This window comes from Myxococcus guangdongensis, assembly GCF_024198255.1.
GTDB lineage: Bacteria > Myxococcota > Myxococcia > Myxococcales > Myxococcaceae > Myxococcus > Myxococcus guangdongensis.
This window is the reverse complement of the sequence record NZ_JAJVKW010000009.1, coordinates 287,741-343,984: the sequence shown is the minus strand read 5'-3', so window position 1 is coordinate 343,984 and position 56,244 is coordinate 287,741. Positions and strand designations below refer to the sequence as shown.

Below are 56,244 nucleotides of genomic sequence, written 5' to 3'. Positions count from 1 at the left end.
GCGGGCCGCGCCGGCCGTACCCGCGCCGGACATTGCCTGCGCCTCTACACCCAACACGACTTCGACGGACGCCCGGAACAGGACGCGCCCGAAATCCGCCGCATGGACCTGGCGGAGACCATCCTGTCCCTCCGCGCCTCCGGCGTGACGGACCTGAACGCCTTCCCCTTCTTCGAACCGCCCCCAGCCGCCTCGCTCGATGCGGCGGAGACGCTGCTGCGTCGCCTCGGCGCGGTGGACTCCAAGGGTGTCGTCACCGACGTGGGCCAGCGGCTCCTGCGCTTCCCCGTCCATCCGCGCCAGGCTCGCATCATCGTCGAAGGTGAACGACGAGGTGTCGGCGCGGACGCGGCCACGCTCGCGGCCCTCATGGGTGAGCGCGACATCCGCCGCGAAGCCCGCGCCAACCTCGGGGGTGGCCAGCGCGCCGCGGCCGTCGTCAGCGGTCCCTCGGACCTGCTCGAGCTCCTCGAGCGCTTCCGCGAAGCCGAGCGCTCCAACTTCTCCTCCGGACGCCTCCACTCCCTCTCGCTGGAACAGGGCGCGGTGCAGTCCGTCGACCGCGTACAGAAGCAGCTCCGCCGCGCCGTGCGAAGCCAGGGGGAGCGTCCTCATCGCCCCGAGGATGTCGAACAAGCCCTCATGCTCAGCGTCCTCGCGGGCTACCCGGACCGCGTCGCGCGACGTCGCCGTCCCCGCGCGCCCGAGCTGTTGCTCTTCGGCGGCGGCACCGCGTCCCTCTCCGAGCTGAGCGTCGTCCAGGACGCGGACCTGATGGTCGCCGCGGACGCGGAGGAGCGCCCAGGCCGCGGCGCCGTGGTGCGACTGGCCAGCGCCGTCGAACCCGAGTGGCTGCTGGACCTCTACCCCGAGACGCTCGAGGAGGTGGACACCCTCCAGTGGAACGCCGAGGCGCGCCGCGTGGAGCGCCTCACCCGCCTGTCCTATGGCAACCTCGTCCTCGAGGAGACCCGCACGCCCGCGCCCGCCTCCGAGGCCACCGCGCGCGTCCTCGTCGAAGCCGCGCTCGCCGCTGGCCCCGGCCGCTTCGCGGAGCCCGAGGCCCTGGAGCAATGGCGCACCCGCGTGGCCCTGCTCGCCCAGGCCTTCCCCGAGGCGAAGTTCCCCACCGTCGACGACACCTTCCTGCGCGATGCGCTCGCGTCCCTGTGCTCGGACGCGCGCAGCTTCAAGGACCTGGAGGGCGTGTCCCTGCTCGACGCGCTCTACGCGCGCCTCACCTCGGAACAACAGCGCCTGCTCGCCACACACGCTCCCGAGCGCGTCACCCTTCCGGGCGGCCGGGGCGTCAAGGTGAACTACGAGCCGGGCAAGCCGCCCTGGGTGGAGTCACGGCTTCAGGATTTCTTCGGGTTGGCGCAGGGGCCCAGCGTGTGCGCGGGCCGCGTGCCGTTGGTGCTCCACCTGCTCGCGCCCAACATGCGCGCCGTGCAGGTAACGACCGACCTGGCGGGTTTCTGGGAGCGACACTACCCGGCGCTGCGCAAGGAGCTGGGGCGCAAGTACCCACGTCACTCGTGGCCGGAGGACCCCAGGCACGCACAGCCACCCGCGCCCCGTCCTCCGCGCCGCTGACATCAGGACCACCTAGAAGCGCTTGCGCATCTCCAGGTGGTCGATGCCGCCCTCGAGGAACACGGTGCCAATCTCGGTGTAGCCGTGCTTCTTGTAGAACTCGAGCGCGTAGAGCTGCGCGTGCAGCATGATGCCCTTGACCCCACGGCGCACCGCCTCCGCCTCCAGGGTCGTCAGCAGCACCGAGCCCACGCGGGCCTTGCGATGCGCCTGCAGCACCGCCATGCGCCCCACCTGTCCCCACGGGCCCTGCTCACCTTCGGGCGGTTGGGGCAGCATCACCAGCCGCCCCGTGCCGATGGCGTGACCGCCCTGGTGCGCGATGACGTGGTACGCGTTCGCGTCCTCGGCGTCACGCTCGATGCCCTCGGGGACGTGCTGCTCCTCGATGAACACCACCTCGCGGATGGCGAGCGCCTGCATGAGCTCCGCCTCGTCCCGGATCTGGGTGACGGTGACGGGCGCGGAAATGTCCGTGGAACTGGCCATGTCGAAACCAAGGTACACAAAAGGAAGCGAGGTCAACAGGCGGAAAAGCACCCGGACATGTCAAGGTCCCAACCGTCCATGAGCCCCCGCCCCGTCGCCAGCCGCCTGCCGCTGGCGGGCTTCTACTTCCTCTACTTCGCCGCGGTGGGCATCGTCCTCCCGTTCCTGCCCGCCTGGTTCAAGTCGCTGTCGCTGTCCGCGACGCAGGTAGGGCTGCTCCTGTGCCTCAGCCCCCTCGCCTCCCTGCTCGTTCCGCCGATGTGGGGACACCTCGCGGACCGCACTGGCCGTGCGTCCCGCGTCCTGACCGTCCTGGCGCTCGGCGCGGCGCTCGCCTTCGCGCTCGTGGGCCGCGCGCGGACGTTCGACACGCTCGTGCCGGCCATGGCCCTGTACGCGTTCTTCGTCTGCGCCTTCACGCCCCTCATGGACGGCCTCACCCTGCACCATGTCGCGCGCACCGGTGACAGCTTCGCGCACGTGCGGCTCTTCGGCTCCGTGGGCTTCATCACCTCCACCGTGCTCTTCGGCTGGCTCGTCGCGGGCGTGGACGATTGGGTCGTGCTCGTCCCGCTCGCGCTGCTCTCCGCGCTCGTGCCGTGGAGCTTCACCCTGCGGGACACCGTCGCGCCGAGCCGGGGACTGAGCCCGCTCGCGGGCCTGGCGCTCCTGCGGCACCCGGACCTGCGCTGGCTGCTCGCCGCCACCAGCCTGCACTGGATGGCGTGCGCGCCCTTCCACGGCACCTTCTCCATCCACGTCATGTCGCTGGGCCTGTCGCCCGCAGTGGTCGGCACGGTGGCGGGCATCGGCGTCATCGCGGAGGTGGCGGTGATGGCGTTCTACTCGCGCGTGGCTGGAGACACCGCGCCGCGCATCGTGCTGGCCATGGCCTTCGTGGCGAGCGCGGTGCGCTGGGGCGGCATGGCCCTGGTGTCGTCCGCCGAGGGCATGGTGCTGATCGCCCCCCTGCACGGGATGACCTTCGGCGCGTTCTACGTGGCCAGCGTGGCCTTCCTGTCGCGGCGCGTGCCCCCGGAGCTGCGCGCGTCCGGCCAGGCGCTGTTCGCGGCGTTCACCTTCGGACTGGGCGGGCTGGTGGGCTACCTGTCGTCGGGGGTCGGCTACGACTGGCTCGGCGGCCATCGGCTCTTCGCGGTGGCGTGCGTGGTGGAGCTGGTCGCCGCGGGCCTGGTCCTGCGGGCCTCCGCCGTGCCCGTCCCACTCTCCACCAGCAGCCCGGGGTGATAGGCTCCCGGGTGATGCGTACCACCCGACTGCTCATCCTCGCCCTGGGGCTCCTGGCCAGCCCCGCTCTCGCCCAGCCCGAGTTCTTCTTCGGCACCGGAGAGGCTCCCGTCTTCCGCGAGGAGGCCATCGACAAACGCTTCCTGCGCACGCGCCTGTTCCAGGCCCTGGACCAGGGCACCGCGGACGCCAACTGCGCACAGGTGGTGGGCGCGTACCTGACGCTGCTCGGCGAGGTGGGCACACAGTTCCACAAGCGCGACGAGAACTTCATGCTGGACCCCGCGCTCGTGCAGGCGCTGAACACCCAGCTCGTGACGGAGCGCTTCCCGGGCAACAGCTACTTCGTCACCATGGTGCGGCGGGTGCTCATCGACAAGCAGCTGCGCCCCGACTGGTTGAAGACGGCCGAGTCGCTCGTCCCCTTCTACCCGGCCATCGACATGGCGCGGCTGCGCTTCCTCGCCGACGGCACCAAGCCGGTGGACAGCTTCCTGCTGACGCTGCCGGTGCTGCGTGAGCGGTACAAGGAAGAGGTCCAGCGCGTGAACTCGGTGGCCGTCTCCACCGCCGAGGCCCTGTTCCGCGACAACTACCTGGACCACGAGCTGGCCTTCAGCGGCCTGGAGCTGGTGGACGTGAAGCTGGAGAAGCCCAAGAAGAAGAAGCTCAAGAAGGGCGAGGAGCCCGAGCCGGAGCGCATGGTGGCCCGCCTCATCTGGACGGAGCCCGAGCCCGCGCCGACCGCGACCTACGAGTTCCAGTTCGGCAAGCCGCGCAAGCGCGAGCGCGTGGAGGTCGTCGCCATCCTCCAGGACAAGCAGTACGTCGACCTCAACAAGCTGCTCAAGGGCAACACCGTCCTCGTGCGCGGCCGCTTCTGGGAGTACAAGAAGGGCCTGTCGTCCATCGAGCTGCGTGACGCGCTCCTCTTCCAGGAGCGGGACTGGGCGCGCGTCGGCGGGCTCGTGGAGCCCATGGCGTTGGCCTCCTGCCCGCTGGCCGTCAATGACCTGACGGGCATCGCGCCGGTACAACCCGGTGCGTTCGGCACGAAGCCGCGCTGAAGCCCACATCCCACGCAAGAGCCTGGACCTCCATGGGCTGGGACGGTGAGGCCACCGTCCCGCGGGGAGCCCCCCTGGCATGACCGCTGCTTCGTGTCGCCCCCGCACTCCAGCGAGGGATGACATGAAGGTCGACACCGACGCCTCCACCGACAGCGGTACCTCCACCCGACGGTCCGCCGACGGCGAGCGCTTCCAACGAGCGCTCCAGGAATCCGCCCCCCGGCGTCCCCCGGCCCCCCCACCCCGACCCGCGCCCGGCGAGCCCAAGGCATCTCCCGAGGTGAAGGCGCGGCCGCTGGGCCTCCTGCCCGGCGCCCGGAGCCTCTCCACCGTCCGGACCACCACCACCGTGCTCGCGACCTCCCGCGGGGTGCTGGCCAGTCCCGAGCGGCTGGGCATGGCCCGTCAGGCGATGCACGTCGAGTCCCACCGACTCGGCACGGTGCGAAGCGAAGCGCAGGTCGTGAACCAGGAGCGCACCGAGCAGCGCCTCACGGAGCTCGTGGTCCGGGAGGTCTCCCGTCAGGCAGCCCAGCTCCCCTCGATGCGCGAGCCGAGTCCCAGGGCCGAGCCCGTCCTCGGGGACGGTGCACGCGCGGCCCCCACGCAGGAGGTTGCGCTCCCGGAGGTCCGGCCGTCGGCCTCGGCGTCCACGGGAGCAAGCCCACCCGAGCCACCGAGCCGCGTCGAGTCAACCCTGGAGGTCATCGAGCGCATCGAGGTCCTGGTGAAGTCTCAGCGCCCCGCGTTGAGTCTCAGCGTCCGCGGAAGCCTGCACGCCACGGTGGAGGTGGAGCGGACGGGGCCTCGCGAAGTCGCGCTGCGCATCCAGGGCCACCAGGGTCCGGTCCCCGACACGGAGCTCACCCGACTGCGCGATGCCCTGGAGGCGCGCGGGCTCCGGCTGCGCTCGCTGAGCGCGGGCTGAATGCGGCGCCCCGCAACGACGAAGGCCCTCGCGCCGGAAACAGGCGGGAGGGCCTTCTCGAGACTCACGGGCGCGACAGGCGCCAGCGGACTACTTGCCGGGCGCGTCGTTCAGGAGGGAGCGCTTGTCCTCCTTGTCCTTGTACTCCTCGGCCTCGGGGAGGGACGCCTTCTTCTCCGCGATGTTGGGCCACTTGGACGAGAAGTCCGCGTTCAGCGCCTTGTAGTCCTTCCACTTCGCGGGGAGCTCGGTCTCCGGGAAGATGGCCTTGGTGGGGCACACGGGCTCGCACGCGCCACAGTCGATGCACTCGTCCGGGTGGATGACCAGGAAGTTCGCACCCTCGTAGAAACAGTTGACCGGGCAGACCTCGACACAGTCAGTGTACTTGCACTTGATGCAAGGGTCCGCGACGACGTAGGCCATGAAAGCTCTCCTCTAGAAATCTTCAGCGCGTCCGTGGGCGCGCAGAGTAATGGTTCGTTACAGGGATGGCACCCTGAATTTGTGCCACCTGTCCGACGCGCGTCGGTGTCAGCCGAGCAACCCCTGGGCCCGCAGCTGCTCGGCGACCAGGATGGACCCGCGCGCCGCTCCCATCTTCGTATTGTGGGAGACGAGCACGTACTTGAAGCCGTTCTCCAGGACACCATCCTCGCGCACGCGGCCGACCGTGGTGGCCATGCCTCCGTGGGTCTCCCGGTCCAACCGGGGCTGAGGACGGAACGGGTCGTCCAGCACCTCGATCCACCGGACGGGCGAGGACGGCAGGTCCCGGGCCACCTCGGCGCCGCGCCACTCGCGCATCGCCTGGGTGACTTCCGCCACGGTGGCCTTGGTGCCCAGCGACACGAAGACGGACTCGGTGTGGCCCTCCATCACGGCCACGCGGGTGCAGGTGCAGGAGACCCGGATGTCGTGGGGCGTGAGGGCGGAGCCGTCCGCGCCCAACGCACCGAGGATCTTCTTCGTCTCCACCTCGACCTTGTGCTCCTCCTTGGGGATGTAGGGGATGACGTTGTCGAGGATGTCCATGCCGATGACGCCCGGCGAGCGGCCGGCGCCGGACATGGCCTGCAGGCTGGTCATCAGCACGGCCTTCACGCCGAAGCGCTCGACCAGCGGCGCGAGCGTCACGGCCAGGCCCGTCGTCGTGCAGTTGGGGCTGGGGACGATGAAGCCCTTCCAGCCTCGGCGGCGCTGCTGCTCGCGCACGAGCGGCGCGTGCGAGGCGTTGACGGGAGGGATGAGCAGCGGGACGTCGTCCTCGTAGCGGAAGGCACTCGCAGCCGAGAAGACGGGGATGTCCCGGGCCAGCCGGGGCTCGAGCTCCTTCGCGACGTCCGATTCCACGGCGGAGAAGACCAGGTCGTAGTCCTTCGACTGGAGCGCGTCGCCGCTGATCACCTGCATGCGAGCGACTTCGGGGGCGAGCGGCTCGGAGACGAACCACGCCGTCATGCCGTTGGCCGTGCGCAGGGCGTCCCCGTAGGATTTGCCCGCCGAGCGAGGCGACGCGGCCAGGCCGGTCAGCTCGATGAACGGGTGGTTCCTGAGGGCGGCGATGAACTGCTGCCCCGCGAGTCCGGTGGCGCCGATGAGGGCGGCACGAAGCTTGGCCATGGGAACGGTTCTCCAGAGGGAGGAAGTCCGCCGCTCCATACACCCTTTGACGACGCACCGCATCCACGAGAAACCTAACGGTGCAGGCCCGCCACCTGGGCACGGACATGGCGCTCGGTGGGATAGCCCCCGCGAATCCAGGCGGGGAGGCCTCCATCGAGGCAGACGGCCTCCCGTCCGTGCATGCGCAGCAGGCGACAGACGCGGCGGACGTCCGAGCCGTCCGGCAGGCCGCCGCAGAGGACGATGAGCTCGTCGTCGGGCAGCATGCGGTGGTCGCGGGCGACTTCCGTGGGCAACATCCTCAGGGCACCGGGGATGTGCAGGTCGTGGTGCTCCCAGTCGAAGGGCGCCCGGCAGTCGATGACGAGCAGCTCGTCATCGCCCAGGCGCAGGTACAGCTCGGTACACAGGATGGTGGGCTCCACCAACACCTCCGCGGGGGCTCTCCGGTCTCAACCCGGGGCCCCCGGGGCCTCTTCCGTCCCGCCTGGTCGCCTGCCCCTCCCCGCGGCCCGAAGCCCTACAGGCCGAGCTGCTTGGCGATGATTTCGTTCATCACCTCACTGGCCCCACCGCCGATGGGCCCCAGGCGGGCGTCGCGCCAGTGACGCTGGATGTCGTACTCCATCATGTAGCCGGCGCCGCCGTGGAGCTGGAGGCACTCGTCCGCGACGCGGCAGGCCGTCTCGGTGGCCACCTTCTTGGCCATGGACGTCTGGGCCACGGCCCACTCCCCCGCCGCGTGCAGCCGGAGCGCGTGGTAGGTGAGCTGGCGCGCGCACTCGCGGGCGGTGAACAGGTCCGCCAGCTTGTGCCGCACCACCTGCATCTGGCTGAGCGACTGGCCGAAGGCGCGGCGCGACTTCACGTGCTCGACGACGCGCTCCAGCATGTCCTCCATGGCGCCCACCGCGCCCAGCGCGAGCGACAGGCGCTCCCACTGGAAGTTGCCCATGATCTGCGAGAAGCCCTGGTCCTCCACCCCCAGCAGGTTCTCCTCGGGGATGCGGCAGTCCTCGAAGAACAGCTCGGCGGTGTCCGAGGCGCGCCAGCCCAGCTTCTTGAGCTTGCGGCTCACCGTGAAGCCCGGCGTGTCCTTCTCCACCACCAGCATGGACAGGCCCTTGTGGCCCCTGGACGGGTCCGTCTTCACCGCCAGGACGATGAAGTCCGCGCGCACGCCGTTGGTGATGTACGTCTTGGAGCCGTTGACGACGTAGTGCGCCCCGTCACGGCGCGCGGTGGTGCGCAGCCCCGCCACGTCCGAGCCGGCGTCCGGCTCCGTGATTCCGAGCGCGCCAATCTTCTCGCCGCGAATCGCGGGGGCGAGCCACCGGCGCTTCTGCTCATCCGTGCCGAACAGGTGCAGCGGCCCAGTGGCGATGGTGAACTGCGCGCCCAGGCCCGCGGACACGCCCCCCGAACCACAGCGGCCCAGTTCCTCCAGCAGCACCGCCTCGTAGAGCACGCCGGCGTCCGTGCCGCCGTACGCCTCGGGGTACTTCAGGCCCAGGAAGCCCAGCTCGCCGAAGCGCGCGAAGAGCTCCCGGGGGAACTCCTCCGCCTCCTCCCAGCGACCCACGTGGGGGAGGATCTCCTTCTCCACCACCGACCTCACCGTGCGGCGAAAGGCCTCGTGCTCCTCCTGGTACACCCCATGCCCATGCAACATCTCGCGACTCCTCGGTCGGCTCGAGCACGCGACGTCCACCCGAGGTGGACATCACCGTTTCCGCGCGAATCGTACCGTCACGTCAGGACCCAGGGGCCGGTTCCGTTGATTCCTTGACCGGGTGGTGGCTGGCTGCGTATAAACCCGGCCCCAAGCCGTTGGCGCCATAGCCAAGTGGTAAGGCAAAGGTCTGCAAAACCTTCATTCCCCGGTTCGAATCCGGGTGGCGCCTCATAGGAAAGGCCCGATGCGGAGAGTCGCTCCGCATCGGGCCTTTTCATTTCCGGGCGCCGGGCGCGCCCTCCCCTGCCTGGGAGGCTGGCGGACGGGTCAGCAGCCCATCTCGACGGCGCCGATGTCGGGCGCGCCGCCGCAGAACGGCAGGCCCACGTCGACGCCCTTGTCCACGGCCTGGGGACCGGGCCCGAAGGCCTCGCCCAGGTCCGCGGAGCCGCTGGAGGACGACGCGTCCCCGGTGGTGGCGAGGAACTGCTCGGTGCCCACCATGGCGCCCTGGCTCTTGAACTGACCGCTGGCCGCGAAGAGGTTGTTGCCCAGCTTCAGGCCCGGCGCCTGGCCGCCCAGGTCCACCGCGACGGAGCCGTCCAGGATGTTGTTCTGCACCACCGCGGACTCGGTGGCGCCGCCGGTGCCGTGGCCGATGATGAGGCCCGTCGCCGTGCCGGTGACGGTGTTGTTCACCACCACGGTGCCCTTGGAGTTCTCCAGGCGGATGCCGGTGCCCTCACCGCCGTTGGCGTTGGAGATGCCGTGCACGCGATTGCGGCGCACGACGATGCCGCTGGGCACGGGGCCCTCGTGGTTGCCGCCCACGGAGATGCCCTTGGCGCCGTCGTAGATTTCGTTGTCCTCCACCAGCACGTTGCTCGCGGAGTAGTGGATGACGACGACGTCGCCCTTCGCGGTGCTCGTGGGGCGGAACTGGTGCATGCGGTTGTTGCGGATGACCACGCCGTAGCAGGTCTTGATGTCCACCGCGTTCTCACGGTTGGCGTAGAAGTGGTTGTTCTCCACCACCAGGCCGTCCGCGGGCGGCAGCGAGCTGAAGCCCTCGGGCCCCAGGCACTGCACGGAGTCCCCCGAGTTCGAGTGGATGTCGTTGTTGCGGACGGTGATGTCCTTGGACGTGGGCTGCACGACGACGCCGTGCGAGTCCTTGTTGCCCGTCGTCTTCACGAAGTCGTGGATGAGGTTGTTCTCGATGGTGGCGCCGGTGGCCTTGTTGAAGGTCGTCACGGCCGCGCCGCCACCACCGTCGTGCAGGTGGGAGTTCACCAGCATGGAGCCGGTGACGTTGCCCTCGAAGGTGACGCCGAAGATGGGCTGGCGCTGCAAGTCCAGATCGAACCCGTCGATGACCCAGTGCGGCTGACGCACCTGCACCATGCCGCCGGCGCCGGGGCCGGGGGTGATGCGCGGGCTGCCCTCGCCCTGGAGCGTGATCTTGGCGCCCTCGGTGCCCGCCTTCGCGTTGGCGCCGATGATGATGCGCTCGGCGTAGGTGCCGGCCTGGACGCGGACGAGCTCACCAGGGCCCGCGAGGCTCACCGCCTTGGTGATGGTCTTCAGCGGCTGCGCGGCGCTGCCGTCGCCGTTGTCGTCGCCCGTGGGGCTCACCACCCACTCGCGGGTGAAGGACTGCGCGGAGGCGGGCGCGAGCGCGTTCGCCTGGATGCCCGGCTGCGGCGAGGGCGTGGCGATGACGGCGTGGTCCGGATGGTCCGGCAACGCCTCCACGGGCGTCCCGGCCACGGACTGCACACCGATGGCAGGCAGGCTGCCCGTCGAGGTCTGCGCCGCGGGCGCGCGAGTCGAAGGGGCGCCGGGGATGTTCGGCGTGGGGATGAAGGCATCCAGACCCGCTGCGTGAGCGGTCGTACCGAGCATGAGCAGGCTGGTGGCCACGGCGGCCACGGGAGTCTTCAGCTTCAGGAAGTTGCCTTTGAAAATTCGCATGAGCAGGACCAACGCGAGAAGCGCCGCGGTCTATTCGCCACCGGACAAGTGGACCCGGACGGGCTCACGGGCGTCCGGTCCGTGACACGCCCCGGACTGACGGGTACGGTGACGCCCCCCGTGCGCACCGCCGTCCCGCTCCTGCTCTCCGCCCTGCTGCTCGCCACCTGCGCGAGCCCCAAGCCGCCGACCCGGCCCACCACCCCGGTGGAGGGGCGAGCGGACGAGCGCCAGGAGGTGCCCGTCGACGCGGGCACGGAGCCGTCCGTGGACGCGGGGGCCGCGGACGCGGGCGTGGAGTCCCCCCCTTCCCCTTCGCTCACCGATGCGCTGTCACAGGGACTGCCCGGCCCCGGCGAGCTCAAGCGCCTGGACTTCCGAGGCGGCGAGCCCCGGCTGCCCATCCGCCTCATGGAGGGCCGGCGCGAGGCGACGTTCTCCCCTCGCGGGCGGATGCGGATGCGCTTCGGTGGACCGGAGGACAAGGTGCTGGACGCCGCGGCGGGCACGCGGTGGACGGTGCGCGTGACGCAGGCGGAGCCCGCGGTGCTGTCCGCGCGGGTGCAGCTGAGCGAGCATCGCTTCGCGGACAAGGAGGGCCTGGCGGCGGCGCAGGAGGAGTGGAAGGCGCGGGGCCTCGCGGTGCGCACGCACGTGCTGGGCGCGGTGTACGGCATCGCGGGCAAGGTCATCGACAACCGGCGCACGCTGCTGCTCGTCGACGAGACGCTCACGCCCGAGGAGGCGGCGGCGCGACAGGCGGAGCTGCTGCGCACGTTCGGCGTGCGCACGACGCTGTTCGAGGAAGCGAGGACGCCGGGGCGCGGCATCCTCGAGGTGCGCGACGAGTCCGGCGCGGTGGTGGGGCTGGCGCAGGACCGGCTGGACACGGAGACGCCGGACGGCGCGGGCTTCGACGTGCGCCAGGTGGAGTTCGGCGTGGGCTACGACTTCCACGGCTTCGAGGACCGCACGTTCCGGGGCTCGCTCCAGTTCGCCGTGGACCGCGCGGGCCTGCTCGCGGTGGTCAACGTGGTGCCCCTGGAGGACCTGCTCAAGGGCCTGGTGCCCGCGGAGATCTTCGCGCGCGCCCACTCCGAGGCGCTCAAGGCCCAGGCCGTCACCGCGCGCGGCGAGGTGCTCGCGAAGGTGGGCATCAAGCACCTGGCGGACCCGTACCTGCTCTGCTCGGAGCAGCACTGCGCGGTGTACCGGGGACGCACGGGCGAGGCGGTCAGCACCACCGCCGCGGTGGAGGCCACCCGGGGCGAGGCGCTCTTCAGCGCGGATGGCCGGCTGGTGGACTCCGTCTACAGCGCGGTGTGCGGCGGCCACACGGAGGACAACGACATCGTCTGGGGCGGCCCGCCGGACCCGAGCCTCCGGGGACGTCCGGACATCCTCGAGCCCACGGCCTCGGGCCCCTCCCCGTCCCGGCTGTCCGCGTGGCTGGCCACGTCCGACGTCCGGGCCGCCTGCCGGGTGTCCAGCTTCGCGCAGCCGAGCAAGTTCCGCTGGGAGAAGCGCTTCACGGCGGCCCAGGTGGACGCGCTGGTGGCCCGGCTGGGCGTGGGCCGCGTGCAGGCGATGGAGCTGACCGAGCGGGGCGTGTCCGGCCGGGCACGCGTGCTGACACTGTCCGGTGACAAGGGGGCCACGCAGGTGCGTGGAGAGCTGAACATCCGGCGCCTCTTCGGGATGCTCAACAGCAGCATGGCCCTGGTGGACGCCGAGCGGGACGCCGAGGGCCGGCCCACCCACTGGCTTTTCCGTGGCGGCGGCTGGGGCCACGGAGTAGGGATGTGTCAGACTGGCGCCATCGGCCGTGCCGAGGCCGGACATCGCTACCAGGACATCCTCCGCCACTACTTCAATGGTGCTGAAGTCGCCCCTATCTACTGAGCTCGAAAAAGGGGCGCGCCCGGGGAACCGTGCACGTTTCGCGAATGTCCCTCCTCGTCCACCTGTTCTGCCGCGAACGGGACGGGACTAGGCAGCGGGCCCGGAGGTTTATCATCGCGCCGTGAGCACGGGTTCTTCTCCGACAGACTGGCGCCGCAAGCGGCGGCGAGCCTCTCCGTGGCGCCTGGTCGCCGCGGTGGCGCTCGCGTTGCTGGTGCACGGCGGCTACCTGGCCGTCGTCCTGTTCACCGGGACACTCCCGGTGACGCCCCGTGAGCGCAAGGCCGTCACCCGCCCCCCCACCTCCGTGGCCGTCCGGCCGATGACGGAATCCCAGTGGGCGAAGAACCGGGGCCCGGCGAACACCAAGACGCAGCCCAACCTGTCCAGCCGTCCGCGCGTCGAGGAGAAGAAGCCGGAGGAGAAGAAGCCGGAGACGCGCCCGCAGGGACAGGTGGTGGACCTGGCGCCGGGCAACGAGCAGGAGGCCCCGGACGCCAAGTACCTGGCCGAGCACAACAACCGCGTCGACAAGGAGACGCGGGCCCGCGAGCAGACGCCCTTCTATCGCAACGCCATGCCCCAGCGCACCGCGCCCCAGAAGCAGGACGGCGCGGACGCGGAGCCCACGGCGCCGCGCATCGCCGGCAACAACGGCATGGGCAACGACGACCGTCCCCTGGCCGAGGGCGGACAGAAGTTCGCGTTCGAGCTCCCCGACATCCACAAGAAGAACGAGGTGAAGGTGAAGTCGGACCCCACCACGCCGGGTGGAGTCGCGGTGAACAACCAGAACGAGAGCGACGAGCTGACGGGCAACTCGAAGCGGCTGCGCATCCAGCCCGGCACGGGCGGAGAGGAAGAAGGCTCCGCGGGGCGCGTGGGCTCGCCGGGCATCTCCGCGCTGATGCCGTCGCGCGCGGCCATGGACAAGGTGCTGGGCGCCGCGCCCAATGACCACTTGAGGGACGTGGAGGAGGGAGATGGCACCCTGCTCAACTCGCGCGAGTGGAAGTACGCCAGCTTCTTCAACCGCGTGAAGCAGAGCGTGGGCATGCACTGGAAGCCGAATGAGTCGCTGATGCGTCGGGACCCGACGGGCCGCACGTACTCCGGTCGAGACCGGCACACGCTGCTGGAAATCACGCTCGACGAGAAGGGCCGCATCACCGACATCCAGGTGCAGAAGAGCAGCGGCCTGGACTTCCTGGACATGGAGGCGGTGTCCTCGTTCCAGCGCGCGCAGCCCTTCCCCAACCCGCCGCCCGGGCTGTTGGGCGACGACTCCCGGGTGCGCTTCGAGTTCGGCTTCTTCCTGGAGATGGGTGGCGGCCCGCGCATGCGGCTGTTCCGTCAACCCAACTGAAGACGCCCGGCACACCGCCGCAGGTCCTCGCGCCCGCGCGCGGTTCCCACTACGGTGCCGCGCCGTGGACTCGACACACGCCGACCGCAGCGCCGCGCTCCAGCATCGCAGCCAACGCATCCGCGCGGTGCTGCTCGCCATCCTCGTGGCCAACTGGGTGGTGGCGGGCGCGAAGCTCGTCTTCGGGCTCCTGAGCCAGTCCGCCGCGGTGACGGCGGATGGGCTGCACTCCTTCATCGACGGGGGCTCCAACGTGCTGGGGCTGGTCGCCATGGGCGTGGCCTCGCGGCCCGCGGACGCGGACCACCCCTACGGGCACGGCAAGTTCGAGGCGCTCGCGTCGCTGGGCATTGGCGCGATGATTGGCATCGGCATGTTGGAGCTGGGGCGCATGGCGCTCGACTCGCTCCTGCATGACGTGCACGCGCAGGTGACGCCCGCGATGGCCGTGGTGATGGGGCTCACGCTCGTGGTCAACATCACGGTGACGCGCGTGGAGAGCCACTACGGGCGCAAGTACCAGAGCAGCCTGCTGATGGCGGACGCGAGCCACACGATGTCCGACGTCTGGGTCTCGCTCGCGGTGCTCGCGTCGCTGGGACTGGTGGCGCTGGGCTTCCCGAAGGCGGATGGCGTCATCGCGCTGGGCGTCATGGTCTTCGTCGCGTGGGTGGCCTACGGCATCGTCCGGCAGGCGGTGGGGATTCTCTCCGACACGGCGCGGTTGGACCCCGCGCAGGTGGCGCAGCACACCATGGGCGTTGCGGGCGTGCGCAGCTGCCGCGACGTGCGCAGCCGGGGCATGGAGGAGAGCGTCTACGTGGACCTCAAAATCGAGGTGGACCCGAACCTCACCACCGCCCAGGCCCACGAGGTGGCGGACCTGGTGGAGCGCACGCTCCACACCGCGTATCCCCAGGTGGTGGACGTGGTGGTGCACGTGGAGCCCGAGCACGGCGCGATGGCGCACGCGCGGGCCGAGGCCACCGAGTCCCACTGAAGACGACGCCAGCGACAAGGGCCGCCTCCCGCTGAGGGAGACGGCCCTTCGGTGTCGCTCGAGCCTCGAGGGCCCGCGTCAGGCGACGGCGGGCTTGGGCTCGGGCGTCATGTAGTCCTCGATGGGAGGGCACGAGCACACGAGCTTGCGGTCACCGAGCACGTTGTTGAGGCGGCCCACGGACGGCCAGAACTTGTTCTCGCGCACCCACGCCGCCGGGAACACGGCGAGCTCGCGAGAGTACGGACGGTTCCACTCCGGACCGGTGATGACGCGAGCGGTGTGGGGCGCGTTCTTCAGGACGTTGTTGTCCTTGGGCATGCGCCCCTCCTCCACGTCGCGAATCTCCTGACGGATGGCGATCATCGCGTCGCAGAAGCGGTCCAGCTCCGCGCGGGACTCGCTCTCCGTCGGTTCGATCATCAGCGTGCCCGCCACGGGGAAGGACACCGTCGGCGCGTGGAAGCCGTAGTCCATCAACCGCTTGGCCACGTCCTCCACCTCCACACCGGAGGTCTTCTTCAGCGGACGCAGGTCGACGATGCACTCGTGCGCCACCCTGCCCCGCTTGCCGCGGTACAGCACCGGGAAGTGCGGCTGGAGCCGCTCGGCGATGTAGTTGGCGTTGAGGATGGCCAGCTTCGTGGCGCGCGTGAGGCCCTCGCCGCCCATCATCGAGATGTACACCCAGGAGATGAGCAGGATGCTCGCGCTGCCCCACGGGGCCGCGGAGATGGCGCCGATGCCGTCCGAGCCGCCCGTCTGGATGACCGGGTGCCCCGGCAGGTGCTTCACCAGGTGGCTGGCCACGCAGATGGGCCCCATGCCCGGGCCGCCGCCGCCGTGCGGGATGCAGAACGTCTTGTGCAGGTTGATGTGGCAGACGTCCGCGCCCACGAGGCCCGGCGCGGTGAGCCCCACCTGCGCGTTGAGGTTGGCGCCGTCCATGTAAACCTGGCCGCCGCGCTCGTGGATGATGGAGCAGATCTCCTTGATCTCCTCCTCGAACACGCCGTGCGTGGACGGGTACGTCACCATCAGCGCCGCCAGCTTGTCCTTGTGCTCCTCGGCGCGGGCGCGCAGGTCCGCCACGTCGATGTTGCCGTTCTCATCGCACTTCGTGACGACGACCTTGTAGCCGGCCATGACGGCGGAGGCCGGGTTGGTGCCGTGCGCGGAGGACGGGATGAGGCACACGTCGCGGTGCCCCTGGCCCCGGCCCTGGTGGTACGCGCGGATGACCAGCAGGCCCGCGTACTCGCCCTGGCTGCCGGCGTTGGGCTGCAGCGAGCAGCCCGCGAAGCCGGTGATGGCGGAGAGCATCTGCTCCAACTGCTCGAAGATGACCTTGTAGCCGGCCGCCTGCGAGGTGGGCGCGAACGGGTGCAGTCGGCCGAACTGCGGCCACGTCACCGGAATCATCTCCGCGGTGGCGTTGAGCTTCATGGTGCAGCTGCCCAGCGGAATCATCGAGTGCGTCAAGGACAGGTCCTTGGCCTCGAGCCGCCGGATGTAGCGCAGCATCTCCGTCTCGGAGTGGTAGCTGTTGAAGACGCCGTGCGTGAGGAACGCGCTCTGGCGGCGCAGCTCCGGGGAGATGGAGGTCTCCACGTTCGCGCCCACCTCGTCCAGCGACGGCACCTGGGAGGCCTTGCCCGCGCCGGTGGCGAAGGCGGTGAGGATGGCCTCCACGTCGGACGCGCGCGTCGTCTCGTCCAGGGTCACGCCCAGCGTCTTCTCGTCGATGCGACGGAAGTTCATCCGCGCCGACTCGGCCGCCGCCAGCACCGCGCGCACCTGCGGCGCCGTCAGCTCCACGCACAGCGTGTCGAAGTACTGCTCGTGCCGCGTCTTCAGGCCCAGCTTCGCCAGCCCCCGCGCCAGCACCACCGTCAGCCCGTGCACGCGCTCGGCGATGGCCTTGAGCCCCTTGGGCCCGTGGTAGACGGCGTACATGCTGGCGATGACGGCCAGCAGCACCTGCGCGGTGCAGATGTTGCTCGTCGCCTTCTCGCGGCGGATGTGCTGCTCGCGCGTCTGCAGCGCCATGCGCAGCGCGCGCCGGCCCTGCGCGTCCTCGGACACGCCGATGAGCCGGCCCGGCATCACGCGGGTGTACGCGTTCTTCGTCGCGAAGTAGCCCGCGTGCGGACCGCCGTACCCCATGGGCACGCCGAAGCGCTGCGCGCTGCCCACCGCCACGTCCGCGCCGAACTCGCCCGGCGGCGTCAACAGCGTGAGGCTGAGCAGGTCCGCGGCGACGATGAGCAGGCCGCCCGCCGCGTGCACCTTCTCACCGAACGCGCGGTAGTCCACCACCGCGCCGTCCGTGGCCGGGTACTGCACCAGCGCGCCCACGTACTTCTTCGCCGTCAGGTCCACCGTGCGGTGGTCACCCACGACGATTTCGACGCCCAGCGGCTCGGCGCGGGTGCGAACGACGTCCACCGTCTGCGGGTGGCACGCCTCGGAGATGAAGAAGGCGACGCCCGCGTCCTCGCCCTTGACGTGCAGGGCCAGCGACATCGCCTCCGCGGCGGCGGTGCCCTCGTCGAGCAGCGACGCGTTGGCGACCTCCAGCCCCGTCAGGTCCATCACCACCGTCTGGAAGTTGAGCAGCGCCTCCAGCCGGCCCTGGGCGATCTCCGCCTGATAGGGCGTGTACTGCGTGTACCAGCCCGGGTTCTGGAAGATGTTGCGCAGGATGACGTTGGGCGTGTGCGTGTCGTGGTAGCCCATGCCGATGTAGGACCGGAACACCTGGTTCTTCGCGGCGAGGGTCTCCAGTTGCGCGAGCAGGTCGTGCTCTCCGCGCGCCAGCCCCAGCCGCAGCGGCTCCTTGGAGCGGATGGCCGGGGGCACGGTCTGGTCGATGAAGGCATCGAGCGAGTCCACGCCCAGCGCGGACAGCATCTGCTTCAGCTCCTGCTCATCCGGACCGATGTGCCGGCCGGCGAACGACTCCTGGTACTTCCAGTTCAGGGACATGGCGGTGGTGACTCGCTGGCGACTCGAAGACATCCGAGTCGGAAAATTCGAGGACCGTCACTAACAACGGCCGCTCGGCGTTTCCCTCTCAGGCGTTCTTGAGCAGCTCGGCGTAGGCGGCGGCGTCCAGCAGCTCGCCCAGCTGGCTGCTGTCCGAGAGCTCGAGCTCGATGATCCACCCCTCACCGTACGGGTCCTCGTTGAGCGTCTCCGGGCCTTCGGTGAGCTCCTCGTTGACCTTGGTGATGGTGCCGGACAGGGGGCTGAACAGCTCGGAGACGGCCTTCACGGACTCGACGGTGCCGAAGGGCTCACCCTTGGCCACCTTGGCGCCCGTCTTGGGCAGCTCCACGTAGACCACGTCGCCGAGCGTCTGCTGGGCGTGGTGGGTGATGCCGACCACCACCTTGTTGCCCTGGATGCGGGCCCACTCGTGCTCTGCGGTGTACTTCAGGTCGCCGGGGATGTTCGCGTCGGACATGGGGTGCTCCTGGAGAGGGGCTGAAGGGTTCAGGACTTCTTGAGGAAGGGCGTCTTGACGACGACGGCGGGCACGGCGCGGCCGCGGATCTCCACGTCGAACGTGGAGCCCTCGGCGGACAGCTCCGTGGGCACGTAGCCGATGCCGATGGGCTTCTTCACCGTGGGGCCCATGGTGCCGCTGGTGGTCTCGCCCACCAGGTTGCCGTCCTTCTTGATGGGGTAGCCGTGGCGGGGGATGCCGGCGCCGGTCAGCTCGAAGCCCACCAGCTTGCGCTTCACGCCCGCGGCCTTCTGGGCCACCAGCGCGTCCTTGCCGATGAAGCCGCCCGCCTTGTCCAGCTTGACGATCCACCCCAGGCCCGCCTCCAGCGCGGTGTGGGCATCGTCGATGTCGTTGCCGTAGAGCGCGTACTTCATCTCCGTGCGCAGGCTGTCGCGCGCGCCCAGGCCGCACGCCTTGACGCCGTCCTGCTGGCCTTCCGTGAGCAGCGCGCTCCACAGGGCCGCCGCGTCACCCGGGGCGCAGTACAGCTCGAAGCCGTCCTCACCCGTGTAGCCGGTGCGGGAGATGATGGCGCGCTTGCCCGCGACCTCGCCCTCCGCGAAGCGGTAGGTGCCCACCTGGGACACGTCCGTCTTGGTGAGCCGCTGCACCAGGCCCACGGCCTTGGGGCCCTGCACGGCGATCTGCGCGTAGTCGTCGCTCCGGTCCACGGGGGTGACGCCGCGCGCGTGCGCCTTCATCCACGCGAAGTCCTTCTCGCGGTTGCTGGCGTTGACGCAGATGAGGATGCGCTCGGGGCTGAAGCGGTAGGCGACGACGTCGTCGACGAAGCCTCCCTGCTCGTTGAGCAGGCCCGCGTAGACCGCCTGGCCGTCCGCGATGCGGGCGAGGTCATTGGAGATGAGGCCGTTGACCGTCTCCAGCGCGCCAGGGCCTTTGAACTCCACCTCGCCCATGTGCGACACGTCGAAGAGGCCGACGGCGTTGCGCACCGCCTCGTGCTCGGCGATGACAGAGGAATACTGCACGGGCATGTCCCAGCCCGCGAAGTCCACCATCCGAGCGCCCAGCGCGCGGTGGGCCTCGTTGAGCGGCGTACGCCGGGTCATCGGCTTCTCCTGAAGGGGGGATGAAAACGGCGCGGACTATAGCCGCGCACCTTCGCCGATCAAGGCCGACGCGGAACGTCTACACTGAGTCCGACATGAAGATTCGTAATCGGTTGAATCCGTCCAACCCTTGCTTCTCCTTCGAGTTCTTCCCCCCGAAGACGGACGAGGGGGTGGCCAACCTGCTCCGGACGCTGGAGGACCTGGCGCCCCTGGAGCCGGGGTTCGTGTCCGTCACGTACGGGGCCGGCGGCAGCACCCGCGACAGGACGCTGGAGCTGGTCACCCGCATCAAGCAGCAGACGGGCATCGAGGCGATGGCCCACCTGACGTGCGTGGGGCACACCCAGGGCGAGCTGCGGGACGTGCTCCAGCGCCTGGCCGACGCGAAGCTGGACAACGTGCTGGTGCTGCGCGGGGACCCGCCCCAGGGCCAGACGACCTTCCAGCCCACCGAGGGCGGCTTCTCCTATGCGTCGGAGCTGGTGCGATTCATCCGAGAAGAGGATTTCAACTTCTGCCTGGGGGGCGCGTGCTATCCGGAGGGCCACGTGGAGACGGCCTCCCGTGACGACGACCTGCGTCATCTGAAGGCGAAGGTCGACGCGGGGCTGGACTTCGTCGTGACGCAGCTCTTCTTCGACAACGCGTTCTACTTCGACTTCGTGGAGCGGGCCCGCCGCGCGGGCATCAACATCCCCATCGTCCCCGGCATCATGCCCATCACCAACTACGAGCAGGTGCAGCGCTTCACGCGCATGTGCGGAGCCACGGTGCCCATGCGCCTGGGGCTCCAGTTGGAGCGGGTGAAGGACCAGCCAGACGCGCTGGTGCAGCTGGGCGTGGCGCACGCCACGGTGCAGTGCATGGAGCTGTTGTCGCGCGGCGTGCCCGGCATCCACTTCTACACGCTCAACAAGTCCCCGGCGACGCGGATGATCGTGAGCGCCCTGCGAGCCCATCTATGAGTGGTCCTGGCCTCCATCTTCCCCCGGATGATCCGCGCTTCAAGGTCGTGGAGATCATCCGGGCCCCAGCCTTCTTCCTGTTGTGCACCGGGGTGCTGAACGTCTTCTTCAACCTGGCGGGCTTCGCGCTGGCCGCGATGCACGTGACGTCCCCGCTGGTCCCCGCCGGCGCGCCCGCGACGACGCTGGAGCTGAGCTGGTCGCTGGCGCTGATGCTGGTGGTGGGCATCCTCTGCGGCGTGCTCTCCGCGTGGGGCGCGATGAGCGCGATGAACCTCAAGGGCTACGGGCTGGCCACGGTGGGCGGAATCACCGCGCTCTACATCCTGTCGCCGGCGTGCGTGGTCGGCGTGCCGGTGGCCATCTGGATGCTCTTCACGCTGCGACGCGACGGCGTGCGTGAGGCGTTCCGGAGCTGAAGCGCCCCCGTCGTCCCCTGGCTGGAGACGACGGGAGGAAAGCGACAGACGGATGGCACCTTGGTTCGGGGTGGTCCCACGCCGCCCCTGACAGCACTCATTCGGGCCCCCGACTCGCGGCTCACGGCTTCAACGCGGCGGGGACGGACTGACTGGATGACCCGGTCAGCCCCTGCCTCATGGAGTGCACATGACGCCACGCCTGCTGTTGTCCCTTCTGCCCGCCCTGCTGACCACCCTCGTCCTGCATGCGACGCCCGCCTCCGCCCAGTTCGGGCTGACGGACGTGAACTGCACGGGCAACGTGAAGCAGACGTGGACGCCTGGAATCAAGGTGCTGCCGACGAGCGCCCGTCACACGACCCTGGCGACGTACACCGTCTGCTCGTCGGCGGAACCCACCATCCTCGGGGGGAGCATCACCACCGACGGGCTGACCTACGCCAGCTGTCTGGCCGGCGGAGACACCGCCCAGTCCACCGTCCAATGGAGCGACGGGACGTTCTCGACGTTCACGATGTTCGGTGTCGGCTCGTATCCGGTGGCGGGGCTGCAGGTCAGCGCCTCGCTCGGCACGGTCATCGCGGGGCGGTTCATCGGCGACCTGGTCGTGCTCACCCACTCGTACGCCAGCACCCAGTTCTCCGGGTGCCTGACGCCGCTGGGCCTGACGCAGCTGTCGGGCACGAGCACCCTGGTCTTCACCAAGGTCCAGCAGTAACGGCGCCGGCCGCGTCGGTGCGCCGTCGGATTCCGACGCGCGCATGAGACTGGCGGCCGGACTGGTGCGGCACCCGGAGGGACATCACTCCTCCCAGGTGCCCGCAGCGTCCGCGGGCAGGGGCGGAGGACTCGGACCGGGTCCTCCGCGTCACCCCGAAGTCCACGGAGCCACCCCATGAAGTCGAACCGTCCGTCGCGCCTGTCTCCCCTGCTGTTCGCGCTCACCCTGCTGGCTGGCCCCGCGGGGGCCCAGATGGGGATGATCGACCTGGTCTGCACCGGCACGGCCCGCCAGGCGTGGGACCCCGGGCTCAGGTTGTCGAACCGGGATGTCTCCTATTCGAACGAGTCGAGCTACGGCGAGTGCCTCTCGCGGGAGCCGCTCGTCAACGCCGGACAGCTCACGGCCCAATCCGAGCTGACCACCAGCTGCGTGTCCAACCTGGGCCCCACCCGGGCCAGCGTGACGTGGAACGACGGCTCCAGCTCCACCTTCTCCGTCCAGGGCGCCGGCATCCACGTCGTCGAAGGGACGCGCGCCTTCGTCTCCATCGGAATGGTGACGGAGGGCCGCTTCCAGGGTGACGCGGTGGTGATGACGTATGCACTGTCGCCCATGGACCTGGCGCCGTGCCTCTATTCGGGCCTCAACGCGCTGTCCGGCCCGACGACGCTGCGCCTCACCCGGCTGTTCTGAGCCGGGGCCTCACGACGGGCAGGCGACACCGCTCGCCGCCCGTGTCCCCGGCAGGCTGACGGTGAAGACGCTGCCCTCCCCCTCGCGGCTCTCCACCCGGAGCGTGCCGCCGTGCTGCCGGAGGGTGGAGGAGACCACCGTCAGGCCCAGGCCGGTGCCGTGCTCCTTGGTGGTGAAGAGCGGCTCGAAGATGCGCTCGAGCACGCTCGCCGGAATCCCATCCCCGTTGTCGGCCACGCGGATGTGGAAGGCACACCCGCTGGCCATCTCCGCGGAGACCTCCACTTTGCCCTCGCGGCCTCGCGGCATGGACTCCACCGCGTTCTGCACCAGGTTGATGAGCACCTTGCGCAAGAGCTCCCGGTCCACCCAGGGCGGCTCCAGGCCCGCGGACACGTGGTTGACCACGCGCACCGCCTCGCGCGCGGGGACCAGGTCGATGACCTCCTCCACCAACCCGTGCAGCGAGCACGGCTGGAGCACCAGCGGCCTGTCCCGCACCAGCTCCAGCATCTCCGACGTGAGGCTGGCGCAGACGGACAGCTCCCGCTCGATGATGCCCAGGAAGCGCTGGAGCCGCTCGTCCTCCTGCGCGCCGCCCACGTTGCGCAGCCGCCGCACCACCGCCGCGTTCGCCGTGCGCGCCGCGGCCAGGGGGTTTCGCAGCTCGTGGCTCACCGTGGCCGTCAGCTGTCCCACCGTCGCGAGCTTCTCCATCCGGGCCACCCGCTCACGCGAGTCGCGCAGCTCCCGGCCGCTGTGCTCCACCAACCGCACCCGCTCCTGCCGCTCCCGCTCGCACGCCCGCTCCAACAGCACCTGCCGCTCCGCCACGCGCGTCATCTCCCGCAGCACGCCCCGGCACGCGAGCACCAGCACCCCATCCACCAGGCCCACCCAGAACGTCAGCTCCAGCGCGCTCCACGACGGCCCCCCCGCGAAGGCCGCCCCCGGCTCCGGCCACCCGATGCTGCGCGCCACGTGCACCACCACCGCCGTCACCCCCGCCGTCACCAGCACGTGGATGTCCCGGTAGAAGCTCAAGAGCGCCAGCGAGCCGAAGACATGGAAGTACGTCTCCAGCCTCCCGCCCGACAGGTGCACGAGCAGCACGGACCACAACACCTGCGTCACCGCCATCACCTGCCGCGTCACCACGGCGCCCGGCCGCAGGAACGCCAGCGTCACCGGGATGATGGACAGAGGCCCACCCAACAGCACCGCCCCCCACAGGGGATCGGGCGACAGGTGGGGCGCCGGTCCCCACGAGGGCATGGACGTCACCCACGCGAGGCCGAGCGCGAAGAGCCATTGGCCCACCATCAACCCCAGACACAGCCGGTCCGCGCGGGCCCGCACCGCGGCCAGGTACTCCGCCACCAGCGCTCGCGCACGCGTCGCCATCGCCCCATCGGACGACAACGAGGCCAGCCGTCCGGACTCCGTCGTCGGCACGGCCGGACACGAGCGGGACTCCCGCTTGCCCGCATGCGCTGACGTCGCCCGGCCCACGAGCGATTCCACTTCAAGATTGGTCGCCATCCTCAGGCTCACCCCGGCCGTACTGGCCCCTCAGGATCCGCGCCATCTTAACGCGCCCCGCCTATCCGGCAATACAGTTATTTCCGCTTAGACTGGGTGTGATACCGACAACATACCCGTCGTGCCACGGGACCATGTGGCCGGCCGAGCGCAATGACAGGCATTGTACCCAGGTACAATTCCAACGCCAGACGTCCACCCATCCCCGCAATCCCGATTTGAATCGAGTTGCAGGAAATCACCCTGGCCATATCATCCGCGCGTGGTGCTGGCGGAGGACCCGGCTCGAAGCCGGTCGGAGTCGGAGTCCGATTCCAACCCGGGCCCGAGGTCCCGCCGACGGCTGGCGTTGGTTCAGGGCTCCGCTCCGCCCCCGGGGGGGTGGGCGGAGTGGAGCCCGTGGTTTCAGTCCGGCCTGGGGCTCGCGTCGTGCGCCAGCAGCTTGCGCAGCAGCGGCTCCACCAGCTGCGTGCCCCGCATGGCCAGGCGCCACCGCGACGGAATGGCCCGCACGCCTCCGAGCACGCCCGCGATTCCGCCCGCCACCGCGGCCGTGGTGTCGGTGTCATGGCCCAGGCGGATGGCGCTCCGGACCACCCCTTCATAGTCGCCGCCCGTGGCCACGCAGTCGCGCGCCGAGCGCAGGCAATCCACCACATAGCCGGTGCCCCGGCCCGGCGTGTCCTCGGCGCCGAGCGGGAGGATGGCGCCGTCCAGCTCCTCGCGCGCCTCGCTGCCCTCCGGATACAACGCGCGGAAACCCGACACGGCCTCGTCCCAGGGGCGCGCGGCGCCCTCGAGCGCGCGGCGGGCCCAAAGACAGTACACAGCACAACACACGCGTGCCCGCACGTGGCCATGTGTCACCAAGGACTGGAGCATCGCGTCCGAGACGAGCTGTGCGTCACTGCCCCGGTGCCACAGCGCCAGCGGCAACACCCGCATCAATGAGCCGTTGCCATTGTCCTGGACGCCCGAGGGGCCGGCGCTGGTGGCGGGGACGCCGGCGCGAAACATGGCCAGGGCCCGGTCGGTCTGGATGCCCACGTCGAAGACCTGTCCGTCCACGGCCAGGTAGCCCCACTCGCGCCAGTTCACCATCCGCCGGCCCAGGTCCTCGAGGTCCAGGCGGCCATTCCAGAGCAATGAATCCAACAGGCACAGCGCATGGGCGCCGTCATCCGACCAGGTCCCCGCGGGCACGCCCGGGTGCGCGCGGTGGAAGCCCTCGGGGGGCGCGAACTCGATGTCCCGCTCCGGGGGAATCGCCTCGGGGGCGTGGAACTCGTACGGCACCCCCAGGGCATCTCCCACGAGCAACCCCCAGAGCCCCCCCTCCAGCCGCTCCTCACGCGATGGCACGCTCGTCCTCCCTCGAACCGACAGGACGCTGACGCTCCCGCCGAGCCCTCCCGGCGTCAAGCCTCGTCGGGCCGCTCCTCCCGATGGACGCATGCGGCCGGACGGGCGGCGGCCTCCGCGTCCGAGCGGGACAGCGGGGCGATGTGCCCTTCGGAGGCGCTCCGCACCTTCGTTCCCTGAAGAGTCGTTCGCACCGGAGCCCGAGGCTCCAGCCGTCCGAGAGCGACTCCCCGCACCGGGGCGACTGGTGCCGAACGAAGCGGAGGAGAAATCACATGTTCAACCTCATCGACATGGTGCGTGAGCGTTTCACGGGCAACGTGATGCAGAAGATGGGGTCCTCGCTGGGTGAGGACCCGATGTCGCTGGGCCGGGCCCTGCCGGGCGCCATCGCCGCGATTGGCGGGAGCGTGGCGGAGCGAGGCGCCACCGAGGGCGGCGCGCAGCGGCTCCTGTCGCAGCTCAACGAGGGCGGCTTCACGGGGCCCAACGCGGGCAACGAGGACGTCTTCGCGCCGGACATGGCCGAGCGCGGCCAGGGCATGCTCAGCGGGCTGTTCGGCGACAAGCTGGGGGCCGTCACCAGCGCGCTGGGTCGCACGGGCGGCCTGAGCAACAGCAAATCCGCCACGGGCATGATGGCCATGGTGGCGCCCATCTTGATGGGGGTCATCGGCAAGCACGTGCGCGACAACCGCATGGGCGCCTCCGGCCTGTCGCAGCTGTTGGGCGGCCAGCGCTCCATGCTCGCCGCGGCGCTGCCCGCGGGGCTGGGCAGCATCCTGGGCATGGGCGGCGCGGGGCCTCGCGTCGTCGAGGAGGTCCAGGAGACGCGCTCCATCCCCACCGTGGAGACGGTGCGCCGGCAGCAGCCCATCGAGCGGGTGCCGGTGCACCATGAGGAGCCCAAGAAGCGCAACCTGGGCTGGGTCATCCCGGTGGCGCTGCTCGCGCTGCTGGCCGGGTGGTTCCTCACCCGCTCGCGGCGCGACGAGCCCCGCCGTCAACAGGCCAGCGTCACCCAGCCGGCCCGGCCGGCCCAGCCCGCCCCGTCGCGAGAGGTGGACACCGGCGTGGGCGGCGCGGGCAGCGCGGGCATGAGCACGCCGACCATCGCCCGGGACGCGCAGACGATGCGCCAGGCCATCGAGGGGGGCGCGAAGAGCTTCGTGCTCGCTGGCGTGGGCTTCGAGGAGGGCTCCGCGCGCCTGACGCCGCAGAGCGACGCGAGCGTGGGGCAGCTGGCCTCCGTGCTGCGCGAGAAGCCCAACGCGCGCGTGCGCATCGAAGGGCATACCGACTCCACCGGCGACGCGAACATCAACCGGCAGCTGGCGCAGCAGCGCGCGGAGTCGGTGCGCTCGGCGCTCGTCGCGGATGGCATCGCCGCCAACCGCGTGGACGTGGCCGCGGTGGGCTCCGGACAGCCGGTGGCGTCCAATGACACGGCGCAGGGTCGCGACATGAACCGTCGCATCGAGGTCCAGGTCCTGAGCCGCTGAAGCCCCCTCCCCTCCCAGGGAGCCCAGGCCCCTCGCGCGAGCCTTCGCGCGGGGGGCTTGTCGCATCGCGCCGTCCACCCTGGATGCGTTTTGCATGAGACACGTCGCGCCAGCCTCCGTTTCATCCAGGCGTGGTCTTCGAGGAACGACCAGAAAACACCAGTCCACCGCTGGCCCACAGCGCGGGCTGTGCATTGGCTGTCACCGCGCCCCGAGCCCGCCTCCACGCGCCGCGCCGCGCGCCTCCGTCTGGCGGCGCCCTCAATTGTCCCCACAAAGACAGCGCACACCGACTCGCGTCCCAGCCGGGCGGGCTTTCCTGGCTACGCGGATTGCCGCACTTTCAAGGGGAGGCAGCCCGGGCGCGAAGTGGCGCGGGTCGCGAGTTCCAACACGGGGGGAGTCCATGACAGTGATTGCGTTCCGGAGCCGGGAGAGGGAGGTCCTGGACCCTGGCTGTGAGCTGGAGCGCCGCCTGGGACTGGCGGCGAGCGAGGACCGCGCGCGCGGCATGTTCTTCCTGGGCGTGCTCGACGTGGTGCGCCGCGAGGCGGGCGAGACGCAGGCGGCGCGGTGTCTGGCGGCGTCCGGGGAGCGGCGCTTCGTGCCGTTCTTCCTCTACCCCGTCAGCGCCTTCCTGCGGATGTCCTTCGCGGCGGCGGAAATCCTGGCGCCCAGGCTGGGAGGCTTCGAGACGGCGATGCGCATCATCGGCGCGCAGGCCACCCATGACTTCCTGGACTCGGTGGTGGGGCGCAGTTTCCTGATGCTCGCGGCGGGAGACCCGCGTCGGCTCGTGAACAACCTGCCGTCGGGCTACCGCACGGCCGTCACGTACGGCGAGCGCCATGTCACCTGGATGGGCCACCAGGAAGGCTGCATCAACGTGTTCAGGGACTTCATGCCGCACACCTACCACGAGGGGGTGTTGCTGGCGGTGTTGCAGGCGGTGGGCACGCGCGTGGCGCGGGTGCGTGGACGGCCGCTGAGCCTGCTGGATTGCGAATACGTCGTGTCCTGGGCGTAGGAAGCGACGCCATCTCATCAAGAGCGGCGTCGGGTGTGAAGTGTCGTTCAACTCCGCCCGGGGGGTGCGTGGGTTTCCCGACCAGGCGGCGTACCACCGGGACATGGACGTGAGCACGCAACCGGAAGAGGCGGCGCAGGCGGGCTCCGAGCCCGGCAGGGTGGTGGATCCGCTCACGCAGCTCGCGCGGAGGCTGGCCTCCGCCACCGTCCACGACAAGACGCGGGGCATGTTCTTCCTTGGCACGCTGGAGGTGGTGCGCGCCATCGCCGGAGAGGCCACGCGGGAGCGCTGCGCGCGCGCCACGAAGGAGCGCAGGTTCGTCCCGTTCTTCCTCTACCCCGTCAATGACTTCCTTCGGCTGGCGTATTGCGCGGCGGGGTTGCTCGCGCCTCGCCTGGGGAGCTTCGACGCGGCGATGATGACGTTGGGCGAGAAGTCCGCGAAGGACTTCCTCGAGTCCGCGGTGGGCCGCACGCTCTTGAACGTGGCCAATGGCTCACCTCGGAGGCTGGTGGACAACATCCCCTGGGGCTATGCGGCGTCCGTCAACTACGGGACGCGGACCGTGTCGTGGAGCGGCGAGCGCGAGGGCTGTCTGCACGTGCGCGGCGACTTCATGCCGCCGCCGTATCACCAGGGCGTGCTGAAGGCGGCGCTCGAGGCCCTCGGCGCGCGACAGGTGCGCATCGAGGGCCGCGAGCTGGAGCTGCTCGACTGTGATTACTCGCTGTCCTGGGAGTGAGGCGCCACGCCCACCGCGGGCGTCTCGTTCTTGCTGATGTAGTCGATGAGGGCCGCGTAGAACTCGGCCTCGTTGAAGAGGTCCGGCCCGAAGCCCACGACGTCCAGGTGGTCCTGGTCCAGGACGCTGTTGAGCGAGGTCATCTGCGGCTCGCCCGGCAGGTTGATGTTCGACACGGGGGCGATGCTGACATCCCGCGCGAGGGTGTCCAGGCCGAACGGTGACACGGTGTAGCGCAGGCGATGACCCATCTGCTGGGAGTTGATGCCCACCACGCCATCATCGTCGCGCTCGACGCGCACGCCGTCGCCCTTGCCCGCGGCGCCGTCGTTGTCACAGTCATGGAGGCAATAGCCATCCCCGTCGATGTTGACGAGGAGCTGGAGGGTCTGGAACGCGGGGCTGAGGTTCAGCCCATGCTGCGCGGTCAGCACGGACGCGTAGTGGGACGCGTAACGCGAGTCGAGGGGGTTGTTGTCATTGAAGGCCCTCGCGCCCGTGGTGACGCCATCCAGGGGGTCATGGTCCTCGTAGACGAGCTGCTTCATGGCGGCGACCGGGTCGTTGCCCTGCTCGTAAACCCCGTTGCCGTAGAGGGTCGCGAGGAGGTTGGCCACCTGCGTGACAGTGGGGCTCGTGTCGAGCACGGCCTTGGCCACGGGCGAGCCCCGGTGCGGCGAGGCGATGCTCACCATGACCTCCACCACCCGGCGGCCCTTTCGCAAGGAGAGCACCCGCGCCGCCTTGCGCGCGTCCATGCCGCCCTGGGAGTGGCCCACGATGTTGACCCGTCGCGCCCCCGTGGTGGCCAGCACGCTCTCGATTTCATTCGCCAATGCCTCTCCGCGAGCCTCCGAGGACTCGAAGGGCTGGACCTGCGTGGCGAAGGCTTTCTGCCCGGGGTCCAGGAAGACATTGCAACCCAGCTCGAGGAGCTCGTCACACGCGTCCCCCACGAAGTTCCCCAGTTCGTCTCCCCAGTATTCGAAGCCCGCCAGGTCATCGAACCCAGCCAGGCCATGCGCGAAGACCACGGGATGAAGGGTGCGCTGCGCGCGCGGAGCCCACTGAGCCCACGCCGTGTAGGGACTCGCCGCGAACCCGACACAGGCCCACAGGCCCACGCTTCGAATGACACTCATGTCGCCACTCCTTGCCCACGCCACGCGAGGGCTCGACGCCATGCGGGCATCCCCCGTTCCCGCACCGCTCGTGGCCCGCCCCGATGAAACAGGCTGGCACCCACCGAGGGACAAGGTGCGACACGACAGGGCGGGCACATCCGCGGCCCGGGTGGAGGTCTCGTCGGCGGGTGCCCGCCTAGTTAGTCACGCATTCCCAGCGCGTGAGCGTCAGCTCCCGGAGACCGCATGAAACGTCCCGCCACGGTGTCCGGGAGACAATCACCGCGCCTGCGTCTGTCCATGGGCGGAAAGGACGCCCCCCGGCTGTCAATCCGAGGAAGGAGCCAGGCCACGCACCGCGGCCTCGAGCGTGTTCCGGATGAGCATGGCGATGGTCATGGGGCCCACGCCGCCGGGCACGGGGGTGATGAACGAGGCGCGCTCGGCGGCGGCCTGGAACTCCACGTCCCCCACCAGCTTGCCGTCCTCCTCCTTGCGATTCATCCCCACGTCGATGACGACGGCGCCGGGCTTTATCCACGCGCCCTTCACCAGCTCCCGTACGCCCGCGGCCACCACGAGGATGTCCGCGCGGGAGACCTCGGAAGGCAAGTCACTCTTGCTGTGGCACACGGTGACGGTGGCGTTGCGCTGCAGGAGCATCAGCGCCATGGGCTTGCCCACGATGTTGCTGCGCCCCACCACCACCGCGCGCTTGCCGGAGGGCTCGCAGCCGATCTCCTCCAACAGCCGCATCACCCCCAGCGGCGTGCACGCGCGCGTCGCCGGGCGCCCCAGGACCAGGTTGCCCGCGTTGAGGGGATGGAAGCCGTCCACGTCCTTCTCCGGCCGCACCGCGGAGATGATGACGTCCGGGTCGATGTGTCGGGGCAGGGGCAGCTGCACGAGGACGCCGTGCACGGCGGGGTCGTCGTTGAGCCGGCGCACCAGCGCGAGCAGCTCGTCCTGGGAGACGGTGGAGTCGCGATGGTGCTCCCAGGAGAGGAAGCCCACCTCCTCGGCCGCCTTCTTCTTGCCGGTGACGTACGTCTTCGACGCGGGGTCCTCCCCTACCCGTACGACGGCGAGCCCGGGGACCAGGCCCCTCTCCACCCTGAGGCGGTCCACCTCCGCCCTCACCTCCGCCCGGACACGCGCCGCCACTGCCTTGCCATCGATCAACTGGGCCATAGGGCGCCCCACTCTATGAGAGACTCCCCCGGCAGCAGGGAGGTAAACGGCGGCCATGGGCTCAGGAAAAGTGCTGGGGGCGATGATAGGTCTCATGGTCGGGCTGCTCATCGGCAGTCCCTGGGCCATCATCCTGCTCGGAGTCGTCGGCGGCGTCGTCGGGCACCGCTTCGACGAGATGAACGCCCTGCCCGCCGAGTCCCCCGACGCCCTCGCGGACTTCCCCCCTCTGGCCCACCCGTCCTTCAGCGCCCCCAACGCTCCGCGCGACGCGCGCTCCGTGCAGGAGGAGGCCGACGCCCACCTCACCCGCAGCCTGTGCGCCCTCTTCGTCGAGGTGGCCCGCGCCGACGGGGAGGTGCGCCGCGAGGAGGTGAAGGAGATCCGCCGCTACTTCGAGGAGGTCCTCAAGTACGGCCCGGACTCGCTCGACTTCGTGCGCGGCCGCCTCAAGGACTTCATCGCCGTGCCACCCAACCTGGACGACGCCGCGGCCGCCTGCCAGGAGGCCATGCCGTCACTCGAGCGGCGGCGCCTGCTGGACTCGCTGTTCGAGCTGTCCCTGGTGGACGGGGCGCTGCAGCGCTCCGAGCGCGAGGTGCTCAGCCGCGTGGGCGACGCGCTGGGCCTGTCCCCCGACGAACAGCGCGCCATCGCCGCGCTGCACCTGGGCGACGCCTCGCCCCACTACGAGGCGCTCGGGCTGTCCGCCGACGCCACGGACTCCGAGGTGAAGACCGCCTTCCGCCGGCTCGCGGCCGAGCTGCACCCGGACAAGCATGCCCACCTGAAGGGCGAGGACGCCGACGAGGTGGCCCGCCGCTTCCAGGAGGTCCGCGACGCCTACGAGGAAATCCGACGCCTGCGCGGCCTGTAGCCCTGGGTTACAACCCGCGCGAGCGACTCGAAGAGAAAGCCCCCCATGAGCCAGCACCGCAAGCCGCCCCCGCCCAAGAAGAAGGAAGAGGCCTTCCAGAACAACCCCTTCAAGAGCGCCATCAAGGGCATCCAGGAGCAGGAGAAGAAGGAGAAGGAGGCCCAGGCCCTCGCGGCGGAGGAGGCTCGCAAGAAGAAGGTCCCACCCCCCGCCGCGCCCGCGCGCAAGAGCAAGGCCGCGCACGAGAGCCCCGAGGACGAGGCGTCCCTCTTCTTCTCCGCCATGGACGGCGTGGCGCAGATCACCCACCGCGGCGAGCCCCCCAAGTCCAACCCCCGCCTGCCGGAGCTGGTGGACGAGAACGCGGAGGCGCTCGCGGAGCTGAGCGAGCTGGTCGCCGGCGGTCCGGGCGAGTTCGACATCGCGGAGGTGGGCGAGCACATCGAGGGCCTGGGGCCCGGCGTCGACCGCAACCTGCTGCGCTCGCTCAGGCGCGGGGACTTCTCCATCCAGGGCCAGCTGGACTTGCACGGCATGACGCAGCTGGAGGCCCGCGCCGCGCTGGAGCGTTTCCTGTCCGACAGCCGCCGCGCCCGCCGCCGCTGCGTGCTCGTGGTCCACGGCCGCGGTTTGCACTCCAAGCAACAGCTGCCTGTGTTGAAGGAGCTGCTCAAGGCGTGGCTGTCGCAGAAGCGCATCAACGCGGCGGTGCTGGCGTTCTGCACCGCACGTCCGCAGGACGGTGGGACGGGGGCGCTGTACCTGCTGCTCCGGCGGTGACGGCCGTATCCTTTACGCGCGCCCGGCACTGTGCATACATGCCGCCATGGCACGCGAACTGATCGACCTGCACATCCACGTGGGCGGCTCGGTGGCCCCCCACATCCTCTGGTCCATCGCCCATCAGCAAGGCTTCAAGCTCCCCGTCAAGACGTACTTCGACTTCGTGGAGCTCATCACCTCCCGTCCGGGCAAGGTGGGGAGCCTCGATGACTACCTGAAGATCCTCCACACCTGGACGGAGAAGATCCAGTCATCGCCGAGCGCGATCGAGCGCTCCGTCTACGAGATCATCGGCAAGGAGTACCGCGGCAGCCGGGTGACGCAAATCGAGCTGCGCTTCAACCCGATGAAGCGCAACCTGCACTCGGAGCTGGACCTGGACCACATCATCCACGCCGCGCTGCGCGGCATGGACCGGGCGGTGCTCGAGTACGGCGTGAAGGTGGGCTTCATCTTCTGCCTGGCGCGCGAGTTCGACCACCGGCTCAACAGCATCCTCGTGGACAAGGCCATCAAGTACCGCACGCGCGGCGTGTACGGCATCGACCTGGCCGGCACGGAGACGAACGCGATGGAGCTCAAGCCGGAGGTGGTGGCCCAGTACGAGGACCTCTTCGGCCGGGCGCGCAAGGCGGGCCTGAAGTGCACGGTGCACACCGGCGAGACGAAGGGCACGGGCGCCGAGGGCGTCATGTCCGTGGTGGACAAGCTCAAGCCGCACCGCATCGGCCATGGCATCCGCGCGGCCTATGACGAGAACGCGATGAAGGTGCTGCGCGAGCAGGACATCGTCCTGGAGCTGTGCCCCACCTCCAACCTGCACACCAAGGCGGTGGAGGGCATCGAGGAGCTGCGCCACATCGTCCGGACGTTCTGGGACCGCAAGGTGAAGTTCACCATCAACACCGACGGCCCCTACCTGCTGGAGACGGACATGCGCCGGGAGATCGAGCTCATCGAGAGCCACGGCATCCTCACGCCGGAGCAGGTGGACCAGACGCTGGCGTGGGCACGTCAGGCGTCGTTCATCCCGGGCTGAGCCGTGAGCATGTACGGACTGACTCGCTCGCTGCTCTTCAAGCTGGACGCGGAAGCCGCGCACCAGTGGGGAGTCTGGGGGCTGCGACAGCTGGGACACTCGCGCGACTTGTGCGAGTCCCTGCGGGAGCGGGCGCTGGAGGGCGCGACAGCGTCGCTCGCGGTGGAGGTCGCCGGGCTGCGCTTCGCCCACCCGGTGGCCCTGGCCGCGGGCCTGGACAAGGACGCGGAGGCGGTGGACGGCCTGTTCGCCTGCGGCTTCTCCGCCGTGGAGGTGGGCACCGTCACGCCCCGCCCCCAGCCCGGCAACCCGACGCCGCGCCTGTTCCGCCTGCCGGAGCACCAGGCCGTCATCAACCGCATGGGCTTCAACAACCACGGCGCCGCCGTGGCCGCCGAGCACCTGCGAAGGCGCGCCTGGCACCCCGGCCCCGTCGGGGTGAACCTGGGCAAGAACAAGGACACGCCGCTGGAGCGCGCGGCGGAGGACTACGTCGCGTGCGTGGACGCGCTCGCGCCCCTGGGTGACTACGTGGTGGTCAACGCGTCGTCCCCCAACACCCCGGGCCTGCGCAAGCTGCAGGAGCCGGAGGTGCTCTCGGCGCTGCTGGCCACGGTGCGGGCGCGGCTGGACACCGTCGCGCCGGGCAAGCCGCTGTTCCTCAAGATCGCCCCGGACCTGACGCCCGAGGCGGTGGACGAGGTGGTGGACGTGGCGCTGGCCCAGAAGCTCGCCGGCCTCATCGCCACCAACACCACGGTGGCCCGTCCCTTCGAGCACCCGCTCGCGAAGGAGGCCGGCGGCCTGTCCGGCGCCCCCGTGCGGGCGGCCGCCAACGCCGTCATCGCGCGCGCGTACCAGCGCTCCGGCGGGAAGCTGCCCATCATCGGCGTGGGCGGCGTCTTCAGCGCCGCGGATGTGGTCCAGAAGCTTCGCGCGGGCGCGTCCCTGGTGCAGGTCTACACGGGCTTCATCTACGAGGGACCGGGCATGGTGCGAGGGCTCCTGCCCACGCTGGCCCAGATGCTCGCGCGCGATGGGTACACGAGCGTCGCCCAGTGGGTGGGCGCGGATCACCGCGCGGACGCCCCCTGAAACACGAAGGGCCCCTCGCTCCGCCATGGGAGGACGAGGGGCCCCGCGTAAAAAAGTGAGCGCTCGCCGGCGCCTTGGAGTTTCACCGGCGAGCGCCCCGGGCCGCCTGACTTGGAGACGGGCCTCGAAAGCTATTCCTGGACGGACAGCGAGCCTCCGACAGTGCTCACTTCCACCGTGTGGGTGCCCGCGCCATAGGTCTTCTTCTTCGACCCGAGGCTGACAGAGCTCCCGTTGAAACTGCCCCCCACGGAACTGAATTCCACCTGCGCGTCCGCTCGCTCCGGCAGCTTCAGCCGGACGTTGCCCGACACCGTACTGATCTCTGTGTCCTCGAGCTTCCGGGGAGCCAGTACCACCTCCCCCTCAACGCTGCTCACCGACAAACGTCGCTCCGAGCCGTTCACTTCCACACGGCCGTTGACGGTGGAGTGCTTCTGCGGGCCCGTCACCCCCTTCACCACCACCCCCGCGTTCACCACCGACACTTCCAGCTCGGACGCCTTCGGCACCTTCACCACGAAGCGCACTGCCCCCGCCGTGCCCTTGCACGACTGCCACCGCTCCTCGCAGGGGCCACAGCACGTCCTCGCCCGCACGTGGTCACCCTCCTGGGTGACCTCGACTTCCATCCGAGGACCGGAATCTCCTGGATTTTCCGGAACAGCCTCGATTACCACACTATTCCCGTCTACCGCATCTACGCGAACAGCGCCATTAACATTGGACAGATGAACCTGAGGGGTTCCGTCCGTGTCGAACTTCCAGGTCTGGGTCGCCGGCGCGGCGGCGAGGATGGCCAGGAGGGGCAGCAACATGGCGGGTGCTCCGAGGTAGGGTAGGTCCACCCCACCCTACGGAGGAGCCGGCCTCCCCATTGCCGGCGAACGACGCGAAGTATCCACGCCGGTCTGACATTCCCTGGTTAGGGGCCGTGGACCACGCGTTGGTACAGCGCGTCATGGAGCCGGATGAGGCGCTCCAGGGACAGCTCGCGGGCGACGAAGTCCCGGGCGGAGCGGCCCATGCGGCGGGCCTTCTCGGGATCAGCGAGGAGCTGGCTGATGGCCTGGGCGAGCTGGGCGGGGCGCTCGGCGGGGACGACGAGCCCGCGCTCGCCGTCGCGCACCAGGTCCGTGTTGCCGCCCACGCGCGTCACCACCATGGGCAGGCCCGCGGCCATGCCCTCCATGATGGCGTTGGACATGCCCTCCGCGCTGGAGCACAGCACGCCCACGGTGGCGCGCGACAGGATGGCGGCCACGTCCGTGCGGTGACGCAGGAAGTGGACGGTGTCGGAGACGCCCAGCTCCGCGGCCAGCTTCTCCAGGCCCTTTCGCCGGGGGCCGTCGCCCACGAGGAAGGCATGCAGCGGCGTGCCGCCGTGGTGGAGCATGGCCAGGGCGAGCAGCAGATCCTCCTGGCGCTTCACCGGGTGGTTCATGTTGGCGACGTGCACGAGCACTGGCGCGTCACCGGTGTCCGGCAGCGGCGCCTTGAGGCCCTCGCGCATGCGCGCATCGAAGCGGGCCAGGTCCAGGCCGTTGTGGATGACGGACACGCGGGAGGCGGGCAGGCCCTCCTCCTCCACCAGCATGCGGCGGATGGCCTCCGCGTTGGCCACCACGTGGTCCGCCATGGCCGTCAGCCGCGAGTGCACGGCGCGCCGGGCGGTGCCCTGCCAGTGGGACAGGTCCAACCGGCCGACGATGACCTTCACGCCGGCGAGCTTCGCGGCGGGCACGGCGATGAGCGTGGAGTAGAAGTCGTGCACGTGGACCAGGTCCACGCGGTTGGACTTCAGCCACCGGGCCATGCGCATCACCTGGTACGCGGTGTTGGGCTGCGCGACGGAGCCCTTGAGCGGGAAGCTCTCCGCGGTGTGGCCCAGCTTCCACACCGCGCCCATCAACGGGCCCGCGTCCTCGAGCACGGCGACCTGGAGCTGGTAGCTGGGGGGCAGGCCCCTGAGCAGCTCCAGCACCTGCACCTCCGTCCCGCCGATGTGGAACGAGCGGGTGAACTGCACCAGGCGCATGGGCCTGGCTCCCATTATCGCCTCTTCACGCCGCATGTCCCGACCCCTCCCACGCCCCCACCGGTGCGGCGGACGCGCGCCCCTCCGGCACGCCCTGCGTCTGCGTCGCCTCCTCCGCCCGGGCGATGCGGTGCGCCGCGGCGGCCAGGCCGAAGAGCACGTAGCAGTGCGCGGAGAGGATGTAGCCGGAGAACAAATCACACACGAGATAGCCGGCCACCGCGGCCGACAGCGCTCGCGCCATCCACCCCATCGAGCGGCTGGCGGACGCGGCGAACGCCCCGCCCGACGCGCCTCCCGCGAACACCAGGAAGAAGGCCAGGCCCACCCAGCCCAGCTCTCCGATGACGTCCAGGAAGATGTTGTGCGCCACGTACGCGCGCGTCGCCTCCGGAGGCGCGTACTCCGCCCAGGCGTAGCGGAAGCTGCCCGCGCCCACGCCCAACAGCGGCTTGTCCAGGCTCATGCGGCTGGCCACCTGCCACGCGTAGACGCGGCCCATGGCGGACGCGTCCTCGTGGAAGGCCGCCACCGTCTCGTTGCGCGCCCAGAAGCTGTCCGGCGCGAACACCACCAGGCCCACCACGAAGAGCGAGCCCACGACGATGGCCTGGATGCGGCGCTTCTCGCGGAAGGCCCACATGCCCATCGCGACGGACAGGCCGATGAAGCCGCCGCGCGAGTGCGACAGGACGATGGCCACCACCGCCAGCACCGCCGCCACCAGACAGGCGATGCGCCACACCCAGGCGCTCCCCTTGCGGGCCACGAAGGCGACGGCCAGCGGCACCACCAGCACCAGGTTCATGGCCATGTGGTTCGGGTCCGCGTACACGCCCACCCAGCGCGCGCGGAAGCCCTCCACCAGGTCCTCGCCCACCATGTACCAGTTGATGACGCCGATGGACGTCACCACCGACGCCAGCACCATGGCGCCGCACACGACGACCAGTCGCTTGCCGCTGGTGATGACGTTGACGAGCGTCAGGTAGATGGCCGTCAGCTTGAGCAGCTCGATGCCCGTGTAGCGCGCCACCTCGGCGTTCACCGCCCACGACACGGACAGCACCGCCAGCGAGGAGAAACCGATGAGCGCCCACCCTCGCGCTCCGTCCAGGTAGAGCGGCTCGCCGCGCCCCAACCTCCGAATCAACATCAAACCCGCCGCCACCACCGACGTCATCAGCGCCAGCCGCAGCGGCGCCAAGGCCGGAATCCATTCGCCCGGCACCGCGTACATCACCGCGGCGAACGCGGTCAGCGAATAGAAGGCCCACACGTCACGGCGCTGCCCCTGCTCTCCCGGCACCATGTCCCTCCTCCTCTGGCAGTCACGCGCGTACACCTCCGCGTGGGCCTGCCTGAAAGCAGAGGGCGTGCCAGGATTCGGGCTCGCAACCACCTGGATCTTCTCGGCCCTGGAGGGCTTCCGGGCACGGAGACCCTCCCAGACTGAAAAAGCTACGGCACCGGACTGCTCTCCATCGGAAGGACTTCAGAGGCCACGGGGCTCCACGTCGTGTCCTCGAGCCAGGCCGCGCCCAGCTCCTCCAGCAGCTTCGCGAGGGTCACGCCCACCATGCGGCGCAGCTCCTCGCGAGCCGTCTCGGGCACCGCGCCCGTCAGGCCCGCCAGCGCGCGTTCAGTCGCGGACGCGAGCAGCCGGGGCGCCTGGGGGGTGCCCTCGAACAGCCGGGCGCCCAGCTCCGCCCCACGGCCCAGCGGCACGGGGCGCGCCTCCGCCCGGCCGTCCAGGATGGCCATGGCCACCACGGCGGCGAACAGGCGAGGGACCCCCAGCGATTCGAGCGGCGCGCCGAAGCGGGCCACGGCCTGGCGCGCGGACTCGGGCGTCCCGCCGAGCACGCCGCGCAGCACGTCCACCTGCGCCTCCGCGCGCGTGAGCACCGCCTCGCTGGCGGCGATCTCCCGCAGGGAGCGGAAGGGCACCGGCTCCGCGCCCTCCACCTTGAGGGCGCGACGAGGCCGCTTGCGGCGCAGGGCCTCCAGCGCGGCGGCCTCCTCCGGCAGCACCAGCAGCACGCCGTCCACCACCGCGCCCGGGGACTTCGCCAGCCGGTCCGCGCGGTACTTGAGCTGGAGCGTCAGCGTGAAGCCCGTCTGGAAGACGCGCCGGAGGGGCACGTCGCGCAGCACCTCCGTCGCCTGCGAGGGGTCCGCGCCCGTCAGGTACTCCAGGCCGAGCGACAGGGAGTCGCGCGTCATCTCCCCCACCCGGCGCACGGCGTCCAGGTCACCCGGGTCCTCCAGCTCCGCGACGAGCGCCGCGTTGGCCACGCCGGCGAGCTCGTCCTCGGCGTTCTGCCGCTCCAGCGCCGTCAGTCCCCGGAAGGACGCCTCCAGGTAGTCCACGTGGCCCTGCGAGGCGGCGAGCGCGCTGGTGACGAGGGGCTTCTTCGGCGCGGCCAGGTCCACGCGGCTGAAGAGCGCCACCGCGTCCTCCAGCGCCGGGAAGCCCATGTCCACCAGGCGCCCCTTGCGGAACTGGAAGGCCGTCTCCTCCAGCTCGCCAGGAATCTCCCAGCGCACGGCCTCCAGCAGGCGCACCGCCTCGAAGGGGTTCTCCGCGATGAGGTCGTTGACGAGCGCGCGCACGGCGGACATCTCCACGCCCTCGGTGGTGATCTCCACCAGGTAGCGCCCCTCGGGCGTCTCCAGCGTCACGCCCTGCGGGTTCACGTCCGGGTTCTCCTCCCGGTCGTGCAGCACGACGAACTCGCGCAGCACCAGCTCCAGCACCTCCAGGTCCAACGCGTGCAGCTTGCGCAGGTACTCGCTGGTGTCGTCGAAGCCGCCGCGCGCGGCGCGCAGCCACGTGAGGGCGGCGTGCGAGTCCACCTTGTCGCGCTTCCACGCGCCCAGGTCCACGAAGGCGCGGAACTGCGCGGGAGACGCGAGCTGTACGAGCTCCGTCGCGTCCGCCAGGCCCACCTCCTGGATGGTGAGGTAGAGGCTCTCCGGAGGCAGGGCGCGCACCACCGCGCCCGCATCCGCGCCCTCCAGCAGCGCTTCCATCCGCCGCCGGGGCGACAGCCCCATCAACCGCTGCTGCAGCTCGCGCAAGGCGAGCTGCGAATCCCTGCCATTTCCCTTGCCGTTCTCGGACACGGCGGCGTGCCTACCACAGGGCCCCTCCCACCGGGAGGGGAACACCGCCCGAGCAGCCACTACCCGATGGAGTCGTCCTGGGCGGCTTCCGCGCGCAGGCGGGAGGCCCTGCCGAAGGTGTCCAGCAACGCACCCCAGACCTCGTCCACGCCCCGCCGCTCCGTCGAGGAGAACGGCAGCACCGCCTCCGGCGGCAGGTCCATCAGCTTCGCCAGCTCCTGGAGCCGGGGGCGCGTCTTCGCCTTGGTGAGGCGATCGATCTTGGTGGCGACCACCATCACCTTGCGCTTGTGGGCCTGGAGGTAGTCGAGCGTGGCCAGGTCGTCCGGCGTGGGCCCCACCTCCGCGTCGATGATGCTCACCACGACCTCCAGGCGGTGACGCTTCTCCAGGTAGGTGGTGATCATCTTCTCCCACTGGGCCTTGTCCGTCTTGCTGGCGCGGGCGAAGCCGTAGCCGGGCAGGTCACACAGGCGCACCTGGTAGCGGGCGGTGCCGCGCTCCAGGTCCACGTCGAAGAAGTTGAGCGTGCGCGTGCGTCCGGGCGTGTTCGACACGCGCACCAGCTTCTTGCGATGGGTGAGCGTGTTGATCATGGAGGACTTGCCCACGTTGGAGCGGCCCACGAAGGCCACCTCCGCGGTGTGCCCCTGCGGATAGCCCTTGGGCTCCACGGCGGTGATGACGAAGCGGGCGTCGAGAATCTTGATCACGTAGCGGCTATTTCTTCGCGGTGGCGGGAGGAGGCGTCGTCGAGGCGGCCTCGGTCCGGGCGGCGCGACGGGCGCGCTCGGCGGACCAGTGGTCGATGGCCTTCAGCGACTCCTTGAAATCGAACGGCCGCAGGGAGGGCGAGGAGGCGTCATGGCAGGAGCGGCACTGCTTCTCGGATGGGTCCACCAGCCCCACCAGCCGCGCCAGCTCCGGGTCCTTCATCACGTACTCCGGCGAGTAGTACTGCCCCCCACCGTGACATGTCTCACAGCTCACACTCGCCTGCGTCTGGGCCACCTGGTCCGGCGAGTGGCACGACAGGCAGCGGCCGTCCTTCTGCTGCTGCTCGGACAGGGAGCTCACGGCCCGGGCGTGCTTGGACTGCATCCACGCCTCGTAGGCCTCCGGGTGGCAGCCCTTGCAGCTGTCCGCGCCGACGAAATCAGCCGCGCCCGCCACGCCGCAGAGGGACAGCAGGAGGACGGGCAGGAGCCGGATGCCAGGAGCACGCATGACCTCGCGAAGTAACACTCCCCCCCGGACGGGGCAAGGCGTCTCGTGGTTGAATGCCAGCGGGAATCGTCCGTTGAAAAGAGAGGGCAGCGCTTGAGCCCCGCCCGCCCTTTCCATTAGGGAGGATGTCGTGATGAGGACCTTGATTGCGCTCGCCGTGGTTGCCTTCGCCCTTCCCGCTGTCGCCAAGCCCTGGCAGGGCGTGGAGCCCGGCGTCACCAAGAAGGACGAGGTGGTCAAGAAGTTCGGGGAGCCCTCGCGCACCGTGAGCCAGGACGGCAAGGAGACCATCGCCTACCTGGGCAAGGAGGCCATCAAGGGCACCAGCCAGGCGCAGTTCAAGGTGGACGCCGGCGGGGTCATCGAGCGCATCGACGTGTTCCCCGGGCCCATCATCGACAAGGAGACCATCGAGACCAGCTACGGCCCCGCGTGCCCCTCGGGTCCGGTGCCGGCGGCGCCCTGCTACCAGCGCAAGCTGACGGACGACTTCCGCACCTACTTCCTCTACCCCAAGCTGGGGCTGGCCATCTTCTTCAACGAGGACGGCAAGACGGTGCAGTCGCTCACGTTCACCACGCAGAAGGCCGCGAAGTAGGCCCGCGCCCCGTGCACGTCTTCGGGCTGACGGGCGGCATCTCCTCTGGCAAGAGCACCGTCACCCGGATGCTGCGGGAGCTGGGCGCGGAGGTCCTCGACGCGGACGTGCTGGCCCGCGAGGTGGTGGAGCCGGGCACCCCCGGGCTCGCCGCCATCATGGAGCGCTTCCCCGGGGTGGTGGGCCCGGATGGCCGGTTGGATCGGGCGAAGCTGGGCGCGCGCGTCTTCGGCAACGACGAGGAGCGCGCCGCCCTCAACGCCATCACCCACCCCCTGGTGCGGGAGGCCTTCGTGGAGAAGGTCCAGGCCCTGGAGGCCCGGGGCGTCACCCGGGTGGTCTACGACGTCCCGCTGCTCGTCGAGTCCGGGATGCATGCGTGGATGGAGGGCACGGCGGTGGTGTGGGTGCCCCGGGACGTGCAGAAGGCGCGGCTGATGGCGCGCGACGGGCTGGACGCGGCGGCGGCCGAGGCGCGGCTGGCCTCCCAGCTGCCCCTGGACGAGAAGCGGGCGGTGGCCACGTGGGTCATCGACAACAGCCGGGATCTGACGTCCACCCGGGAGCAAGTGGAGTCGGTCTGGCGCGCCATGCTCGCGTGCGGCTGACGGGCGAGTATGCTGCGCGCGCAATGAGCGAGACGCGCAAGAAGGCCGGCGGCGGAACGTACTTCATCACCGGCTACCCCGGGTTCATCGGCAAGCGGCTGGTGGAGCACATCGCCCGCGAGGACCCGAAGGGCCATGTGTACGCGCTGGTCCAGCCCAAGGCGCTGAAGGAGGCCCAGAAGCACGCCTCCAAGCTGAAGGGCGCCACCGTGGAGCTGCTCACCGGCGACGTGGTGGACATGCACCTGGGCTTGTCGGGCGAGGAGTACCAGCGCCTGTGCGAGCGGGTGACGGACATCTTCCACCTGGCCGCCGTGGCGCAGCTGGGCGTGCCCAAGGACACCGCGTGGCGCGTCAACGTGGACGGCACGCGCAACATGCTGGAGCTGGCGCGCGACTGCGAGCACCTGGCGCGCTTCAACCACTTCTCCACCTGCTACGTGTCCGGCGACCGGCTGGGCGTCATCGCCGAGGACGAGCTGGACCGGGGCCAGGGGTTCAGGAACCCGTACGAGGAGACCAAGTTCCAGGCGGAGCGGCTGGTGACGCGCGCGGGGGCCACGCTGCCCGTGACGGTGTACCGGCCCTCCAGCGTGGTGGGTGACTCGCGCACGGGGGAGATCGACAAGTTCGAGGGGCCCTACTACCTGGGCATCCTGCTGGTGACGTCGCCGCTCGTGGTGCCGCTGCCGCTGCCGGGCAACGGCGTGGCGCCGCTCAACGTGGTGCCGGTGGACTACGTGGTGGAGGCGGTGTGGCGGCTGTCGAAGGACCCTCGCGCGGCGGGGCGCACCTTCCACCTGGTGGACCCGAACCCCATGAGCGCGCGGCGCGTGTACGAGCTCATCGCGGAGAAGGCGAACAAGAAGCTGCCGCGCTTCAACCTGTCCGCGCGCGCCGCCGATGTCATGCTGCGGCTGCCGGTGTTGGAGAAGCTGGCGCGTCCGCAGCGCGCGGCCATCAGCTACGTGAACCACCTGGCCATCTACAACTGCCACAACACGCTGGAGCTGCTCGATGGCTCGGGGGTGCGCTGCCCTCCCCTGTCGTCGTATCTGGACCAGCTGGTGACGTACGTGCGTGAGCAGTACCGCAAGCGCCGGGAGGGCTCCGAGGTGGAGGATCCGCTGGACCAGGGCACCGCGACGGGGTGAGTTCGTGGGATGGGCGCGGGGCCGGCCGTGCTAGACAAGACGGCCTCATGGCACGCACGTTCCAGGTAGGCGACACCTTCACGCATGTCCGCGAGTGCGACCTGTACCGGCCGATCTACTACGCGGGCGCATCCGGGGACTTCAATCCCATCCACATCGACCCGGAGGTCGGCAAGGTGGCCGGCCTGGGCGGCGTCATCCTCCAGGGGTTGTGCACCTTGGGCTGGGCGGTGGAGGCCGTGGCCGTCTTCGTGGGAGACCCGGGCCGCATCCGCAGGGTGAAGGTGCGCTTCTCGCGCCCCGTGCGCCCGGAAGACACCGTGACGTTCGAGGGCAAGGTGACGTCCATCGAGGGCGACCGGATGGTCACCGAAGTCACCGCCACCAATCAGCGCGGCGAGGCCGTCCTCAAGGGCGCCGTCGTCGAAGCCTCCCTGGGATAGACAACCATGGCCATCGACAAGCGCTTCATCGGCCGGGAATACGGCCCGTACTCGTACACGATTGGCGCGGAGAAGCTGCGCGAGTTCGCGCTGGCCCTGGGCGGCGCGCACCCGTCCGCGGGCACGTTGGGAGAAGCCCCCGCGCACGTCAGTCCCCTCCTCCACGACGAGCAGGCCGCGAAGGCCGGACCGTATGGAGACTTGATTGCGTTCCCCAGCTTCGCCGTCGTCTTCGCCATCCGGCCCTTCGGCTCGGCGGTGGCGGACCCCGAGCTGGGCGTGAATCTGCTGATGCTGGTGCACGGCGAGCAGGAGCTGGAGTTCCTGGACGTCATGCGGCCGGGTGACGTCATGAGCACCACGGGCCGCATCGCGAACATCTTCGAGAAGGCGGGCATGGAGTTCGTCGTCGTCACCAGCGAGTCGCGCAACCAGCGCGGCGACGTGGTGGTGAAGGGCACCTGGACCGCCGTCATCCGCGGCGGGTAGGCCCAGGCGCCATGAGGATCGCCGTCTGCGGAACCCATCGCGCGGGCAAGTCGACGCTCCTCGAGGAGCTGACGGAGCTGCTGCCCTCTTCCTACGTGACGGTGGATGAGCCGTACCACCAGCTGGAGGAAGAGGGGCACGAGTTCGCGCAGCCTCCGTCCCTCGAGGACTTCGAGGCGCAGCTGGTTCGCTCCCTCGAGAACCTGGCGGAGGAGGACGGGCGCGACGTGTTGTTCGACCGCTGTCCCGTGGACTTCCTCGGCTATCTGCAGGCCCACGAGGACGGTGATGCGTTCGACCTGGACGCGTGGCTGCCGCGAGTGCGCGAGGCGCTCGGAAAGCTCGACCTGGTGGTGTTCGTCGGCATCGAATCCCGGGACCGGATTGCGCTCTCCTCCTCGGAGGACGCGGAGCTGCGGCAGTCGGTGGATGAGAAGTTGAAGGAGCTGCTCCTTGACGACCCGCATGGGCTCGACGTGGAGGTGCTCGAAGTCGAAGGGAGTCCGAGGACACGCGCGAAGCAGGTCCTCGAGCACCTCTCACGGTGACGAGACGCCCGCCGCGGCGGCTCACACGCGAAGGAGGTGCTCCACCGCTTCACGCTCCTCCCGAAGGGAGCCCTGCTCCGACTTCGACAAGGCCAGGGTGTCCAGCTCTCTCAGCAGGGACTTCGCCCTCTGCGCGTCGTCCAACACCACGGCCAGCTCCGCGCGCGCAAGGCACGCACGTGCCCGCTCCACCACCGTCCCCCCGTCGGGCTTCTTCAGCGCGACGTCCAGGACCTTCGCCGCGGAGGCATCGTCGTTCTTGAAGTCGCGCAAGCGGCGCGCGGTCTTCAGCGCCTTGGCCAGGGCGGACTGGGGCTCCTGTCCGTCATCCCCGTGGCCCGAGCGCTCGTCACGACGGATGAAGATGACCGAGTTCCCTGACGGGTCGACGACGGTGAAGCGCGACTGCCCCGTCCGCATCCGGGTGATTCGCGGGACGCCGCGCAGGGGCAGCTTTCCGTACTGCTCGCGCAGGGAGCTCGCGAAGCGTTCGTGCAGGCGTTCGACCTCATCCACGATGATGAGGCAGGTGCTGAAGGCCGTCGCCGGGTCCAGTCCCTTCAGTCCGAAGAAGTGGAGGTGAGCGCCCCCGCGCCGGGTCGCCGCGTAGGGGTTCGGCGTGCGCTGCTGGTACGTCACGTCGAAGCCCAGCAAGCCGTAGAACGCGAGCGTCGATTCCAGTTCGACACAGGGCAACGCCGGGATGCTGGCATCCGCATGCATGGCAGGTGCTCCTCTTCAACGGAGGTCCTGGAGAAAACCGCACCACAAGACAGCAACCTGTCATTTCGACAATGACCTGTCAATCAGACCGAACGGAAGAGGAGGGACAGCAGGCGAAGCGAGACTCAGGCGGCGGCGATGACGCCTTCGTCGAGGAGCTGCGCGAGGATGCGGGCGGTATCCAGCCGCGTCATCCCCGACAGCGAGAACAGGTCCTCGAACGTCACGGCGCCGTCGATTTGCGCGAGCACGAAGCCCGCGCGGTGGTCCAGGCTGAGCCAGATGATGTCGTCCGCCTGGAGCCGGACGCGAGGCACCCGCCCCAAATCACCGAGCTTCGACTCCAGCATCGCCATCAACATCCGCTCGCTGCGAGCCCGCAGCGCCTCGACGCGAGGGTCCCCCGGCGCCAGCTCCTGCGCCTTGAACAGCAGGTCCACCGCGCCCGAGTGGTCATCCAGCTCCAGCAGGTCCGCCGCGCCTCGCAGCAGCCGGTCCAGCTCGCTCTCCGTGGGGGGGACGCCGTACTCGTCCGTCTCGCCCTCGGGGATGCCGTACTCCTGCGTCGTGGACTCGTCGCGCGCGAGCAACTCCAGCACGTCGCTCCCCGGCGAGGGCTCATCGACGTCGGGAATCAGGACGCTGGGAGAGCGCTCCTCGTCCTCCTCGTCCAGCGGCCCGCCCTCCCCTTCCGCCCACGCGCCCCAGTCGCCCTCCAGCGAGGCCAACGGCGTGCCGCGCGTCCCTGCGTCCAGCGGGCCCGGCGAGAACGGAGAGCTCTTCCCCGGAGAGGCCTCCAGCGCGGCCAGACAATCCCGCGCGCGGACGTTCTGCGGGTCCAGCTCCAGCGCCCGCTCGAAGAGCTTCTGCGCGCCCTGGGCGTCGCCGCTCAGGCGCAGCCACAGTCCGGCCTCGACGAGCTGGTTGGCGCGCTGGCTGCCCATCTATCGCCCCACACCGCCGCGCGCGGAGCCCTTGAGCTGCGCGAGACACCCGGCGAGCAGCTCACACGCCCGGCCCAGCGCGGCCACGTCCTCGTTGGCGCGGACCTGTCGCGCGTGCTCCAGCACCTGCTCGGCGCGAGGCACCGCGTCCGGCGTCAACCCGCCACCGCCCGGCAACAGCCGCGCCCGCGTCAGCGCGTCCATGACGTCGCGCGCGAGCGTGTCCAGCTCCACGCGCTTGGTCTTCAACTCCTCGGAGATGCGCGCAGCCATGAGGTAGCCACGCTGCTCGTCCATGATGCGCTTGAGCTCCTCCTCGGTGAGGCCGCTGGACGCGGTGACGGTGATGGACTGGCGCAGCCCCGTGTCCCTGTCCCGCGCGGAGACGGACACGATGCCCTCCGCGTTGATGTCGAACGTCACCTCGATCTCCACCTGCCCGCGAAGCGCCTCGCGAAGACCGGTGAGGACGAACTCGCCCAACAGTTCGTTCTGGTGCGCCAGCTCGTGCTCGCCCTGGAGCACCATGATCTTCACCAGTCGCTGGAAGTCCTTCGACGTCGCGAAGACCTCCGTGGCGGACGTGGGCACCGTGGTGTTCTTCGGGATGATGCGCCGCACGAAGCCGCCGGCGATGGCCACGCCCAGGCTCTGGGGCGTGACATCCAGGAGCAACAGCTCGCTCTCCTGCGCCACCAGCGCGTGCGCCTGCACCGCCGCGCCCAGGGCCACCACCTCCTCGGGGTGCACACCCTTGCACGGCTCGCGGCGGAAGTAGCCGCGCACGGCCTCCACCACCTTCGGCATGCGCGACATGCCGCCGACCAGGATGACCTCCTTCAGCTCCGACGCGCGCACCCCCGCCTCACCCAGCACCTCCGTGGTGATGCCCACCACGCGCTCGGCCAGGTCCGCCGTCAAGTCCTCCAGCTTCTCGCGCGACAGCGCCGCTTGCAGGTGCAGCGCCGCGCTCCCGCCCGGCGGCGTGCTGATGAACGGCAGGTTGATCTGCGCCTCGCGCACGCTGGACAGCTCGACCTTCGCCTTCTCCGCCGCGTCCTTGAGCCGCTGCAACGCCATGCGGTCCTTGCGCAGGTCGATGCCGTGCTCCTTCGCGAAGCCGAAGACGAGCCACTCGATGATGCGGTTGTCCCAGTCCTCGCCGCCCAGGTACGTGTCGCCGCCCGTCCCCACCACGTCGAAGACGCCCTGGTTGATCTCCAGCACCGACACGTCGAACGTGCCGCCGCCCAAATCCAGCACCGCCACGCGGCCGTTCACCGTGCGGCTGAAGCCGTACGCCAGCGCCGCCGCGGTGGGCTCGTTGATGATGCGCAGCACATCCAGCCCGGCGATGCGGCCCGCGTCCTTCGTCGCTTGGCGCTGGGCGTCGTTGAAGTACGCCGGCACCGTGACGACGGCCTTCGTCACCGGCCTGCCGAAGTGCGCCTCCGCGTCCGCCTTCAGCTCCTGGAGGATCATCGCGCTGAGCTCCGGGACGGACAGGTCCTTGCCCCCCATCCGGATGCGCAGGTCGTCGTGCTGTCCGACGACCACCTCGTAGGGCAGCGAGCGCAGCGCGTCCTGCACCTCGTGCGAGGAGAACTTGCGGCCGATGAGCCGCTTGGCGGCGTACACCGTCTCCTGTGGGTTGGTGATGGCCTGACGCTTGGCGATGCCGCCCACCAGGCGCTTGCCGTTCTTCGACACCGCCACCACGGACGGCGTCAGCGCCATGCCGGTGCGGTTCTTGATGACGACGGGCTGCCCGTCCTGGACGGTCGCGACGATGCTGTTCGTCGTGCCCAGGTCGATGCCAATGAGAGGTTCGGACTCAGCCATGGGTGAGCGTGCTCATCCTACTAGAACGTCCAACGCAGCTTCTTGAGCGCCGCCTTGGCCTCGGCGTTGTCGGGGTCCAACTTCGCCGCGTCCTCGAAGACGCGCTTGGCCTGCTTCTTGGACCCTGAATCCATCAGCACCCGTCCCAACAACACCTGGTGCTCCACCCGCCCCGGCAACAGGTCCACGGCGCGCTGCGCCAGGACGCGCACCTCTCCGACGTCCTGGCCCTGCTGGAGCCCCAGCTTCGCCGAGCGGAAGGCCGCCTCGGCGTTCTGGTTGTCCAGCGAGAAGGCGAGCCGGTACGCCGCGAGCGCCCCGACGTCGTCCCCGTGCTGCTCCAGCTCCCGGCCCCGCGTCACCTCGACGGAGGCCCGCTGCTCGTCGTGACGGCGGCGCACCTCCACCAGCAGCGTCGCCACCTCGCGGTTCTTCGGGTCCATCGTCTGGACCTGGTGGAAGTCCTGGTACGCGCGCTCCCAGTCCCCACGGGACATGGCCGCCTTGCCCCGGGCCACCAGCTCCGTCAGGCGCACGTTCTTGGCCATGTACGGGTGGCGGGCGAGCCGGGCCTGTCGCTCGGCGCGGCGGGCCTCCGACTCCGCGTCGTTCACCGGCGGCGGCGCGGGCGCGGGCGCCGGAGGAGACAGCGGCGCGGGCCGGGCCGAGCGCAGGGGCGAAGGCGCGGGAGGCGGCGTCAGGCCGATGGGCGTCAGCTCCGTGGCCGGATACGAGGCCGCGGCCGGAGCCGGCGAGGCCGCTGCGGGCGGCGGCGAGGGCGCGGCGGCGGCGGTGGACGCCAGCGCGAGCGCCGGGTTCGCCTTGAGGTACGCGTCGCGCTTGTCCTGCTGGCTGAGGACGTTGTGGGCGTCGGTGAGCTTGCGGAAGATGCGCTCCATCCGCGCGCGGAAGCTGCCCAGGTTCTTCCCGAAGTAGCGGTCCGGATGGAAGCGGCGCGACGCGTTGTAGTACGCCTGCTTCACCTCGGTGGCCGGGGCGCCCGGGCGCAGGCCCAGGACGGCGAAGTAGTCCAGTCCGTCCAGCGCGCGCTCCAGTTCAATGATCTCCTTCTTGCGCTCCGGCTCGAGGTCCACCTCCTCGGCCATGGCCGCATCCACCGCGGGCGCCGGCTGGTTGCGCTGCACCACGCGCGCCGGGACGATGGCGCCCTTGGCCCGCAGCGCCAGCAGCACGGCGATGGTGCGCGCCTCACCCAGGGTGGAACGTGACAGCACCTGGTCGATGCGCTCCACCCTGCCGACGAGCGACAACACGCCTGCCTCCTCCGGCGAGAGCTGGAGGCGAGCGAGGTCCAGGTTGGGCACGGTGGCGATGTGGTCCGTCCGGGCCCCCAGGCCGACAATCGTGTTTGACGCGCTCACAGGACGGTCCGCTGAAGGGTTGCCGAATGGAACAGCCTAGGTTTGGGGGACGCGGGGCGTCAAACACCCAGTGCCCCCCTACCCCAGGCTCCGGCCGAGGGGAGACCGCCCTCAGAGGGCGGTCAGCACCCGCTCGATGATGGCCAGGCTCTGGTCCAGCTCTTCCCGGCTGATGGTGAACGGAGGGGCGAAGCGCACGGTCCGCTCACCCGCGGCGTTGCCGAGCACCCCCGCCTCGCGCAGCTTGCCGAGCACCACGGGCGCGTCGCGGTCCATCTCCAGGCCCACCAGCAGGCCCTGGCCCCGGACCTCCACCACGCGGCCCGCGGGCAGCCGGGACTGGATGCCCCGGAGCTTCTCCAGGAAGTACGCCCCCTTGGAGTTCACCTCGTCGAGGAAGCCCGGCTGGCGGATGACCTTCAGCACCGCGTTGGCGGCGGCGGCGGCCACCAGGTTGCCGCCGAAGGTGGAGCCGTGGCTGCCCGGCACCATGCTCGCGCCCACGTCGTCGCGGCACAGCATGGCGCCGATGGGCAGGCCGTTGCCCAGCGCCTTGGCCATGCTGATGGCGTCCGGGAGGATGCCGTCGCGCATGAAGCCGAAGGGGATGCCCGTGCGGCCCATGCCCGTCTGGATTTCATCCACCAGCAGCAGCAGGCCCTTCTCGTCGCACAGCGCCCGCAGCCCCTTGAGGAAACCCGGGGGGGCCTGACGCACGCCGCCCTCGCCCTGCACGGGCTCCACCAGGATGGCGGCCGTCGTGGGCTTCACCGCGGCGCGCACCGCGTCCAGGTCGCCATAAGGCACGTGGTGGAAGCCCGCGGGCAGCGGCTCGAAACCCGCGTGGTACTTCGGCTGCCCCGTGGCCGTGACGGTGGCCAGGGTGCGGCCGTGGAAGCTGCGCTCGAAGGTGATGACCTCGAAGCGCTCCGGCATGCCCCGGTCCTTCATCACCTTGCGGGCCAGCTTCAAGAGCGCCTCGTTGGCCTCCGCACCCGAGTTGCAGAAGAACGCGCGCGACAGGCCGCTCCACTCGCACAGCTGCGCCGCCAGGTCGATCTGCGGCTGCGAGTAGAACGCGTTGGAGACATGCCACAGCGTGTCCAGCTGCGCGTGCGCCGCCGCCACCACGTCCGGGTGGCAGTGCCCGAGCGCGCACGTCGCCACGCCTCCGATGAGGTCCAGGTACTCCCGCCCGTCCGCGTCCCACACGCGCGTACCCTGCCCTCGCGCCAGGACGATGGGCTGCTGCTTGTAGTTCTGCAGCAGGTGGTGGCGGGCCTTCTGGATGAGGGTGTCGTTGGAGCTGGGGGCGGCCGAGGGCACGGGTTGCGGCAAGGGAGTCAACCTTCCTTGTGGTGAGGGCACGGCGGTGTGCGCGCCATATAGCGCGCTAGAGGATGTAGCGCGACAGGTCCTCGTCCTGGACGATGGCGCCCAGCCGCTCACGCACATAATTGCCGTCCACCTGGAAGTCCCGGGGTCCCAGCTCGCTGGCGGAGAAGGAGACCTCGTCGAGCAGCCGCTCGAGCACGGTGTGCAGGCGGCGAGCGCCGATGTTCTGCGTGCGCTCGTTCGCCTGCTGTGCGATGCGCGCCAGCTCCGTCACCGCGTCGTCGGTGAAGGACAGGCGCACGCCCTCGGTGGAGAGCAGCGCGGTGTACTGGCGCAAGAGGGAGTTCTTCGGCTCGCGCAGGATTCGGATGAGGTCGTCGCCGGAGAGCGGCTCCAGCTCCACGCGGATGGGGAAGCGGCCCTGCAGCTCCGGGATGAGGTCGCTGGGCTTGGAGACGTGGAAGGCGCCCGCGGCGATGAAGAGCATGTGGTCCGTCTTCACCATGCCGTACTTGGTGTTGACGGTAGAGCCCTCGACGATGGGGAGGATGTCGCGCTGCACGCCCTCGCGCGAGACGTCCGGGCCTCCCCCGCCCTTGCCGCCGCCGTCGCGGCTGGCGATCTTGTCGATTTCGTCGATGAACACGATGCCGCTCGACTCGGCGCGCACCACGGCCTCGCGCTGCACGCGGTCCGGGTCCACCAGCTTCTGGGCCTCCTCCTGGCGCAGGAGCTGGAGCGCCTCCGGCACGCGCACCCGACGCCGCCGCGTCTTGCTCATGCCCGGCATGTTCTTGAAGAGGTCCTGCAGGTTGACGCCGATCTCCTCCATGCCCTGGCCAGAGAAGCCGCGCATGAAGGTGGGCGCGCTGTCGCTCGTCTCCAGCTCCACGAACTGGTCATCCAGCGTTCCCGCGCGCAATTGGGCGCGCAGCTTCTCGCGCTCGTTGTCGCCCAGGCGCTGGGGCGCGGGCTGCGGAGGTGGCGGCGCGAAGCCGAACGGCGGCGGCGAGGACGGCGTGCGCGGCGTGCCGTTGTTCTGCAGCAGCTCCATCAGCCGGTCCTCGGCCAGCTCCTCGGCGCGGGGGCGGACCTTCTCCGTCTCCTCGTCGCGCACCAGGCCGATGGCGGCCTCGACGAGGTCGCGAATCATCGACTCCACGTCGCGGCCCACGTAGCCCACCTCCGTGAACTTGGAGGCCTCCACCTTGACGAACGGCGCCTGCGCCAGCTTCGCGAGCCTGCGGGCGATCTCCGTCTTCCCCACGCCGGTGGGGCCGATCATGATGATGTTCTTCGGGTGGATTTCGTCGCGCAGGTCGTCGGAGACCTGCTGGCGGCGCCAGCGGTTGCGCAGGGCGATGGCCACCGCGCGCTTGGCGGCGTTCTGCCCGACGATGTAGCGGTCCAGCTCGCCCACCACCTCGCGAGGCGTGAAGGCGGACGTCTTGCGCGATTCGGCCACGGGGAGGCTCCTAGAGCTCTTCGATGGAGATGTTGGAGTTGGTGTAGATGTCGATTTCGCCCGCGATGGAGAGCGACTGCTGCGCCACCTCGCGAGCGGTCAGCTGCGTGTGGGCCATCAGCGCCCGGGCGGCGGCGAACGCGTAGGGGCCGCCGCTGCCCACCGCGGCGATGCCGTGGTCGGGCTCGATGACGTCACCGGCGCCGGAGAGGATGAACGTCTTGTCCTTGTCCGCGACGACGAGCAGCGCCTCCAGCCGGCGCAGGAAGCGGTCCGTGCGCCAGTCCTTGCCCAGCTCGACGCAGGCGCGCGCCATGTTCTTCTGGTGCTCCTTGAGCTTGCCCTCGAAGCGCTCGAACAGGGTGAAGGCATCGGCGGTGCTGCCCGCGAACCCGGCGAGGACCTGGCCCTCGCCCAGCTTGCGGACCTTCTTCGCCGTGTTCTTCATCACCGTCTTTTCGAGCGAGACCTGACCGTCGCTGGCGATGGCGACCTTTCCGTCGCGTCGCACACAGAGGATGGTGGTGCCGTGGAACATGGAGCGGGTTTAACAAGGCGCGCCCCGCGTTTCCAAGGAACACCGCCCGCCTGTCCGCTCCCGCACCGTTTCTCAGGCGCGGGGGTGGGCGGCGTCGTAGACCTGCTGGAGCTGCTCCCAGCTGACGTGGGTATACCGCTGCGTGGTGGACAGGCTCGCGTGGCCCAGCAGCTCCTGGATGCTGCGGATGTCCGCGCCCCCACCGAGCAGGTGCGTGGCGAAGGAGTGACGCAACGCGTGCGGACTCACCTTGCGCGCCAGCGCGCACTTGAGCACGTGCTGGTCCAGGTGTCGGCGGATGCTCCGAGGCGTCAGCCGGCCGCCGCGGAAGTTGAGGAAGATGGCCTCCGGCGCCTGTCCCGCCTTGGGCTCCGCGAGCAGCTCACCCCGGCGCGCCAGGTACGCCTCCAGCGAGCGGATGGCCTGCGCGTTGACGGGGACGAGGCGCTCCTTGCTGCCCTTGCCCATGACCCGGACGATGCGGCCGCTCCGGTCCACGGCGAGCAGGTCCAGGTCACACAGCTCGCTGATGCGCAGGCCGCCACCGTAGAGCATCTCCAGGATGGCCTTGTCGCGCAGGCCGAGCACGGACTTCAAGTCGTGCACGTCGAGCAGCGCGAAGACCTCCTCCACCGGCAGCACCTTGGGGAGCGCCTTGGGCAGCTTCGGGCTCTTGACCAGCTTGGCGGGGCTGGCGGGCAACAGCTTCTGGCGCACCAGGTACTTGTAGAAGGACTTGATGGAGGCCAGTCGCCGCGCGCGGCTGGCGGGCGCGTGGTCCACGCTCAGCGTGCCCAGGTAGCCGCGAATCGCCGCGTGGGTGCCGGCGAGCAGGGACGACTTCATCCGCTCGACCAGGTAGCGCTCGTAGTCCACCAGGTCGACCAGGTAGTTGCGCACCGTGTGCGGGGACGAGCCCTTCTCGTCCTCCAGGTGGACCCGGAACTTCTCCAAGAGCGGCGACAGGTTCGTCATGGCGAGGTGGAGCGTAGGGGGCCCGGAGAGCCTCGCAAGATTCCGGGCCCCACGAAACCCCTACTTCGTCGGCACGACGGGCGCGGCGGGAACGACCACCGGCGCGACAGGCGGCGTGGGCAGCAGCGCCACGCACGTGGCGTTTGACAGCCAGGCCTTCTGGCACATCCAGGTGAGGATGGGGTTGCGCACCTGCCAGAGCAGGATGAACAGCAGCAGCGCCGCGAGCCCCAGCCGGGCCCACCAGGACAGGCCCTCCGACTCGTCGTCCTCATCCTGCTGGGCGAGCAGCGCCGGGCGGACCATGTCGCGGTGGTCCACGCGCGCGCCCTTGGGCAGCTTGGGCCGGCGCGTCACCAGCGTGGACAGCCCGCGCGTGAGCATCAGCCGGTCATTGAGCGCCCAGCCGGAGCCCTCGAGCAGCAGCGCCAGGTTGCGGCGACGCAGCTTCAGCCAGCCGAGCAGCCCCGCGGGCGCCATGACGGCGATGGCGATGAGCGACGCGGCGGTGATGACATCCCCCAACGTCAGGGACTTCACCTGCGAGACGATGAACGCGAACGAGGAGCCGAGCGCCGCCGCCGCGATGCTGCCGGCCGCGATGACGCCCGCCAGCCCTCCAGGCGCGGCGGCCGGCGCGGGGGCCGGCGCCGCGGCGGGAGCAGGAGGCGCGGTGGGTGACGGGGCCGCGGCCACCGTCTTCGCGTAGCCCTCCTCCAGCGTCGAGTCGAAGGTCTTCTCGCCCGCGGTGGCCATCCCCTCCACCTTGCTGGTGATGAAGCCGGCCATGCGCGTGAAGGGCATGGTCATCGACTCCCACAGCGACACGGGCTGGCGGATGACGTGCGTCACCGTGGCGTCGTGCTCCTGGTCATCGACGTCGTAGAAGACGCCGCGCTTGCCCACGACCAGGTCCGTGCTGCGGCCGCGCGTGACGGGCACCGCGACCTCGTAGCCGGGCGTGCCGTCCTTGGGCGCCACCATCACGTAGAGAATGCACGTGGTGCCCTGGCTCGTCAGCGCGGCGTGCTCGGCGCGGTTCTTCGCGAGCACCGACAGCGTGTACTTGCGCCCACCGAGGATGAGCGTCCCCCGCTCCATCAGCGCCGGGGCCTTGGGCAGGTACAGGTTGGGCATGCTGATGAAGTTGTTGGCGAACACCAGCAGCCAGCGCTGGTAGAGCACCAGTCGCTCCAGCTCGACGATGGACGCGAGCGTCGGCGCCAGCGCGAGGTCCGCCTGGCTCGCGGCCTCCAGCGCGTCCACGTCCGAGAGCGACACCGTCTCCAGCGAACCCGCCAGCTTGTGCAGGGGGCTCGCGTCGCGCGCCGCGAACCACGCGAGCACCGCGTCCGCCTTCGCCACCAGCTCGCGCCACGCCGTGTCCGTCAGGCGCTCCGAGTCCCCCGTCAACGGCGCCGCGACGTCGCGACGGAACGCCTGGAGCTGCTCGTACGCGGGGCCGCGCAGCAGCCGCGACCACTCGAGCACGCCCGCCGCGTCGGGAGGCGCGATCGGCAGGTCGCCCGCGGCCTTGCCCAGCGCGGCCGTGTCACCGAGCGCGCCCTCCACCCGCTCCGCGCGCAGCCGCAGGGCCGCGGCCGCCTCGGGCTGCGCGGCGACGAGGCGGCACTGCAGGAAGTACGCGTCCAGGAGCGGCGACACCTCGCGGATGCGCTTGGCGCGCGACTCGCTCTCCTCGCCCCAGACGAAGACGTCGCCGCGCTTGCCCAGGTGGGTGAGCAGCGCCTGACGCTCGTCGCGGAAGCGCTGGAGCATCGGCTTGTCCACGCCCGCCTCGCCCGCGCGGTTCTTCACCTCGGGGAAGGACGCCATGATGTCGCGGGCGAGGGGCCGCAGGGACTCCGGCAGACGGTCTGGAGCGATGATGCCGTCACCGTTCTGCCCCGTCTTGCGCAGGGCCTCGTCGCTGGCGCGGACCTGGGCCAACGAGATGCGGCCCGTGTCCGCCGCGCCCACGGTGCGCAGAATCATGTCCGCCGCGCTCCGCAGCGGAGCCCCATCCGGCGACAGCGCGCCGAGCTCCAGCACGTCGCTGCTCGCGTCCGCGCCGCGCCGGTCCTTCAGGTGTCGAGCGGCCCAGTCCACCGCGCTGCGGACCTCCGCCACGCGGACGCGGCCATTGCCATCCGTGTCCAGGAACTTGAGGAAGGCCGGGTCACAGCTCAAGCCCTCCAACGGACACGCCGTGGCAATCCACTGCGTCTCGGGGATGCGCGAGGCCTCCACGAGC

Annotated in this window: 52 protein-coding genes and 1 tRNA gene (2 of these 53 only partly in view); 25 read left to right on the top strand and 28 right to left on the bottom strand. The window is 70.1% G+C overall.

Annotated features, from left to right (window positions below; genetic code table 11):
- Positions 1-1,596: the 3' portion of an ATP-dependent helicase HrpB gene (hrpB, locus tag LXT21_RS27330; protein ID WP_254041132.1), read on the top strand. 969 nt of this gene lie to the left of the window's left edge; only the last 1,596 of its 2,565 coding nucleotides appear in the window; the start codon falls outside the window, past its left edge; its stop codon occupies positions 1,594-1,596.
- 12 nt (positions 1,597-1,608) lie between these two features.
- Here the strand turns inward: hrpB and LXT21_RS27325 are convergent, their stop codons facing one another.
- The gene (locus LXT21_RS27325) at positions 1,609-2,085 is read right to left on the bottom strand and encodes a GNAT family N-acetyltransferase (protein WP_254041131.1); all 477 of its coding nucleotides are present in this window, start codon (positions 2,083-2,085) and stop codon (positions 1,609-1,611) included.
- Positions 2,086-2,163: 78 nt separating this feature from the next.
- On the opposite strand from LXT21_RS27325, the gene LXT21_RS27320 reads away from it, so the two are divergent.
- From LXT21_RS27320 to LXT21_RS44925, 3 genes are all read left to right on the top strand, one after another.
- Entirely contained in the window at positions 2,164-3,333 is a 1,170-nt protein-coding gene (locus LXT21_RS27320; RefSeq protein ID WP_254041130.1) for an MFS transporter, read from the top strand.
- Positions 3,334-3,347: 14 nt separating this feature from the next.
- A complete protein-coding gene (locus LXT21_RS27315) occupies positions 3,348-4,400 on the top strand; it encodes a hypothetical protein (protein ID WP_254041129.1) in 1,053 nt (350 codons plus the stop codon).
- Positions 4,401-4,524: 124 nt separating this feature from the next.
- Positions 4,525-5,331, top strand: a complete 807-nt coding sequence (locus tag LXT21_RS44925; protein ID WP_256572004.1) for a hypothetical protein — start codon at positions 4,525-4,527, stop codon at positions 5,329-5,331.
- A 90-nt stretch (positions 5,332-5,421) separates the two neighbouring features.
- Here LXT21_RS44925 and fdxA read toward each other — a convergent pair whose 3' ends face one another.
- The 4 genes from fdxA to LXT21_RS27290 form a co-directional block, all read right to left on the bottom strand.
- Complete coding sequence (fdxA, locus tag LXT21_RS27305; RefSeq protein WP_254041128.1) at positions 5,422-5,757, bottom strand: ferredoxin FdxA; 336 nt, start codon at positions 5,755-5,757, stop codon at positions 5,422-5,424.
- Between the two features lie 108 nt (positions 5,758-5,865).
- Positions 5,866-6,954 (bottom strand): aspartate-semialdehyde dehydrogenase, encoded by a 1,089-nt coding sequence (gene asd, locus LXT21_RS27300; protein WP_254041127.1) that lies wholly within the window; start codon positions 6,952-6,954, stop codon positions 5,866-5,868.
- A gap of 74 nt (positions 6,955-7,028) precedes the next feature.
- On the bottom strand, positions 7,029-7,382 hold the full coding sequence (locus LXT21_RS27295; RefSeq protein ID WP_254041126.1) for a rhodanese-like domain-containing protein: 354 nt from the start codon (positions 7,380-7,382) through the stop codon (positions 7,029-7,031).
- Positions 7,383-7,477: 95 nt separating this feature from the next.
- A complete protein-coding gene (locus tag LXT21_RS27290; RefSeq protein WP_254041125.1) occupies positions 7,478-8,629 on the bottom strand; it encodes an acyl-CoA dehydrogenase family protein in 1,152 nt (383 codons plus the stop codon).
- A gap of 160 nt (positions 8,630-8,789) precedes the next feature.
- Between LXT21_RS27290 and LXT21_RS27285 the strand changes: the two genes are divergently transcribed.
- Positions 8,790-8,861: transfer RNA gene (locus LXT21_RS27285), tRNA-Cys, on the top strand.
- Positions 8,862-8,959: 98 nt separating this feature from the next.
- Here the strand turns inward: LXT21_RS27285 and LXT21_RS27280 are convergent.
- Positions 8,960-10,606, bottom strand: a complete 1,647-nt coding sequence (locus LXT21_RS27280; RefSeq protein WP_254041124.1) for a right-handed parallel beta-helix repeat-containing protein — start codon at positions 10,604-10,606, stop codon at positions 8,960-8,962.
- Positions 10,607-10,687: 81 nt separating this feature from the next.
- Between LXT21_RS27280 and LXT21_RS27275 the strand changes: the two genes are divergently transcribed.
- The 3 genes from LXT21_RS27275 to LXT21_RS27265 all read left to right on the top strand — a co-directional run bounded on the left by LXT21_RS27275 (position 10,688) and on the right by LXT21_RS27265 (position 14,874).
- Positions 10,688-12,508 (top strand): SpoIID/LytB domain-containing protein, encoded by a 1,821-nt coding sequence (locus tag LXT21_RS27275; protein ID WP_254041123.1) that lies wholly within the window; start codon positions 10,688-10,690, stop codon positions 12,506-12,508.
- A 121-nt stretch (positions 12,509-12,629) separates the two neighbouring features.
- Positions 12,630-13,874, top strand: a complete 1,245-nt coding sequence (locus LXT21_RS27270) for an energy transducer TonB family protein (RefSeq protein ID WP_254041122.1) — start codon at positions 12,630-12,632, stop codon at positions 13,872-13,874.
- A 64-nt stretch (positions 13,875-13,938) separates the two neighbouring features.
- The gene (locus tag LXT21_RS27265) at positions 13,939-14,874 is read left to right on the top strand and encodes a cation diffusion facilitator family transporter (protein ID WP_254041121.1); all 936 of its coding nucleotides are present in this window, start codon (positions 13,939-13,941) and stop codon (positions 14,872-14,874) included.
- A gap of 78 nt (positions 14,875-14,952) precedes the next feature.
- Here the strand turns inward: LXT21_RS27265 and gcvP are convergent, their stop codons facing one another.
- The 3 genes from gcvP to gcvT all read right to left on the bottom strand — a co-directional run bounded on the left by gcvP (position 14,953) and on the right by gcvT (position 19,458).
- A complete protein-coding gene (gene gcvP / locus LXT21_RS27260; protein WP_254041120.1) occupies positions 14,953-17,862 on the bottom strand; it encodes an aminomethyl-transferring glycine dehydrogenase in 2,910 nt (969 codons plus the stop codon).
- Between the two features lie 88 nt (positions 17,863-17,950).
- A complete protein-coding gene (gene gcvH, locus LXT21_RS27255) occupies positions 17,951-18,343 on the bottom strand; it encodes a glycine cleavage system protein GcvH (RefSeq protein WP_254041119.1) in 393 nt (130 codons plus the stop codon).
- A 29-nt stretch (positions 18,344-18,372) separates the two neighbouring features.
- On the bottom strand, positions 18,373-19,458 hold the full coding sequence (gene gcvT, locus LXT21_RS27250) for a glycine cleavage system aminomethyltransferase GcvT (protein WP_254041118.1): 1,086 nt from the start codon (positions 19,456-19,458) through the stop codon (positions 18,373-18,375).
- A gap of 95 nt (positions 19,459-19,553) precedes the next feature.
- On the opposite strand from gcvT, the gene metF reads away from it, so the two are divergent.
- From metF to LXT21_RS27230, 4 genes are all read left to right on the top strand, one after another.
- Complete coding sequence (metF, locus tag LXT21_RS27245; protein ID WP_254041117.1) at positions 19,554-20,426, top strand: methylenetetrahydrofolate reductase [NAD(P)H]; 873 nt, start codon at positions 19,554-19,556, stop codon at positions 20,424-20,426.
- The gene (locus LXT21_RS27240; RefSeq protein WP_254041116.1) at positions 20,423-20,845 is read left to right on the top strand and encodes a hypothetical protein; all 423 of its coding nucleotides are present in this window, start codon (positions 20,423-20,425) and stop codon (positions 20,843-20,845) included. The genes metF and LXT21_RS27240 overlap by 4 nt, the downstream gene beginning before the upstream one ends.
- A 190-nt stretch (positions 20,846-21,035) precedes the next feature.
- Complete coding sequence (locus LXT21_RS27235; protein WP_254041115.1) at positions 21,036-21,566, top strand: hypothetical protein; 531 nt, start codon at positions 21,036-21,038, stop codon at positions 21,564-21,566.
- Positions 21,567-21,743: 177 nt separating this feature from the next.
- Complete coding sequence (locus LXT21_RS27230) at positions 21,744-22,265, top strand: hypothetical protein (RefSeq protein ID WP_254041114.1); 522 nt, start codon at positions 21,744-21,746, stop codon at positions 22,263-22,265.
- 9 nt (positions 22,266-22,274) lie between these two features.
- Here the strand turns inward: LXT21_RS27230 and LXT21_RS27225 are convergent, their stop codons facing one another.
- Together LXT21_RS27225 and LXT21_RS27220 are read right to left on the bottom strand one after the other, a co-directional pair.
- Positions 22,275-23,807, bottom strand: coding sequence for a sensor histidine kinase (locus LXT21_RS27225; protein WP_254041113.1), 1,533 nt, complete (start codon positions 23,805-23,807; stop codon positions 22,275-22,277).
- A 405-nt stretch (positions 23,808-24,212) separates the two neighbouring features.
- Positions 24,213-25,169: an ADP-ribosylglycohydrolase family protein gene (locus tag LXT21_RS27220; RefSeq protein WP_254041112.1), complete on the bottom strand. Its 957-nt coding sequence runs from the start codon at positions 25,167-25,169 to the stop codon at positions 24,213-24,215.
- A gap of 275 nt (positions 25,170-25,444) precedes the next feature.
- Between LXT21_RS27220 and LXT21_RS27215 the strand changes: the two genes are divergently transcribed.
- The 3 genes from LXT21_RS27215 to LXT21_RS27205 all read left to right on the top strand — a co-directional run bounded on the left by LXT21_RS27215 (position 25,445) and on the right by LXT21_RS27205 (position 28,443).
- A complete protein-coding gene (locus LXT21_RS27215; RefSeq protein WP_254041111.1) occupies positions 25,445-26,671 on the top strand; it encodes an OmpA family protein in 1,227 nt (408 codons plus the stop codon).
- Positions 26,672-27,077: 406 nt separating this feature from the next.
- Positions 27,078-27,698, top strand: coding sequence for a TIGR02265 family protein (locus LXT21_RS27210; RefSeq protein WP_254041110.1), 621 nt, complete (start codon positions 27,078-27,080; stop codon positions 27,696-27,698).
- Between the two features lie 109 nt (positions 27,699-27,807).
- Entirely contained in the window at positions 27,808-28,443 is a 636-nt protein-coding gene (locus LXT21_RS27205) for a TIGR02265 family protein (protein ID WP_254041109.1), read from the top strand.
- Here the strand turns inward: LXT21_RS27205 and LXT21_RS27200 are convergent.
- On the bottom strand, positions 28,422-29,585 hold the full coding sequence (locus tag LXT21_RS27200; RefSeq protein ID WP_254041108.1) for an esterase/lipase family protein: 1,164 nt from the start codon (positions 29,583-29,585) through the stop codon (positions 28,422-28,424). The genes LXT21_RS27205 and LXT21_RS27200 overlap by 22 nt on opposite strands.
- A 309-nt stretch (positions 29,586-29,894) precedes the next feature.
- A complete protein-coding gene (gene folD / locus LXT21_RS27195) occupies positions 29,895-30,758 on the bottom strand; it encodes a bifunctional methylenetetrahydrofolate dehydrogenase/methenyltetrahydrofolate cyclohydrolase FolD (RefSeq protein ID WP_254041107.1) in 864 nt (287 codons plus the stop codon).
- Positions 30,759-30,852: 94 nt separating this feature from the next.
- Here folD and LXT21_RS27190 point away from each other — a divergent pair, with 94 nt between their 5' ends.
- The 4 genes from LXT21_RS27190 to LXT21_RS27175 are packed head-to-tail and all read left to right on the top strand — an operon-like array spanning position 30,853 to position 34,552.
- On the top strand, positions 30,853-31,635 hold the full coding sequence (locus LXT21_RS27190) for a TerB family tellurite resistance protein (protein ID WP_323395020.1): 783 nt from the start codon (positions 30,853-30,855) through the stop codon (positions 31,633-31,635).
- Positions 31,636-31,680: 45 nt separating this feature from the next.
- Positions 31,681-32,415 (top strand): Smr/MutS family protein, encoded by a 735-nt coding sequence (locus LXT21_RS27185; RefSeq protein ID WP_254041105.1) that lies wholly within the window; start codon positions 31,681-31,683, stop codon positions 32,413-32,415.
- Positions 32,416-32,461: 46 nt separating this feature from the next.
- Positions 32,462-33,457 carry an amidohydrolase family protein gene (locus LXT21_RS27180; RefSeq protein ID WP_046713272.1) on the top strand — a complete coding sequence of 332 codons (996 nt, stop codon included), beginning with the start codon at positions 32,462-32,464 and terminating at the stop codon, positions 33,455-33,457.
- Between the two features lie 9 nt (positions 33,458-33,466).
- Positions 33,467-34,552, top strand: a complete 1,086-nt coding sequence (locus LXT21_RS27175; RefSeq protein WP_254041104.1) for a quinone-dependent dihydroorotate dehydrogenase — start codon at positions 33,467-33,469, stop codon at positions 34,550-34,552.
- A gap of 131 nt (positions 34,553-34,683) precedes the next feature.
- Here the strand turns inward: LXT21_RS27175 and LXT21_RS27170 are convergent, their stop codons facing one another.
- The 6 genes from LXT21_RS27170 to LXT21_RS27145 form a co-directional block, all read right to left on the bottom strand.
- The gene (locus LXT21_RS27170; protein ID WP_254041103.1) at positions 34,684-35,370 is read right to left on the bottom strand and encodes a DUF4097 family beta strand repeat-containing protein; all 687 of its coding nucleotides are present in this window, start codon (positions 35,368-35,370) and stop codon (positions 34,684-34,686) included.
- A 107-nt stretch (positions 35,371-35,477) separates the two neighbouring features.
- Positions 35,478-36,626: a spore coat polysaccharide biosynthesis glycosyltransferase ExoK gene (exoK, locus tag LXT21_RS27165; RefSeq protein WP_254041102.1), complete on the bottom strand. Its 1,149-nt coding sequence runs from the start codon at positions 36,624-36,626 to the stop codon at positions 35,478-35,480.
- The gene (gene exoJ, locus LXT21_RS27160) at positions 36,616-37,902 is read right to left on the bottom strand and encodes a spore coat polysaccharide polymerase ExoJ (RefSeq protein WP_254041101.1); all 1,287 of its coding nucleotides are present in this window, start codon (positions 37,900-37,902) and stop codon (positions 36,616-36,618) included. Before exoJ ends, exoK begins: the two co-directional genes overlap by 11 nt.
- A 149-nt stretch (positions 37,903-38,051) precedes the next feature.
- Positions 38,052-39,719, bottom strand: coding sequence for a DUF6178 family protein (locus LXT21_RS27155; protein ID WP_254041100.1), 1,668 nt, complete (start codon positions 39,717-39,719; stop codon positions 38,052-38,054).
- Positions 39,720-39,778: 59 nt separating this feature from the next.
- On the bottom strand, positions 39,779-40,432 hold the full coding sequence (gene yihA, locus LXT21_RS27150; RefSeq protein ID WP_254041099.1) for a ribosome biogenesis GTP-binding protein YihA/YsxC: 654 nt from the start codon (positions 40,430-40,432) through the stop codon (positions 39,779-39,781).
- A gap of 7 nt (positions 40,433-40,439) precedes the next feature.
- Positions 40,440-40,946, bottom strand: a complete 507-nt coding sequence (locus LXT21_RS27145; RefSeq protein WP_254041098.1) for a cytochrome c family protein — start codon at positions 40,944-40,946, stop codon at positions 40,440-40,442.
- Positions 40,947-41,079: 133 nt separating this feature from the next.
- Here LXT21_RS27145 and LXT21_RS27140 point away from each other — a divergent pair, with 133 nt between their 5' ends.
- Genes LXT21_RS27140 through LXT21_RS27115 form a run of 6 tightly spaced genes read left to right on the top strand, consistent with a single transcriptional unit; the run spans position 41,080 to position 44,786 of the window.
- Positions 41,080-41,544: a hypothetical protein gene (locus LXT21_RS27140; RefSeq protein WP_254041097.1), complete on the top strand. Its 465-nt coding sequence runs from the start codon at positions 41,080-41,082 to the stop codon at positions 41,542-41,544.
- Positions 41,545-41,555: 11 nt separating this feature from the next.
- A complete protein-coding gene (gene coaE, locus LXT21_RS27135) occupies positions 41,556-42,152 on the top strand; it encodes a dephospho-CoA kinase (RefSeq protein WP_254041096.1) in 597 nt (198 codons plus the stop codon).
- Between the two features lie 23 nt (positions 42,153-42,175).
- A complete protein-coding gene (locus LXT21_RS27130) occupies positions 42,176-43,306 on the top strand; it encodes an SDR family oxidoreductase (RefSeq protein WP_254041095.1) in 1,131 nt (376 codons plus the stop codon).
- 47 nt (positions 43,307-43,353) lie between these two features.
- The gene (locus tag LXT21_RS27125) at positions 43,354-43,749 is read left to right on the top strand and encodes a MaoC/PaaZ C-terminal domain-containing protein (protein WP_141332446.1); all 396 of its coding nucleotides are present in this window, start codon (positions 43,354-43,356) and stop codon (positions 43,747-43,749) included.
- Positions 43,750-43,755: 6 nt separating this feature from the next.
- Positions 43,756-44,238 (top strand): FAS1-like dehydratase domain-containing protein, encoded by a 483-nt coding sequence (locus LXT21_RS27120; RefSeq protein ID WP_254041094.1) that lies wholly within the window; start codon positions 43,756-43,758, stop codon positions 44,236-44,238.
- Positions 44,239-44,249: 11 nt separating this feature from the next.
- Positions 44,250-44,786 carry an AAA family ATPase gene (locus LXT21_RS27115; protein ID WP_254041093.1) on the top strand — a complete coding sequence of 179 codons (537 nt, stop codon included), beginning with the start codon at positions 44,250-44,252 and terminating at the stop codon, positions 44,784-44,786.
- Positions 44,787-44,807: 21 nt separating this feature from the next.
- Here the strand turns inward: LXT21_RS27115 and LXT21_RS27110 are convergent, their stop codons facing one another.
- The 9 genes from LXT21_RS27110 to LXT21_RS27070 all read right to left on the bottom strand — a co-directional run.
- A complete protein-coding gene (locus LXT21_RS27110) occupies positions 44,808-45,509 on the bottom strand; it encodes a bleomycin resistance protein (RefSeq protein WP_254041092.1) in 702 nt (233 codons plus the stop codon).
- Positions 45,510-45,634: 125 nt separating this feature from the next.
- On the bottom strand, positions 45,635-46,453 hold the full coding sequence (locus tag LXT21_RS27105; RefSeq protein ID WP_254041091.1) for a tetratricopeptide repeat protein: 819 nt from the start codon (positions 46,451-46,453) through the stop codon (positions 45,635-45,637).
- Positions 46,454-48,295: a molecular chaperone DnaK gene (dnaK, locus tag LXT21_RS27100; protein ID WP_254041090.1), complete on the bottom strand. Its 1,842-nt coding sequence runs from the start codon at positions 48,293-48,295 to the stop codon at positions 46,454-46,456.
- 20 nt (positions 48,296-48,315) lie between these two features.
- Positions 48,316-49,677, bottom strand: a complete 1,362-nt coding sequence (locus tag LXT21_RS27095; protein WP_254041089.1) for a J domain-containing protein — start codon at positions 49,675-49,677, stop codon at positions 48,316-48,318.
- A gap of 111 nt (positions 49,678-49,788) precedes the next feature.
- Entirely contained in the window at positions 49,789-51,024 is a 1,236-nt protein-coding gene (locus LXT21_RS27090) for an aspartate aminotransferase family protein (RefSeq protein WP_254041088.1), read from the bottom strand.
- A gap of 46 nt (positions 51,025-51,070) precedes the next feature.
- Entirely contained in the window at positions 51,071-52,477 is a 1,407-nt protein-coding gene (gene hslU, locus LXT21_RS27085; RefSeq protein WP_254041087.1) for an ATP-dependent protease ATPase subunit HslU, read from the bottom strand.
- Between the two features lie 10 nt (positions 52,478-52,487).
- Positions 52,488-53,015 (bottom strand): ATP-dependent protease subunit HslV, encoded by a 528-nt coding sequence (gene hslV / locus LXT21_RS27080; RefSeq protein ID WP_223751764.1) that lies wholly within the window; start codon positions 53,013-53,015, stop codon positions 52,488-52,490.
- A gap of 72 nt (positions 53,016-53,087) precedes the next feature.
- Positions 53,088-53,990, bottom strand: coding sequence for a tyrosine recombinase XerC (locus LXT21_RS27075; protein ID WP_254041086.1), 903 nt, complete (start codon positions 53,988-53,990; stop codon positions 53,088-53,090).
- Between the two features lie 60 nt (positions 53,991-54,050).
- Positions 54,051-56,244: the 3' portion of an EF-hand domain-containing protein gene (locus LXT21_RS27070; protein ID WP_254041085.1), read on the bottom strand. 71 nt of this gene lie beyond the right edge of the window; 2,194 of the gene's 2,265 nt are visible here — the last part of the coding sequence; its start codon lies beyond the right edge, outside the window; the stop codon is at positions 54,051-54,053.

Bases quoted from the DNA above. Each gene is read 5' to 3' on its own strand.
- LXT21_RS27325 (WP_254041131.1), bottom strand. From the start codon at position 2,085: ATGGCCAGTTCCACGGACATTTCCGCGCCCGTCACCGTCACCCAGATC.
- LXT21_RS27320 (WP_254041130.1), top strand. From the start codon at position 2,164: ATGAGCCCCCGCCCCGTCGCCAGCCGCCTGCCGCTGGCGGGCTTCTAC.
- LXT21_RS27315 (WP_254041129.1), top strand. From the start codon at position 3,348: ATGCGTACCACCCGACTGCTCATCCTCGCCCTGGGGCTCCTGGCCAGC.
- LXT21_RS44925 (WP_256572004.1), top strand. From the start codon at position 4,525: ATGAAGGTCGACACCGACGCCTCCACCGACAGCGGTACCTCCACCCGA.
- fdxA (WP_254041128.1), bottom strand. From the start codon at position 5,757: ATGGCCTACGTCGTCGCGGACCCTTGCATCAAGTGCAAGTACACTGAC.
- asd (WP_254041127.1), bottom strand. From the start codon at position 6,954: ATGGCCAAGCTTCGTGCCGCCCTCATCGGCGCCACCGGACTCGCGGGG.
- LXT21_RS27290 (WP_254041125.1), bottom strand. From the start codon at position 8,629: ATGTTGCATGGGCATGGGGTGTACCAGGAGGAGCACGAGGCCTTTCGC.
- LXT21_RS27280 (WP_254041124.1), bottom strand. From the start codon at position 10,606: ATGCGAATTTTCAAAGGCAACTTCCTGAAGCTGAAGACTCCCGTGGCC.
- gcvP (WP_254041120.1), bottom strand. From the start codon at position 17,862: ATGTCCCTGAACTGGAAGTACCAGGAGTCGTTCGCCGGCCGGCACATC.
- gcvH (WP_254041119.1), bottom strand. From the start codon at position 18,343: ATGTCCGACGCGAACATCCCCGGCGACCTGAAGTACACCGCAGAGCAC.
- gcvT (WP_254041118.1), bottom strand. From the start codon at position 19,458: ATGACCCGGCGTACGCCGCTCAACGAGGCCCACCGCGCGCTGGGCGCT.
- metF (WP_254041117.1), top strand. From the start codon at position 19,554: ATGAAGATTCGTAATCGGTTGAATCCGTCCAACCCTTGCTTCTCCTTC.
- LXT21_RS27240 (WP_254041116.1), top strand. From the start codon at position 20,423: ATGAGTGGTCCTGGCCTCCATCTTCCCCCGGATGATCCGCGCTTCAAG.
- LXT21_RS27235 (WP_254041115.1), top strand. From the start codon at position 21,036: ATGACGCCACGCCTGCTGTTGTCCCTTCTGCCCGCCCTGCTGACCACC.
- LXT21_RS27230 (WP_254041114.1), top strand. From the start codon at position 21,744: ATGAAGTCGAACCGTCCGTCGCGCCTGTCTCCCCTGCTGTTCGCGCTC.
- LXT21_RS27225 (WP_254041113.1), bottom strand. From the start codon at position 23,807: ATGGCGACCAATCTTGAAGTGGAATCGCTCGTGGGCCGGGCGACGTCA.
- LXT21_RS27215 (WP_254041111.1), top strand. From the start codon at position 25,445: ATGTTCAACCTCATCGACATGGTGCGTGAGCGTTTCACGGGCAACGTG.
- LXT21_RS27210 (WP_254041110.1), top strand. From the start codon at position 27,078: ATGACAGTGATTGCGTTCCGGAGCCGGGAGAGGGAGGTCCTGGACCCT.
- LXT21_RS27200 (WP_254041108.1), bottom strand. From the start codon at position 29,585: ATGAGTGTCATTCGAAGCGTGGGCCTGTGGGCCTGTGTCGGGTTCGCG.
- folD (WP_254041107.1), bottom strand. From the start codon at position 30,758: ATGGCCCAGTTGATCGATGGCAAGGCAGTGGCGGCGCGTGTCCGGGCG.
- LXT21_RS27190 (WP_323395020.1), top strand. From the start codon at position 30,853: ATGGTCGGGCTGCTCATCGGCAGTCCCTGGGCCATCATCCTGCTCGGA.
- LXT21_RS27185 (WP_254041105.1), top strand. From the start codon at position 31,681: ATGAGCCAGCACCGCAAGCCGCCCCCGCCCAAGAAGAAGGAAGAGGCC.
- LXT21_RS27180 (WP_046713272.1), top strand. From the start codon at position 32,462: ATGGCACGCGAACTGATCGACCTGCACATCCACGTGGGCGGCTCGGTG.
- LXT21_RS27175 (WP_254041104.1), top strand. From the start codon at position 33,467: ATGTACGGACTGACTCGCTCGCTGCTCTTCAAGCTGGACGCGGAAGCC.
- LXT21_RS27170 (WP_254041103.1), bottom strand. From the start codon at position 35,370: ATGTTGCTGCCCCTCCTGGCCATCCTCGCCGCCGCGCCGGCGACCCAG.
- exoK (WP_254041102.1), bottom strand. From the start codon at position 36,626: ATGCGGCGTGAAGAGGCGATAATGGGAGCCAGGCCCATGCGCCTGGTG.
- exoJ (WP_254041101.1), bottom strand. From the start codon at position 37,902: ATGGTGCCGGGAGAGCAGGGGCAGCGCCGTGACGTGTGGGCCTTCTAT.
- LXT21_RS27145 (WP_254041098.1), bottom strand. From the start codon at position 40,946: ATGCGTGCTCCTGGCATCCGGCTCCTGCCCGTCCTCCTGCTGTCCCTC.
- LXT21_RS27140 (WP_254041097.1), top strand. From the start codon at position 41,080: ATGAGGACCTTGATTGCGCTCGCCGTGGTTGCCTTCGCCCTTCCCGCT.
- LXT21_RS27130 (WP_254041095.1), top strand. From the start codon at position 42,176: ATGAGCGAGACGCGCAAGAAGGCCGGCGGCGGAACGTACTTCATCACC.
- LXT21_RS27125 (WP_141332446.1), top strand. From the start codon at position 43,354: ATGGCACGCACGTTCCAGGTAGGCGACACCTTCACGCATGTCCGCGAG.
- LXT21_RS27120 (WP_254041094.1), top strand. From the start codon at position 43,756: ATGGCCATCGACAAGCGCTTCATCGGCCGGGAATACGGCCCGTACTCG.
- LXT21_RS27115 (WP_254041093.1), top strand. From the start codon at position 44,250: ATGAGGATCGCCGTCTGCGGAACCCATCGCGCGGGCAAGTCGACGCTC.
- LXT21_RS27110 (WP_254041092.1), bottom strand. From the start codon at position 45,509: ATGCATGCGGATGCCAGCATCCCGGCGTTGCCCTGTGTCGAACTGGAA.
- LXT21_RS27105 (WP_254041091.1), bottom strand. From the start codon at position 46,453: ATGGGCAGCCAGCGCGCCAACCAGCTCGTCGAGGCCGGACTGTGGCTG.
- dnaK (WP_254041090.1), bottom strand. From the start codon at position 48,295: ATGGCTGAGTCCGAACCTCTCATTGGCATCGACCTGGGCACGACGAAC.
- hslV (WP_223751764.1), bottom strand. From the start codon at position 53,015: ATGTTCCACGGCACCACCATCCTCTGTGTGCGACGCGACGGAAAGGTC.
- LXT21_RS27075 (WP_254041086.1), bottom strand. From the start codon at position 53,990: ATGACGAACCTGTCGCCGCTCTTGGAGAAGTTCCGGGTCCACCTGGAG.